The 55,763-nt window shown below is 72.0% G+C and carries 50 protein-coding genes (1 of these 50 running past the window's edge); 26 read left to right on the forward strand and 24 right to left on the reverse strand.

What is annotated here, in order from left to right:
• Positions 1–127: 127 nt before the first annotated feature.
• A complete protein-coding gene (locus ACFWWR_RS25490; RefSeq protein WP_384305459.1) occupies positions 128–883 on the reverse strand; it encodes an SIS domain-containing protein in 756 nt (251 codons plus the stop codon).
• Between the two features lie 227 nt (positions 884–1,110).
• On the opposite strand from ACFWWR_RS25490, the gene ACFWWR_RS25495 reads away from it, so the two are divergent.
• Together ACFWWR_RS25495 and ACFWWR_RS25500 are read left to right on the forward strand one after the other, a co-directional pair.
• Entirely contained in the window at positions 1,111–1,803 is a 693-nt protein-coding gene (locus ACFWWR_RS25495) for a metal-dependent transcriptional regulator (protein ID WP_067020955.1), read from the forward strand.
• 604 nt (positions 1,804–2,407) lie between these two features.
• Complete coding sequence (locus tag ACFWWR_RS25500; protein ID WP_383863722.1) at positions 2,408–3,376, forward strand: alpha/beta fold hydrolase; 969 nt, start codon at positions 2,408–2,410, stop codon at positions 3,374–3,376.
• A gap of 270 nt (positions 3,377–3,646) precedes the next feature.
• On the opposite strand, the gene ACFWWR_RS25505 is transcribed toward ACFWWR_RS25500, so the two are convergent.
• The 3 genes from ACFWWR_RS25505 to ACFWWR_RS25515 all read right to left on the reverse strand — a co-directional run bounded on the left by ACFWWR_RS25505 (position 3,647) and on the right by ACFWWR_RS25515 (position 6,808).
• On the reverse strand, positions 3,647–5,236 hold the full coding sequence (locus ACFWWR_RS25505; RefSeq protein WP_383863981.1) for a transporter: 1,590 nt from the start codon (positions 5,234–5,236) through the stop codon (positions 3,647–3,649).
• Positions 5,237–5,241: 5 nt separating this feature from the next.
• On the reverse strand, positions 5,242–6,036 hold the full coding sequence (locus tag ACFWWR_RS25510) for an ABC transporter ATP-binding protein (protein ID WP_383863725.1): 795 nt from the start codon (positions 6,034–6,036) through the stop codon (positions 5,242–5,244).
• Between the two features lie 109 nt (positions 6,037–6,145).
• A complete protein-coding gene (locus tag ACFWWR_RS25515; RefSeq protein WP_383863727.1) occupies positions 6,146–6,808 on the reverse strand; it encodes a bifunctional DNA primase/polymerase in 663 nt (220 codons plus the stop codon).
• Between the two features lie 284 nt (positions 6,809–7,092).
• Here ACFWWR_RS25515 and ACFWWR_RS25520 point away from each other — a divergent pair, with 284 nt between their 5' ends.
• Both ACFWWR_RS25520 and ACFWWR_RS25525 read left to right on the forward strand, forming a co-directional pair.
• Positions 7,093–8,478 (forward strand): transcriptional regulator, encoded by a 1,386-nt coding sequence (locus ACFWWR_RS25520; RefSeq protein WP_383863730.1) that lies wholly within the window; start codon positions 7,093–7,095, stop codon positions 8,476–8,478.
• A gap of 854 nt (positions 8,479–9,332) precedes the next feature.
• Complete coding sequence (locus ACFWWR_RS25525) at positions 9,333–10,919, forward strand: hypothetical protein (protein ID WP_384305564.1); 1,587 nt, start codon at positions 9,333–9,335, stop codon at positions 10,917–10,919.
• A gap of 57 nt (positions 10,920–10,976) precedes the next feature.
• On the opposite strand, the gene ACFWWR_RS25530 is transcribed toward ACFWWR_RS25525, so the two are convergent.
• Entirely contained in the window at positions 10,977–12,284 is a 1,308-nt protein-coding gene (locus ACFWWR_RS25530) for an ABC transporter substrate-binding protein (RefSeq protein WP_383863733.1), read from the reverse strand.
• A gap of 117 nt (positions 12,285–12,401) precedes the next feature.
• Between ACFWWR_RS25530 and ACFWWR_RS25535 the strand changes: the two genes are divergently transcribed.
• The gene (locus ACFWWR_RS25535; RefSeq protein ID WP_383863736.1) at positions 12,402–12,902 is read left to right on the forward strand and encodes a hypothetical protein; all 501 of its coding nucleotides are present in this window, start codon (positions 12,402–12,404) and stop codon (positions 12,900–12,902) included.
• 47 nt (positions 12,903–12,949) lie between these two features.
• A complete protein-coding gene (gene purU / locus ACFWWR_RS25540; protein WP_383863739.1) occupies positions 12,950–13,831 on the forward strand; it encodes a formyltetrahydrofolate deformylase in 882 nt (293 codons plus the stop codon).
• Positions 13,832–13,996: 165 nt separating this feature from the next.
• Here the strand turns inward: purU and ACFWWR_RS25545 are convergent, their stop codons facing one another.
• Positions 13,997–15,472 (reverse strand): MDMPI N domain containing protein, encoded by a 1,476-nt coding sequence (locus ACFWWR_RS25545; protein ID WP_384305462.1) that lies wholly within the window; start codon positions 15,470–15,472, stop codon positions 13,997–13,999.
• Positions 15,469–16,050 (reverse strand): sigma-70 family RNA polymerase sigma factor, encoded by a 582-nt coding sequence (locus ACFWWR_RS25550; RefSeq protein ID WP_383863745.1) that lies wholly within the window; start codon positions 16,048–16,050, stop codon positions 15,469–15,471. Before ACFWWR_RS25550 ends, ACFWWR_RS25545 begins: the two co-directional genes overlap by 4 nt.
• A 343-nt stretch (positions 16,051–16,393) precedes the next feature.
• Between ACFWWR_RS25550 and ACFWWR_RS25555 the strand changes: the two genes are divergently transcribed.
• Positions 16,394–16,774 carry an STAS domain-containing protein gene (locus ACFWWR_RS25555; RefSeq protein WP_383863748.1) on the forward strand — a complete coding sequence of 127 codons (381 nt, stop codon included), beginning with the start codon at positions 16,394–16,396 and terminating at the stop codon, positions 16,772–16,774.
• 161 nt (positions 16,775–16,935) lie between these two features.
• Positions 16,936–17,448, forward strand: a complete 513-nt coding sequence (locus ACFWWR_RS25560) for an EF-hand domain-containing protein (RefSeq protein WP_383863751.1) — start codon at positions 16,936–16,938, stop codon at positions 17,446–17,448.
• An 8-nt stretch (positions 17,449–17,456) separates the two neighbouring features.
• On the opposite strand, the gene ACFWWR_RS25565 is transcribed toward ACFWWR_RS25560, so the two are convergent.
• A complete protein-coding gene (locus tag ACFWWR_RS25565) occupies positions 17,457–18,977 on the reverse strand; it encodes a class I adenylate-forming enzyme family protein (protein WP_383863754.1) in 1,521 nt (506 codons plus the stop codon).
• Between the two features lie 143 nt (positions 18,978–19,120).
• Here ACFWWR_RS25565 and ACFWWR_RS25570 point away from each other — a divergent pair, with 143 nt between their 5' ends.
• The 3 genes from ACFWWR_RS25570 to ACFWWR_RS25580 all read left to right on the forward strand — a co-directional run bounded on the left by ACFWWR_RS25570 (position 19,121) and on the right by ACFWWR_RS25580 (position 22,173).
• Positions 19,121–20,275: an acyl-CoA dehydrogenase gene (locus ACFWWR_RS25570; protein WP_384305464.1), complete on the forward strand. Its 1,155-nt coding sequence runs from the start codon at positions 19,121–19,123 to the stop codon at positions 20,273–20,275.
• A 1-nt stretch (position 20,276) separates the two neighbouring features.
• Entirely contained in the window at positions 20,277–21,194 is a 918-nt protein-coding gene (locus ACFWWR_RS25575; protein ID WP_384305467.1) for an acyl-CoA dehydrogenase family protein, read from the forward strand.
• 517 nt (positions 21,195–21,711) lie between these two features.
• Positions 21,712–22,173 (forward strand): ATP-binding protein, encoded by a 462-nt coding sequence (locus ACFWWR_RS25580; RefSeq protein ID WP_383863986.1) that lies wholly within the window; start codon positions 21,712–21,714, stop codon positions 22,171–22,173.
• Between the two features lie 389 nt (positions 22,174–22,562).
• On the opposite strand, the gene ACFWWR_RS25585 is transcribed toward ACFWWR_RS25580, so the two are convergent.
• Positions 22,563–23,498 carry a cyclase family protein gene (locus ACFWWR_RS25585; RefSeq protein WP_384305470.1) on the reverse strand — a complete coding sequence of 312 codons (936 nt, stop codon included), beginning with the start codon at positions 23,496–23,498 and terminating at the stop codon, positions 22,563–22,565.
• Between the two features lie 82 nt (positions 23,499–23,580).
• Here ACFWWR_RS25585 and ACFWWR_RS25590 point away from each other — a divergent pair, with 82 nt between their 5' ends.
• The 3 genes from ACFWWR_RS25590 (at position 23,581) to ACFWWR_RS25600 (ending at position 26,836) form a co-directional block, all read left to right on the forward strand.
• Positions 23,581–24,495, forward strand: a complete 915-nt coding sequence (locus ACFWWR_RS25590; RefSeq protein WP_383863765.1) for an SDR family NAD(P)-dependent oxidoreductase — start codon at positions 23,581–23,583, stop codon at positions 24,493–24,495.
• A 131-nt stretch (positions 24,496–24,626) separates the two neighbouring features.
• Entirely contained in the window at positions 24,627–25,772 is a 1,146-nt protein-coding gene (locus tag ACFWWR_RS25595) for an acyl-CoA dehydrogenase family protein (protein WP_383863768.1), read from the forward strand.
• Positions 25,773–25,786: 14 nt separating this feature from the next.
• On the forward strand, positions 25,787–26,836 hold the full coding sequence (locus ACFWWR_RS25600) for a Zn-dependent alcohol dehydrogenase (protein ID WP_384305473.1): 1,050 nt from the start codon (positions 25,787–25,789) through the stop codon (positions 26,834–26,836).
• Positions 26,837–26,972: 136 nt separating this feature from the next.
• Here ACFWWR_RS25600 and ACFWWR_RS25605 read toward each other — a convergent pair whose 3' ends face one another.
• Positions 26,973–28,025: a GlxA family transcriptional regulator gene (locus tag ACFWWR_RS25605; RefSeq protein WP_383863774.1), complete on the reverse strand. Its 1,053-nt coding sequence runs from the start codon at positions 28,023–28,025 to the stop codon at positions 26,973–26,975.
• A gap of 71 nt (positions 28,026–28,096) precedes the next feature.
• On the opposite strand from ACFWWR_RS25605, the gene ACFWWR_RS25610 reads away from it, so the two are divergent.
• Positions 28,097–29,401, forward strand: coding sequence for an MFS transporter (locus ACFWWR_RS25610; protein WP_384305476.1), 1,305 nt, complete (start codon positions 28,097–28,099; stop codon positions 29,399–29,401).
• Between the two features lie 224 nt (positions 29,402–29,625).
• Here ACFWWR_RS25610 and ACFWWR_RS25615 read toward each other — a convergent pair whose 3' ends face one another.
• The 4 genes from ACFWWR_RS25615 to ACFWWR_RS25630 form a co-directional block, all read right to left on the reverse strand.
• A complete protein-coding gene (locus ACFWWR_RS25615) occupies positions 29,626–30,231 on the reverse strand; it encodes a flavin reductase family protein (protein ID WP_383863780.1) in 606 nt (201 codons plus the stop codon).
• A 65-nt stretch (positions 30,232–30,296) separates the two neighbouring features.
• Positions 30,297–31,118, reverse strand: a complete 822-nt coding sequence (locus ACFWWR_RS25620) for an enoyl-CoA hydratase/isomerase family protein (protein ID WP_383863783.1) — start codon at positions 31,116–31,118, stop codon at positions 30,297–30,299.
• A gap of 67 nt (positions 31,119–31,185) precedes the next feature.
• Complete coding sequence (locus ACFWWR_RS25625; protein WP_383863785.1) at positions 31,186–33,411, reverse strand: acetate--CoA ligase family protein; 2,226 nt, start codon at positions 33,409–33,411, stop codon at positions 31,186–31,188.
• 156 nt (positions 33,412–33,567) lie between these two features.
• Positions 33,568–34,785 (reverse strand): flavin-containing monooxygenase, encoded by a 1,218-nt coding sequence (locus ACFWWR_RS25630; protein WP_384305478.1) that lies wholly within the window; start codon positions 34,783–34,785, stop codon positions 33,568–33,570.
• 115 nt (positions 34,786–34,900) lie between these two features.
• Here ACFWWR_RS25630 and ACFWWR_RS25635 point away from each other — a divergent pair, with 115 nt between their 5' ends.
• On the forward strand, positions 34,901–35,449 hold the full coding sequence (locus tag ACFWWR_RS25635; RefSeq protein WP_384305481.1) for a hypothetical protein: 549 nt from the start codon (positions 34,901–34,903) through the stop codon (positions 35,447–35,449).
• On the opposite strand, the gene ACFWWR_RS25640 is transcribed toward ACFWWR_RS25635, so the two are convergent.
• Positions 35,434–37,011, reverse strand: coding sequence for a subtype B tannase (locus tag ACFWWR_RS25640; protein WP_384305567.1), 1,578 nt, complete (start codon positions 37,009–37,011; stop codon positions 35,434–35,436). The genes ACFWWR_RS25635 and ACFWWR_RS25640 overlap by 16 nt on opposite strands.
• A 214-nt stretch (positions 37,012–37,225) precedes the next feature.
• Between ACFWWR_RS25640 and ACFWWR_RS25645 the strand changes: the two genes are divergently transcribed.
• From ACFWWR_RS25645 to ACFWWR_RS25660, 4 genes are all read left to right on the forward strand, one after another.
• Positions 37,226–37,675 carry a DoxX family membrane protein gene (locus ACFWWR_RS25645; RefSeq protein WP_383863790.1) on the forward strand — a complete coding sequence of 150 codons (450 nt, stop codon included), beginning with the start codon at positions 37,226–37,228 and terminating at the stop codon, positions 37,673–37,675.
• The gene (locus ACFWWR_RS25650; RefSeq protein WP_384305484.1) at positions 37,672–38,064 is read left to right on the forward strand and encodes a Zn-ribbon domain-containing OB-fold protein; all 393 of its coding nucleotides are present in this window, start codon (positions 37,672–37,674) and stop codon (positions 38,062–38,064) included. The genes ACFWWR_RS25645 and ACFWWR_RS25650 overlap by 4 nt, the downstream gene beginning before the upstream one ends.
• 159 nt (positions 38,065–38,223) lie before the next feature.
• Positions 38,224–38,829: a GNAT family N-acetyltransferase gene (locus ACFWWR_RS25655; protein WP_384305487.1), complete on the forward strand. Its 606-nt coding sequence runs from the start codon at positions 38,224–38,226 to the stop codon at positions 38,827–38,829.
• A gap of 61 nt (positions 38,830–38,890) precedes the next feature.
• Positions 38,891–39,793, forward strand: a complete 903-nt coding sequence (locus tag ACFWWR_RS25660; protein ID WP_384305490.1) for a GNAT family N-acetyltransferase — start codon at positions 38,891–38,893, stop codon at positions 39,791–39,793.
• A 46-nt stretch (positions 39,794–39,839) separates the two neighbouring features.
• Here the strand turns inward: ACFWWR_RS25660 and ACFWWR_RS25665 are convergent, their stop codons facing one another.
• From ACFWWR_RS25665 to ACFWWR_RS25675, 3 genes are all read right to left on the reverse strand, one after another.
• Entirely contained in the window at positions 39,840–40,505 is a 666-nt protein-coding gene (locus ACFWWR_RS25665; protein ID WP_384305492.1) for a pyridoxal 5'-phosphate synthase, read from the reverse strand.
• 26 nt (positions 40,506–40,531) lie between these two features.
• On the reverse strand, positions 40,532–40,957 hold the full coding sequence (locus ACFWWR_RS25670) for a pyridoxamine 5'-phosphate oxidase family protein (RefSeq protein ID WP_383863803.1): 426 nt from the start codon (positions 40,955–40,957) through the stop codon (positions 40,532–40,534).
• Positions 40,958–41,104: 147 nt separating this feature from the next.
• Positions 41,105–42,283 (reverse strand): acetyl-CoA acetyltransferase, encoded by a 1,179-nt coding sequence (locus ACFWWR_RS25675; RefSeq protein ID WP_384305494.1) that lies wholly within the window; start codon positions 42,281–42,283, stop codon positions 41,105–41,107.
• A 141-nt stretch (positions 42,284–42,424) separates the two neighbouring features.
• Here ACFWWR_RS25675 and ACFWWR_RS25680 point away from each other — a divergent pair, with 141 nt between their 5' ends.
• Both ACFWWR_RS25680 and ACFWWR_RS25685 read left to right on the forward strand, forming a co-directional pair.
• Positions 42,425–43,609 (forward strand): acyl-CoA dehydrogenase family protein, encoded by a 1,185-nt coding sequence (locus tag ACFWWR_RS25680; RefSeq protein WP_384305496.1) that lies wholly within the window; start codon positions 42,425–42,427, stop codon positions 43,607–43,609.
• Positions 43,606–44,076, forward strand: a complete 471-nt coding sequence (locus ACFWWR_RS25685) for a nitroreductase family deazaflavin-dependent oxidoreductase (protein ID WP_383863811.1) — start codon at positions 43,606–43,608, stop codon at positions 44,074–44,076. Before ACFWWR_RS25680 ends, ACFWWR_RS25685 begins: the two co-directional genes overlap by 4 nt.
• 93 nt (positions 44,077–44,169) lie before the next feature.
• On the opposite strand, the gene ACFWWR_RS25690 is transcribed toward ACFWWR_RS25685, so the two are convergent.
• A complete protein-coding gene (locus ACFWWR_RS25690; RefSeq protein ID WP_383863991.1) occupies positions 44,170–44,805 on the reverse strand; it encodes a TetR family transcriptional regulator in 636 nt (211 codons plus the stop codon).
• Between the two features lie 134 nt (positions 44,806–44,939).
• Here ACFWWR_RS25690 and ACFWWR_RS25695 point away from each other — a divergent pair, with 134 nt between their 5' ends.
• From ACFWWR_RS25695 to ACFWWR_RS25705, 3 genes are all read left to right on the forward strand, one after another.
• Complete coding sequence (locus tag ACFWWR_RS25695) at positions 44,940–45,677, forward strand: VOC family protein (RefSeq protein ID WP_384305498.1); 738 nt, start codon at positions 44,940–44,942, stop codon at positions 45,675–45,677.
• Between the two features lie 190 nt (positions 45,678–45,867).
• Entirely contained in the window at positions 45,868–48,225 is a 2,358-nt protein-coding gene (locus ACFWWR_RS25700; protein ID WP_383863817.1) for a PQQ-binding-like beta-propeller repeat protein, read from the forward strand.
• A 91-nt stretch (positions 48,226–48,316) separates the two neighbouring features.
• Complete coding sequence (locus ACFWWR_RS25705) at positions 48,317–48,853, forward strand: hypothetical protein (protein WP_384305501.1); 537 nt, start codon at positions 48,317–48,319, stop codon at positions 48,851–48,853.
• A 7-nt stretch (positions 48,854–48,860) separates the two neighbouring features.
• On the opposite strand, the gene ACFWWR_RS25710 is transcribed toward ACFWWR_RS25705, so the two are convergent.
• The 3 genes from ACFWWR_RS25710 to ACFWWR_RS25720 are packed head-to-tail and all read right to left on the reverse strand — an operon-like array spanning position 48,861 to position 51,211.
• The gene (locus ACFWWR_RS25710; RefSeq protein WP_383863823.1) at positions 48,861–49,634 is read right to left on the reverse strand and encodes an enoyl-CoA hydratase/isomerase family protein; all 774 of its coding nucleotides are present in this window, start codon (positions 49,632–49,634) and stop codon (positions 48,861–48,863) included.
• Positions 49,631–50,050 (reverse strand): Zn-ribbon domain-containing OB-fold protein, encoded by a 420-nt coding sequence (locus ACFWWR_RS25715; protein WP_383863826.1) that lies wholly within the window; start codon positions 50,048–50,050, stop codon positions 49,631–49,633. The genes ACFWWR_RS25710 and ACFWWR_RS25715 overlap by 4 nt, the downstream gene beginning before the upstream one ends.
• A 3-nt stretch (positions 50,051–50,053) precedes the next feature.
• On the reverse strand, positions 50,054–51,211 hold the full coding sequence (locus ACFWWR_RS25720) for a lipid-transfer protein (protein ID WP_384305504.1): 1,158 nt from the start codon (positions 51,209–51,211) through the stop codon (positions 50,054–50,056).
• 97 nt (positions 51,212–51,308) lie between these two features.
• On the opposite strand from ACFWWR_RS25720, the gene ACFWWR_RS25725 reads away from it, so the two are divergent.
• The gene (locus ACFWWR_RS25725; RefSeq protein ID WP_383863832.1) at positions 51,309–52,913 is read left to right on the forward strand and encodes a FadD3 family acyl-CoA ligase; all 1,605 of its coding nucleotides are present in this window, start codon (positions 51,309–51,311) and stop codon (positions 52,911–52,913) included.
• 118 nt (positions 52,914–53,031) lie between these two features.
• Here the strand turns inward: ACFWWR_RS25725 and ACFWWR_RS25730 are convergent, their stop codons facing one another.
• The gene (locus ACFWWR_RS25730; RefSeq protein WP_383863835.1) at positions 53,032–53,232 is read right to left on the reverse strand and encodes a hypothetical protein; all 201 of its coding nucleotides are present in this window, start codon (positions 53,230–53,232) and stop codon (positions 53,032–53,034) included.
• Positions 53,233–53,453: 221 nt separating this feature from the next.
• A protein-coding gene (locus tag ACFWWR_RS25735) for a BTAD domain-containing putative transcriptional regulator (RefSeq protein WP_383863837.1) crosses the window boundary here: on the reverse strand, positions 53,454–55,763 show its 3' portion. Its footprint extends 714 nt past the window's final position; the window shows 2,310 of its 3,024 coding nt (coding positions 715–3,024); its start codon lies off the right edge, out of view; its stop codon occupies positions 53,454–53,456.

A 55,763-nucleotide genomic window follows, 5' to 3' on the forward strand; every position in this document is an offset into this window, starting at 1 on the left:
TCGAGCGGGGGGACCCCCATCGCGTCGACGCCCTCCTCCGCCTTGCAGCTCGACGCACCAGGCCCCGCTCACCTGCGTCGATGAGGCGCCGCGGACTTCCTGCGACTTGATCCGCCGGTCAGCACACCTAGCGCCGGTAGAAGATCCGCTCCCCGTACTCCTCGAACACCCGCCCGTTCCAATCGTGGCCTCCGTCCACGTTCCCCGAGCGCAGCAGTGGGGGTTCGATGCCCCGGTCGGCCAGGCTGCTCGCCGCCGTGGCCATGACCGCCTGGAGGATGGCTGAGGTGACGACCGTGGAGGCGGGGGCGAAGGGGGCCGGGACGGTGTCGAGGGTGAGTTCCGCGTCGCCGACGGCGATCTTCGAGTCGAGGACGATGTCGCAGCGGTCCTTGAGGTAGGTGCCGGAGAGGTGCCGGGACGTCGTCTCCGTGGCGTAGGCCACCGAGGTCACGCCGATGACCTTGACGCCCCGGGCGCGGGCGCTCATGGCCATCTCGACGGGGAGGGCGTTGCGTCCGGAGAGGGAGATGATCACGAGGGTGTCGCCCGGGCGGACCGGGGAGCAGTCGAGGACGGCGCCGGCGAGGCCGTCGACGCGTTCCAGGGCCGAGCCGAGCGTTGCCGGCATGACGTCGACGCCGACGACACCGGGGACGGCCAGCAGGTTCATCAGGGCGAGGCCGCCGGCGCGGTAGACGACGTCCTGGGCGGCGAGGGAGGAGTGGCCGGCGCCGAAGGCGAAGAGCCGGCCGCCGGAGGCGACGGTGTCGGCGAGGAGCGCGCCGGCCGCCTCGATGTTCTGGGCTTCCTCGTCCCGGACCCGCTGCAGCAGGCCGATCGCGGCGTCGAAGAACCGGCCGGCCGGCTTGCTGTCGCTCATACGGGCCCCTTCGGAGCGTCAGGAGTCTGTTCCCGGGAGTCTGTGTCGCGGATCACGGTGCGGTCTGGACCACTGGGATGTCAATACGGTCGTGAGAAGCGTCCCGTAACCCCTCGGTTTCCACGGCGCGGCACGCTTGTCAGTGGTATCCGGCAGAATTGATGCCAGGGCCAGCGCACAAGCCGGGAAGCTGTCGTGCTTCCGGCAGATCTCATCAAGGGGCACGTATGTCCGGACTGATCGACACCACGGAGATGTATCTCCGCACCATCCTCGAGCTGGAGGAGGAAGGTGTGGTCCCCATGCGCGCCCGGATCGCCGAGCGGCTCGACCAGAGCGGGCCGACGGTCAGCCAGACGGTGGCGCGGATGGAGCGCGACGGACTGGTGTCCGTTGCCAGCGACCGTCACCTGGAGCTCACGGACGAGGGCCGGCGGCTCGCCACGCGCGTGATGCGCAAGCACCGGCTCGCGGAGTGTCTGCTCGTCGACGTGATCGGTCTGGAGTGGGAGCAGGTGCACGCCGAGGCGTGTCGCTGGGAGCACGTGATGAGCGAGGCGGTCGAGCGCCGCGTCCTCGAGCTGCTGCGCCACCCCACCGAATCGCCGTACGGCAATCCGATCCCGGGCCTTGAGGAGCTGGGCGAGAAGGACGGCGCCGACCCGTTCCTGGACGAGGGCATGGTGTCGCTCGCCGATCTCGACCCGGGTCTGGAGGGCAAGACGGTCGTGGTGCGCCGGATCGGCGAGCCGATCCAGACGGACGCGCAGCTGATGTACACGCTGCGCCGGGCGGGCGTGCAGCCCGGCTCGGTGGTGAGCGTGACGGAGTCGGCGGGCGGTGTGCTCGTGGGCAGCGGTGGCGAGGCGGCGGAGCTGGAGGCGGACGTCGCGTCGCACGTGTTCGTGGCCAAGCGCTGAGCGGTTCGGCGGTGCGACCGGTTTCGACGGCCACTGTCTCAACTGCCGAGACTGGTGGGGTAGTTGTGGTCTTCGGGCGGTCTCGTCGAATCCAGGATTCACCGTGCCGAATCGCAGCGCTCGGACGCTTCCCGTGCGAGGCTGTCGCGTGAGGCATATGACCTGAGGGCTCTTGGCCGTGGTCCGGCAGCGATGCCGCGTCCGGCCGGGGAGGGGGCGGGAAGATGTGCCGCAGACGTGTGGAGGGCCCCGGCGCCTTGTGGCGCCGGGGCCTGTCCTCCCCTGTGCTGACCCGGAGCCCCGAGCTCTCAGGGTCATCCCCTTCGGACCGTTTTCCCCGAGCGGTCCGCCTCCCGTTGAAGATCTCCCCTGGGCGACGGCGATCATTCCTCGAGCGGGGTCACTCGAACGAGGGGTGTTGTCGGCGAGAACCGTATTCTCGAATATGCATTCGATAGCCTGCGGGTGACGCATCTCGCGGAACCTGCGCTTCAGGAGTGTGGGCAGGAACGACAGACACGGCAGGGCAGGACGCGGTTCACAGGACCCGCCGCCTGGAGCGGGAGCGAACGGGTCCGAGCGGAGCTAGGGGGTGCCAGGACCAGTGGCGCGACGCATCGACGTGATCGGGGCGGGCGGCGTACGCCTCGCCGCCTGGGAGTTCGGCGACCCACCCAAGACCGACCCCGGGATGGACGAACCGAAGCAGAACGGCTTACGGCGGCAGAACGTACCGAAGCAGGCCGGGGCGGAGCGGATCACGCCCCCGCAGCCCGGCCCCGGGGAGCCCGAGCGGGCCCCCGGCGTGCTGTTACTGCACGGCCTGATGGGCCGTGCCTCGCACTGGGCGTCCACCGCCCGCTGGCTCTCCGAGCGGCATCGCGCCGTCGCCCTCGACCAGCGGGGCCACGGCCAGAGCGACAAGCCCCCGCGGGCCTCCTACACGCGCGAGGCGTACGTCGAGGACGCCGAGGCCGCCCTCGAACAGCTCGGACTCGGGCCGGCCGTCCTCATCGGACACGCCATGGGCGCCCTGACCGCCTGGCAGCTCGCCGCCAAGCGTCCCGACCTGGTCCGCGGGGTGATCATCTGCGACATGCGGGCCTCCGCACTCGGCGCCGCCTCGCAGCGCGAGTGGGAGGACTGGTTCAAGGCCTGGCCCGTCCCCTTCGCCACACTCGCCGACGTCCGCAAGTGGTTCGGTGAGGACGACCCCTGGGTGGAGCGCCCGAACCCGGCCCGCGGCGAGTTCTACGCCGAGGCCATGCACGAGTCCCCCGACGGCTGGCGCCCCGTCTTCGACCCGGAGCAGATGCTCGAGTCCCGCGAGACCTGGGTGTACGACGCCCACTGGGAGGAGCTCGCCCAGGTGGAGTGCCCCGCCCTGGTCGTCCGCGGTCTCGACGGCGAGCTGGGCCGCGCCGAGGCCCAGGAGATGGTCCGCGTGCTGCCCCGCGGCGAGTACGCGGAGGTGGCCGACGCCGGCCACCTCGTGCACTACGACCAGCCGGACGCCTGGCGGGGCGCGGTCGAGCCCTTCCTGGACACGGTCCTCACGGACCTCACAGGCTGACACCGACCCCACGGCCCGGATACAGAACCCAACACCGAGCCCGACTCCACGGACCCGGCCCCGAGCCCGACCCCAAGACCTGACCCCGGGCTCGGCTTCAGGGCCTGGCCGAAGGACCCGGCCCCAGGGCCCGACCGAGGCCCTGGCCCCCGGGCGTCGGCTTCACGACCCGACTTCAGGCCCCGGCCTCAGCGCTCGGTCCCGGCCCGGCCCCACCCAGCCCCAGGGCTCGGCCAGGCCCACCCCGCCCCAGGCCCCGCCCCGGCAAGCTCACCCCTTGCTGACCGCCGTGAGGATCTCCGGCAGCTGCCGAGCCGTGCGGGGGGCCGCCAAGCGCAGCCCCGCCACCGTGATCGCCGTGCCGTAGACCGCCCCCACCGGCAGCAGCAGCCAGCTCCACGCGTCGCCGCCCTCGCTGACGTTCAGCCAGATCGTCCCGACGATGACGGGGGCGCAGAGCAGGGACGCCGAGACCATGCCGCCCAGGATGGCCATGAAGGCGAGTCCGGACTGCCCGGGGGCCACGTTCTTGTAGCCCTCCTGCGGGATGGAGTACGGGAAGCGGGCGGAGGTCCACGCGCCGGTCGCCAGCATCGCGCCGAGCAGTGCGAAGGACAGCCCGAGCACCTCGGGCAGCTTCGGCCAGTCGCCGAGCAGTGCCGTCGTCAGGACGGTCACGAGGGTGGCGTACGGCAGGGTGATCACCAGCAGGGCGAGCGCGCGGGCGCGCAGTTCGACGTAGGCGTCCCGGGTCGAGGAGATCGTCAACGCGACCATCCAGAAGGCGGACGTGTCCTGCCCGAACTGGTTGTACATCTGCACGCCCAGCATCCCGGCGGCGAAGCAGGCGAAGTAGATCGAGCCGCTGCCCTGCAAGGCGTTGAACACCGGCACGATCAGACCGATGGCCAGCGACGTGACCCAGGCCGCCTTGGTCTTGGGGTCGCGCCACACGTAGCGCAGGCTGCGTTCCATGACCGTGCCGGTGCGGCCGGCGGGCAGCAGCCGGGACAGGCCGGTCGAGGTCCGCTCGCGGGCACCGGAGTCGGCGGACTGGAGCGTGGAGCCGTCCGGTGCGGTCATCAGCCGGGTCAGATGCCGTGACCACAGGGCGACCAGGGCCACCAGGGCGGCGGCGGTCAGGGCGAGTTGGAGGACGGCGACGCCGTACGACCCCTGGCTCGCGGAGTCCGCCGCCCCGATCGCGGACGCGGGCGGCACCCACTTCAGCACGTCGGCCGGCCCGTCCAGCTGGCCGAGACCGCCGGAACCCAGCCGCTGCGCGCCGAAGTTGACGACCTGCGCCCCGACCGCGATGACCAGTCCGCTCAGCACCGCGAGATCCCGGCCCTTGCGGCTGGTCAGCAGCCGGAGGTTGGCCGCGGCGACGGCCCGCGCGAGCGCCACGCAGACCAGGAGCGCGAGGACGGCACCGACGACTCCGACGACGTACGCCACACCCCCGTGCGCGACCGACACGACGGAACCGGCCAGCATGCACAGCGTGAACAGCGGCCCGATGCCGACCAGCGAGGACACGAGCAGCGCCCGCACCAGCGGGCGGGGCCGCAGCGGCAGCATCACCAGGCGGGTGGGGTCGAGGGTCTCGTCGCCACCGGGGAAGAACAGCGGCATCACCGCCCAGCCGGCCGCCAGCAGCGCGACCAGCAGCACCACCACGGACTCGGCGTGCGCGTGCCCGCGCAGCGCGATCAGGCCGATCAGCTGTACCGCGGAGACGAGGAGGACGGCGAGGACCGAGGCGACGTAGGCGGCCCGCCGGCCACCGGACTGGCGAAGTCCGTTGCGCAACAGGGACAGCTTCAGCCGTACGACGACAGGGGTGAGGGAGGTCGTCACGGTGCTCACCGGGCCGTCCCGCCGCCCAGCCAGTCGAGGTGGGAGACGGTGTCGCGGCCGTTCGCGCCGACGAGTTCCAGGAACGCCCGCTGCAGGGTGGGCGCGTCACCGCGGACCTCGGCGAGCGTTCCCTGGGCGCGGATGCGGCCCGCGGCCATCACCGCGACCCAGTCGCACAGCGACTCGACGAGCTCCATGACGTGGGAGGAGAAAACGACGGTGGCGCCGGAGGCGGTGTAGCGCTCCAGCACGCCGCGGATGGTCTGCGCCGAGACCGGGTCGACGCCCTCGAACGGCTCGTCGAGGAACAGCACTTCGGGGTTGTGGAGGAGCGCGGCGGCGAGCCCGATCTTCTTGCGCATGCCGGTCGAGTAGTCGACGACGAGCTTGTGCTGCGCGCCGGCCAGGTCGAGAACGTCGAGGAGCTGCGTGACCCGCTTGTCGACCTCGGCACCGGGCAGCCCGCGCAACCGCCCGGAGTAGGCGAGCAGTTCACGCCCCGACAGCCGCTCGAACAGCCGCAGCCCCTCCGGCAGCACCCCGATCCGGGCCTTCACCTCCACCGGGTCCCGCCACACGTCGTGCCCGACGACCTCGACGGACCCGTGGTCGGGCCGCAGCAATCCGGTGATCATGGAGAGGGTGGTGGTCTTCCCGGCTCCGTTGGGTCCGACGAGCCCGATGAACTTCCCGGCAGGCAGATCCAGATCGATCCCGGCCACGGCGACCTGTTGCCCGAACCGCTTCCAGAGCCCCCGCACCCGCACGGCCGCTGCACCCGCTACTGCTCCCGACGTCATGGGTGAACCCTACGGGGGAGGGGCGCGCCTTCAGGGGCGCGGGACCGTACCTGATAAGCGGCTCCGCCGCGTGGGCGCGAGCAACCACGAACGACCTACGGCCGCGAGACTACCGATCCCGCCCGCACGCATAAGCCAGCGGCGAGATCAACTCCTCCGCGTCCGGCAACCACCGATTCGCCGGCGTGGGCCGACAGGCCCACTGCACGGCCCCCCGGGACCCGAACCGCGTAGGTGGCCCGGCAACGTACTCACCCTCACCCAGCGCGACGAGATCGAGCGACGACGGCGACCAGCCCAGCTTCCGCACCAGCTCCGGCACCTTCACCGAGGCGCCCGGCAGCACGAAGAACTGCATCCGACGATCCGGCGTCAGCGTCACCGGCCCCAGCGTCAACTCCATGCGCTCCATCCGCGCCAGCGCGAGAAACCCCGCCGTCTCGGGGACGCAGATCGCGTCGAACGTACGCCCCGTCGGCAACAGGATGGACGCCGTCGGCTGCTTCTGCCACATCCTCCGCGCGACGGTCGCACTGCCGGTCGCCTGCGTCGCCCAGTCCGCGCGCGCCGGATGCGCGCCGGGTACGGCGCACGCGGCGTCGCCGCACGAGCAGCACTGCACCCCCTCGACGGCTTCCAGCCAGGTGCCGGGAAAGACGTCCCAGTGGCGCTCCTCGGCGTAGCGTACGGCTGTCTCCAGCAGCGATTCCCCGCGCTGCTTCGGAATCTGAGCGGCTTGCGTGCCCGCGATCGTCTCTTCCACGCTGAACACAACTCCCGCGCCCACCTCGGGTTACGGGCGTAGCGCGCGCGGGGGAGGAGCATCGATTCCGCATCTGGGGCGCATGGATGCATGTGTGGGGGCGCGCAGGAGGAAGCGAGGCGTGAGCTGGGTAGCCAGGTGTGGGGGCGGCATCCGCCTTTACCCCGGCAATCCTCGCATGCCTCGCATTTTCGCTCTCCGGGCGGGGCATTGATCTTCACGGCCGGAAATTTTCGGTGGAAGACACGTCAACTCGGTGCGTGGGCAGGCACCGCAGCCACAGGGGGTACGCCATGGCCGCAAGGCCTCTCGTCGCGCGGCAGCCGAACGAACGGTTGCAGGCGCTCATCCAGGAAGCGGGATGCTCCAACGCGGGGCTCGCCCGCCGGGTCAACATGTGCGGCGCCGAACACGGTCTCGATCTGCGCTACGACAAGACGTCCGTGGCGCGCTGGCTGCGCGGACAGCAGCCACGCGGACGCGCCCCGGCGATCATCGCGGAGGCGCTCGGCCGCAAACTCGGCCGTACGGTCACGATCGACGAGATCGGCATGGCCAACGGCAAGAACCTCGCCTCGGGGGTCGGCCTCCAGTTCTCGCCGACAGTGCTGGGAGCCATCGAGCAGGTGTGTGAGCTGTGGCGCAGTGACGTGGGCCGCCGGGACTTCCTGTCCGGTTCCTCCGTCGCCGCGTCCGCGCTGGTCGAGCCGAGCCGCGACTGGCTGATCTCCTCGCCCGACTCGCAGGTGGCGCGTTCCGCGGGGCCGCGGGTGGGGCAGTCCGACGTGGCGGCGGTCTCCGCGATGACCCAGGCCCTGAGCGACCTCGACCACCAGTACGGCAGCGGGCATGTGCGCCCGGTCGTCGTGCACTACCTCAACAGCGTCGTGTCCGGACTGCTGGCCGGCTCCTACCGGGAGGCGGTCGGCCGCGACCTCTTCGCCGCGGTCGCCCGACTGACCGAACTCGCGGGCTACATGGCCGTCGACACCGGCCAGCCGGGCCTCGCCCAGCGCTACTACATCCAGGCCCTGCGGCTCGCGCAGGCGGCGGGCGACCGGGGCTACGGCGGATACGTGCTCGCCGCCTCCATGAGCCACCTCGCCGCGCAGCTCGGAAACCCGCGAGAGATCGCGCAGTTGGCGCGGGCGGCACAGGAGGGGGCGCGGGGGCGTGTCACTCCGCGCGCGGAGTCGATGTTCTGCGCGGCGGAAGCCCGGGGGCACGCGCTGATGGGCGACGCGAGGGCGGCCCAGGTGGCGTCCGCGCGTGCGGTGAGCGCGCTGGAGCAGGCGGACCCGGCCGCCGGGGACGACCCGGCCTGGATCGCGCACTTCGACGAGGCCTACCTCGCCGACGAGTTGGCGCACTGCCACCGGGACCTGGGACAGGCCGAGGCGGCGGCGCGGTGCGCGCGGGAGTCGCTGGCCGGGCACCCCGAGTCCCGGGTCCGTCGTAGGGCCATCGGCTATGTGCTGCTGGCCAGTGCGCAGGTGCAGCAGCGGGAGGTGGAGCAGGCCTGCAACACCGGCCTGAAAGCGGTGGAGTTGCTGGAGACCCTCCGCTCCAACCGGGGCGCCGAGTATCTCGACGACTTCCAGCAGCGGCTGGAGCCGTACCGGGACGAGTCGGTGGTAAGGGAGTTCGGGGCGCGGCTGGACCTTCAGGCGGCGGCGTGAAAGCGCGGGGTACCGGAGCGTGAATGGCAGGTAAACGAAGGCGTTGGACGGGAAGGAGGCCTGCACACAGCGGATGGGGGCCCGGTTCTGTCACCGAGCGCATGGTGATCTGTTATCGCCGTCACAGGGACGCAGATCACGTCATGAGCTGCGTGGCACCCGGCTCAGGGGACCCGGTAGCGTGAGCCGACGATTCCGAAGGTCCCCCATTCGTAGGAGTCCCGGTGACGCAGAGTGGACAGGGCGAGGAGCCCTCGCCGCGTGAGGCGCGCGAAGGCATCGTGCTGCCCTCCGACGGCGGGGAACCCCTGCTGCCGGGAATGACGGGCGGATACGGCGGAAACAGCGGCTACGGCGGCCAGAACGCGTACGGCGGTCAGGGCGAAGACGCCCGCCAGGACCCCCACGACCGGCAAGACGAATACGGCCGCCCACACGAGTACGGCGGCCAAGGCGGATACGGCGGCCAAGGCGGATACGGCGGGCAAGGCGGATACGGCGGGCAAGGCGAATACGGCGGGCAGCAGACCGGCACCGGTCGCCACGCGCCGACGCCCGGTTCGCCGTCCGGTCCGGCCGGCGGTCAGGCCTGGGGCACGCCGTGGGGCCCCGACCAGCACCAGGCCCCGGCCCCGCCGCCGGGTCAGGGCTGGTCGAGCACGCCCGACCAGTCGTGGCGCGCGCCCGACCAGTCCTGGGAGCCACCGTCCGGCACCCTGCCGCCCGAGGGGACACGGGCGTACGGCGCCGACACGTACGGCTCTCCCACGCCGCCCGCAGGCCAGTACGGTCCGCCCGGCACTGACGCCTACGGCGCTCCGGCATCCGACCACGGCGGCAGCCAGGGCGCTCCTTTGCCGTCGGCCGGCGCTTACGGTCCTCCTGGCGCCGGGGCGTCTCAGCCACCGGCTCAGGGTGCCTCGTTGCCGCCCGCCGATGGCTACGGTGCTCCTGGCGCGGGGGCGTCTCAGCCGTCGGCTCAGGGTGCCTCCCTGCCGCCTGCCAACTCCTATGGCGCTTCCGGTGCCGGGGCGTCTCAGCCGCCTGCCGAGGGCCACGGCTCGTCCGGCGCCGGGGCGCCTCTCCCGCCCGCTTCCGAGCAGCCGTACGGCTCTCCCGGCGGCGGTGCGCCCATGCCGCCCGCAGGGCAGGGTGTTTCGAACCCCGCCCTTCCGGCGCCGGGGCGTGGAGCGAACGCTTCCCCTCCGCCTGTCGTGCACGGTGGCGGGCACGCCGCCCCGCTGCCGCCCGCCGACGAGGGTGCCACCCAGTACCTCCCGCCCGTCGCGGGGGGCGCGGAGGGCGGGGGCACGCCGTATCCGGGCCCCGCGGCCGCGCCGGCCGCCGACGAGGGTGCGACGCAGTACATACCGCCGGTGGGACCCGGGGCTTTGCCGCCCGAGGTGCACGCCGAGTCGCCCGGGGAGTCGACGCAGTTCCTGGGCCTTGCCCCGCGGGGCGGCGGCTCCCGTCCCGGTGCGGGGCATCGGTCCACCGCCGGTCCGATGCCGTCCGCCGGGCCGCTGCCGCCCGCGTCCGGCCCCGATGCCGAGGCCACGCAGTACATAGCGCCCGTACCCGGGCCGACGGGCGGGGACCGGCAGCCGCCCGCCGAGTTCGACAACCTCTTCCGCAGCGGACCGGGCGCCGCGGCCCCGGCCGGGGCGACCCAGCAGATGCCGCGTTACCAGCAGCCCGCGCCCGGCGCCCAGCCGCCGTACGGGCAGGCCGCGCAGCCGTCGTACGCCGGTCCGCCACGGACCCCCGCGTACGACGACGGCGACGGCGGCCGGGGTGGCGGCCGAGGCGGCCGTTCCGGCTCGCGGCTGCCGCTGATCGCCGCCGTCGGGATCGGTATCGCCGTCCTCGGTATCGGCGCGGGTGCCCTGCTCGCCGGTGGCGGGAGCAACGACAAGGGCGACAAGAAGCAGACCGTCTCGGCGACGGCCCCCGCGACCGACGGGTCGGCCTCGCCGTCGGCGGACCCGGCCAAGGAGCAGGCCGTCGCCCTGGACACGTTGCTGGCCGACAGCGGCAACAGCCGTACCTCGGTGATCAGCGCGGTGGCCAGTGTGAAGTCCTGCAAGAACCTCGGCCAGGCGGCCAAGGACCTGAGGGACGCGGCACAGCAGCGCACCGACCTGGTCACCCGGCTCTCCGGGCTCACGGTCGACAAGCTGCCCGACCACGTGGCGTTGACCGAGGCCCTCACCAAGGCGTGGAAGGCGTCCGCGTCGGCCGACAACCACTACGCGGCGTGGGCCGACCAGGCGGCGGGCAAGAAGGGCTGCAAGAAGGGGCAGGCGCGCACCACCGCCCAGACCCAGGCCGGCAACCAGGCGAGCGGCATCGCCAGCACCGAGAAGACCAAGGCCGCGCGGCTGTGGAACACGATCGCGAAGCAGTACGGCCTGACGGAGCGCCAGCCGACCCAGCTGTGAACCGGGCCCGCGGCTGAGGGGATACGGCCCCTCAGCCCGGGCCTTCAGCGCAGCCCCTCAGCTCAGTTTCGCGCCCTTCAGCGTGGCCGTCACGTCGGTGAAGCCCTTCTTCGCCGACACCAGCCGCCCGGACCGGACGACCTGCAGCGTCACCTCGGTGTTGACCAGGCGCGGGAAGCCGACGGACGCGAGCCGGGCCTGGAACTCCCAGCGGAGCGTCGGCGTCAGCCCGCCCGTGTCGACCTTGAGCCCGTTGTCCAGGGCTTTGCGCACGGAGTCGGCGCTCACCTCCCCGTCGCCGAGCGACTCGACGGCCGCCTTGAGCACCGAGTAGGCGATCCAGGTGGTCTGCACACCGGCGTCCGCGGGGTCGATCCGGTTGTCGCCGAAGGCCTTCTCGCTGATGACCTTCTTCATCGCCTCCCAGCGGGCGTCGGTCTCCACCGGGTACCAGCCGGTGATGTACGACCCCTCGTACGGCCCGGACTGCCCGCCGGAGGCGTCGATCACCGTCTGGTCGACGCTGCCGAGAACCGTGCCGGTGCGCACCTGCGGGTAGTCCTCGCGGGCCCGGCGGAAGGAGTCCATGAAGGTTCCGGTGCGGTCGCCGATCGCGGGGACCACGCACCCCTTCTTCGCCGGGTCGGTGGTGGAGCTCTCCAGGGCCTGTTCCGACTGCTCCGAGTACTGGGTGGCGTCCTCCGCCGCCCGCAGGTCCTCGGCGCCCTGGTGGCCTCCCGCCGTCAGGCCGGAGTCGAGCAGGCCCGGCAGTTCGTCGCCGGCGATGGTGTCGGGCCGTACGAAGGTCACGGGCCCGCAGCTCGGGGCGAGGGCCTTGCCGAGGCCGGCCAGGAGGGTGGGCGCGCCGCCGTTGACGGGGTAGGAGAGGGGGCTGGTGAACTCGTCGGTGGTGACGCCGTAGCCGCCGATGTAGGGGATGCCCTCGCCTTCCAGGGGCGGGAAGAAGGAGTCGCTGTGCTGGCTGTAGGAGCCGACCACGGCGACGACCTCCTCCTTGACCGCGCGCCGGGCGCACCTCGCCGCGGCCACGCTGTCGTTGCGGTCGTTGCAGGTCAGGACAGTGATCTTGCGGCCGTTGATGCCGCCCTGGGCGTTGATCCAGCGGGCGTAGGCCTGTGCGAAGGCGGGCATGCCGGGTTTGTTGGTCGCGTCGGTTTCCTGCGGGGCCCAGGTCATGACCTTGATCGGGTCGGCCCCGGAGCCCCCCGTGGCACCGGGGACGACCCCGCAACCGGCCGTCAGCGACGCGCAGGCCACCAGCGCCCACGCGGCCAGGGCGGTGGCTCTGCCGGGTCGGGTGGACGTGGGAAGGAGGGGGCTGCGGTTGCGTCGCCTGCCTGTCATGGGCACACACGCTTCCCTCACATCACTAACCCGGATGTGACCCTCGGTTATGGAAAGGTGACGGGCGGGTGAACAGCGGGGGCAGGTGAGGCCCCTGAGGCGAGGAACGTACGATCGATGACCGTGCAAGGTTCGGAGAACTCTTCCCGTCGCGGCCGTCGCTCGTCCACCATGGGCGACATGCCTCAGAACGACATGCCCTGGTGGCGCTGGCGCAGCAATGTGCGCTCCGCGCTGCACATGCTCTCCGACCCGGCGTTCCAGCAGAACGTCTGGCTGGCCGGTGCCGAGGGGTACGGGGACGTCACCGACGCCGTGTACCGCCTGGTCGAGGACACCTGGCTGGACAACTGGTCCGCCGAGAAGTACGTCGGCACGATCTTCCGGGACTCCCAGGAGGCGGCCCTCGTGGACACCGCCGTCCTGCGGGTGCTGCGGATCATGCACCAGGTGGGGCCGGACGCCCCGGTCTCCGTCTATGTCCAGCACGAGGGCTGGCCGGACGCGGTGCGGGCGGCGCGTGACGCGCACGTACGGATGGCGGCGGCCGACGGGGAGGACCCGGACGCGCCGCCGCGCACGCTCGAGGTGCTGCGGATCCTGACGCGGTCTGCGTAGCGAGACGGCGGAACAGTCCCGACGCCGGATATGGGACCCTGTGCTGCATGAACGCGCAGTCCGGCCGAACCGTCGCTCCCTCCGACCAGTACGTCCTCACCCTCTCCTGCCCCGACAAGCAGGGCATCGTGCACGCCGTGTCGAGCTACCTCTTCATGACCGGGTGCAACATCGAGGACAGCCAGCAGTTCGGTGACCACGACACGGGACTGTTCTTCATGCGGGTCCACTTCTCGGCGGAGGCGCCGGTGAGTGTGGACAAGCTGCGGGCCAGCTTCGCGGCGATCGGTGACGCCTTCCACATGGACTGGCAGATCAACCGGGCCGACGACAAGATGCGCATCGTGCTGATGGTCAGCAAGTTCGGCCACTGCCTGAACGACCTGCTCTTCCGCTCCCGCATCGGCGCCCTGCCGGTGGAGATCGCCGCCGTGGTGTCCAACCACACCGACTTCGCCGAGCTCGTGGGGTCGTACGACATCCCCTTCCACCACATTCCGGTGACCAAGGACACGAAGGCGCAGGCCGAGGCGCAGCTGCTGGAACTCGTGCGCGAGGAGAAAGTCGAGCTCGTCGTACTCGCCCGCTACATGCAGGTCCTCTCCGACGACCTGTGCAAACAGCTCAGCGGCCGGATCATCAACATCCACCACTCGTTCCTGCCGAGCTTCAAGGGCGCGAAGCCGTACCACCAGGCGCACGCGCGCGGTGTGAAGCTGATCGGCGCGACCGCGCACTATGTGACGGCCGACCTCGACGAGGGCCCGATCATCGAGCAGGAGGTCGAGCGCGTCGGGCATGACGTGACGCCCGACCAGCTCGTCGCGATCGGGCGGGACGTGGAGTGCCAGGCGCTGGCGCGGGCCGTGAAGTGGCACGCGGAGCGTCGGATTCTGCTGAACGGTCGACGGACGGTCGTTTTCGCCTAGGAGCTCGGGGGCTTCGGTCGTGGGCCGGCTGCGGGTGGTTCGTCATTGCTCGCGCAGTTCCCCGCGCCCCTGAAAGCCGGGACCAGCGAGCTTCCTCCAGGGGCGCGGGGAACTGCGCGACCAGCCCTCACGCACCGCAGCCGCCCGCGAACCGGCAACCCGCCCCTACATACGGCTCAAGCTCGCCGCCGCGAACAGAACGTCCCTGATCGCCTCGCGATCACCCAGCTGCCCCGCTGCAGCCTCCGCAGGAGACACGTGGCCCGCCGCGAGCCGGCAGAACTCGACGCCGTCCAGGGCGACATGGGCGATCTCGTGCTCGGCGGAGCCCACCGCGCCGGGGGAGTCCAGGGGGATCAGCCACTCGCCGCCGCCGTGTCCCTCGATCTCCAGGCGCAGGCTGCGGCCCGGCTCGCCGACCGGTACCAGGTGTCGGCCGAGGGCGGGTGCGGCCCGCCCGGTCCGGCGGCGAACGGCCAGTGCGGTGGGCAGCATGCGGGCCGCGAGGTCGATCATGCGGTTGAGGTGGCGCGGGGACGGCGGGCCGTACGGGTAGTCCACCGCCTCGGCGATGTCCTCCGCGTGCACCCAGCACTCGAAGGCGCGGTCCAGCATCGCGTCGTGCAGCGGCAGTTCGAAGGCGCCGTACGGGACGGCCGGCCTGCCGCCGCCCGCCCCGGGTTCGGTTTCCCCCGCGCGGGAGGTGTCCCCTCCGGTGAAGGACACCGTGCGCACCAGGTCGTGGCTCTGCTCCCGCCAGGGCAGCCGCACCGACCGGGTCGGCGGGAAGTGTGAGGCCCGCCAGTACGCCTCGGTCCGTGCGGCCGGGGTCGGCGCCTCCGGGGTGACGTCGCCCAGCGGGTCGTCGAGGCCGAGGGCGACCGCGACCAGTCCGTCGACGGTGAGCAGATGCGCGATGACCCCGGCGACGGTGGTCCGACGGCTCGTCGCCTCGTCGGCCTCGAACCAGCGCAGCCGCACGGGCGCGTGCCACTCGGCGTCTCCTATGTCCTGGAGCAGGGCGTCCAGGCGGGCCGTCTCGGCGTCGTACGGCGTCGCCCAGACGGGCACCGGGATGCGCGGCGGACGCCGGTCGAGGCAGCCGTCCAGCACGCGGGTGCGCAGGCCGGGGTCGAGGTCGAGGCTCTCGGGGCGCTGGAGCAGGCCGACCGCCTCGCGCAGGCGCAGGGCCTCGTCCGCGCAGGTTCCGCAGTCGCCGAGGTGTTCCTCGACGGCCATCGTCTCCTCCGTGGAGCAGGCGGCCAGCGCCCACGCTCCGAGGAGTGCCTTCAGGACGTGGTGCTCCAGGACGAGCGGCGGGGCGGGCGCCGGTTCCTCCAGCGCGGGCAGCGGCCGGCCGCCGTCCTCGACGGAGGTGCGGGGCATGGGTATGCGGGGTGGCCGGCCGGGGTCGGGGGTCTCGCCGGGACCGGGGCGGCCGCCTGAGTCGTCGTCGGAGCCGTCGCCGGGCCCCGCCGGGCCGCCGTATCCGCCCGGGTCGCGTACCTGGTCGGGTCCTTGGCCGGCGTCCTTGTCGTCGTCGGTCTTGCGGGAGCCGTCGTCGCCCTCCACGCCTTCCTGCCCGGCCTCTCCCTCGTCGTCGGGCTCGTCGTACGCCTCGAACCGGCCCGCTCCGCTCATGCCGCACCCCCGTATCCGGGGGGTGCCCCGGGTGTTCCCGCGTCGTGGGCCGTGGACAGGAGTTGCAGGCCGAGGCGGAGCCGGCGGCGGGCCTCGTCCTCGGTGACGCCGAGGTCGGCGGCGGTCTGGCGGTAGTCGCGGCGCTGGAAGTAGGCGAGCTCCAGGGCGGCGCGCAGGGGCGCGGGCATGGACTGGACGATGTAGTCGGCGCGGGCGGCGACGGAGGCGTGGCGGACCTTGCGCTCCAGGTCCTCGGCGGTGCCGTGGCCCTCCCGGGTCAGGGCGGCGGTCTCGGTGGCCCGCAGCCGCTGCACGGCGAGGCGGTGGGTCAGGGTGGCCACCCAACTGCGCAGGGGCCCCTGCTTGGGGTCGTAGGCGTCGGGGTGCTCCCAGACGTGGGTGAACACCTCGCGGGTGATGCCGTCGGCGGCGCGTTCGTCGCCGAGCACGCGGTGGGCGAGGCCGTGCACGAGGGAGGCGAAGCGGTCGTAGAGCTCGCCGAGGGCGGCCGCCTCACCGCGTGCGAGCCGCTGCTGCATCTTGCGGTCCCAGCGGGGCGGTGCGTCCTTCTTCGCCATACGGCCCCCTCGGCCTGCCTGTGTCCCGGCTTGTGTCTCTGTCAAGCCTGCGCCCACCGTCTCCTCGAATGTAGTCGGCACCTCCGACCGTGCACGCCCCTTTGTTCCAATGCGCGCCCCCGGCGGTCGCCAAGTGGTAGTGGACCTTGGCGGGGACCTTCGGCGGTGCCTACCCCCGCAGCGACCGATCAGGCCTGATCGAACAGGATCGAATGCGACGGGAACAAGCCTCTTTCGACTTCTCTCCGTTTCTGGGCCGGTGTTTCAGGGAACGGCCGCTGGGCAGCCGCGCTGCAAGGAAGCGTAGGGATAGCTTCCGTTTGCTTTCCGGCGAGCGAAGGGCATGGTGGTGGCGTTCAATGTGACCGGAGGTGGGCACGGCGAGTGGGCCGTGCTCCAAGTGTCGGGCGAGCTGGACCTGGTGACGTCGCCCGTGTTGCGTCAGCGGGTGCACGACGCCGTCGCGGAGGGCCGACACAGCGTCGTCCTCGACCTCTCCGACGTCTTCTTCTGCGACTCCAGCGGCGTCGGCGTCCTCATCGCCTCGCGCCGCCTCATCCGCTCCTGCCAGGGTCAACTCCGACTGATCCTCCCGGCCCGGGGCGCGGAGGACGGCTCCCACGTCAACAGAGTCCTGGGCGCACTCGGCGTCCGCCGGCTGTTCGACGTCCATCCGGACCTCGACTCGGCCGTGAGCACGGAGGTCGATCCGCTCTCGGCATGAGGACGGGTCGTACCGCTGTGCCACACCGTTGTCCCGAAATTCCCCCGGTCTTGGCACAAGGGTCGCTTTTCCGCGCCCCAAGAGCCTTCCACGTCGTACGCTCCGTGGGGAGGCGGAGGGCCTCGCACCCCACGTCAGCACGTAAGGCGGCACGAGAGAACATGGTCAGCAGCGAGTACGAGCGCAGGATCGCCGCCCGGTTCGCCACCTTCGACCAGGACGGCAACGGCTACATCGACCGCGGGGACTTCAACGTGGCGGCCAAGGCGCTGCTCGCGGAGTTCGACACGGCGGCCCGCTCCGACAAGGGACAGGCCCTGTACCTCGGTGCCGAGGCGTTCTGGCAGGGCATGGCCGGCATAGCGGACCGGGACGGCGACCAGCGCATCACCCGCGAGGAGTTCGTGGGCGGTGCGGTCAAGCGCCTGCGCGACAACCCCGAGGGCTTCGCGGAGATCGCACGTCCCTTCCTGCACGCGGCGCTCGCCGTCGCCGACCCGGACGGGGACGGCGCGGCCACCGTCGAGGACACCGCGCGCGTGCTCAGGATCCTGGGCGTCCCCCAGGACATCGCCCAGACCGCCGCGACGGCACTCGACGCGAACGGCGACGGCAAGGTCGGCGAGAGCGAGATCGTGACCGCCTTCGCGCGGTACTTCACCGTCCCGGAGTGACCGCGGCCTCACGTCCCCGCACGACCTGAATAGCGCTCCCTGAGCCTGTATTTGAGCACCTTCCGCAGGGTCTCGCCCCGCGGAAGGGCGTCCACCACCTCCAGCCGCTCCGGCAGCTTGTGCGTCGACAGCCCTGCCGCGCGCAGATACGACGTCACCGCGTCCAGGGTCAACTCCGCGGCCGTCGACAGCGGCTGCGCCGCCTCGATCACGGCACAGACCAACTCCCCGCGCTCCGCGTCCGGCAGCCCGATCACGGCCACGTCCCCGACGCCCGGAAGCCGGTGCAGCAGGTCCTCGATCTCCTTCGCCGAGATGTTCTCGCCCTTACGGATGATGACGTCCTTGAGCCGCCCGGTGAGGACCAGATGCCCGGTGTCCGTCAGACGCCCGAGGTCCCCGGTGCGCAGGAACCCCTCCTCGTCGAAGGCCTCGGCGGTCTGCGCGGGATCCAGGTATCCCCGGCACACGGCCTCCCCCCGCAACCGCACCTCCCCGTCCACGATCCGTATCTCCATCCCCTCGGGCGGCCGCCCCTCCGTCGTCGCCAGCAGCTCCGGGGTGTCGTCCGGTGCCCCCATCGTGATCATCGGCACCTCGGTCATGCCGTACCCGTGGGTCAGCTGCACCCCCATCTCCCGCACGACGGCGTGGTACACCTCCGGCGGCTTGGGCGCCCCGCCGCCCGCGAGCAGGCGCAGGGAGGGAACGACCGGGACGCCCGGCTGTTTGCGCTGCTCGGTCAGGAACATCGAGTAGAACGCCGTCGACCCCCCCGCCACCGTCACCCCGTGCCTGCGGTACTCCTCCAGCGCGTCCGGCAGCGCGAACTGCTCGAACATCACCGCCGGGAAGCCGTACAGCAGCAGCATCACCATGTAGTCCGGGCCGCCGATATGGGCGTACGGGAAGGCGATCGAGCCGACGTCGGACGCGGTGGGACGGAGCGCGTGGGCGAGACAGGAGCCGCCCGCGATCAGTGAACGGTCGGTGTGCAGTACGCCCTTGGGGGACGAGGTGGTTCCCGAGGTCCAGTAGATCCAGCGGACCGAGGTGCCCTCGGCGGGCGGCGGGGGCAGCGCGGACGGGTCGCCGTCGGGCAGGCGGTCGTACGCCTCGATGATCCCCTTCGCGCCGAGCCGCCGGGCCATCTCGGTGTGGTCGAAGCCGCGCCACTCGCCCGGCACCGCGAAGTACTCCGCCTTCGACTCCCGCAGCGCGAAGGCGACCTCGCGGTCCCGGTAGAACGGGATGACCGGGCTCTGTACGGCGCCCAGGCGGGCCAGCGCGAAGGACAGCACCGCCGTCTCGATGCGGGTGGGCAGCTGCCAGGCGACGACCGTCCCGGGGCGTACGCCGAGGTCGTACAGGCCCGCCGCGACCCGCTCGGAGCGGTTGCGCAGCTCTCCGAAGCTCAGCGCGCGCTCCTCCTGGAGGAGGACCGGGCGGTCGGGGGTGAGGTCGGCGCGGCGGCTGACCAGGTCCCAGAGGGTGCGGGACGCGCCGAGCGCGTGGGCGGTGTCGTTCACAACGGCCCCCTGTTGAGCTGACGGACAGTCAGATAGTGGGCAGAGCGTAGGGCTCGGTGCCTTGTCGGTCCAGAGGCGCGGGGCTAGCCTTCCCGGAAGTCGCAACTGATGGAGCGTCAGGTATCTGCCCCGGGAGGCCGCTGGTGGATCTCGCGTACTCGCCCAAAGAGGAGGAGTTCCGGGCGCGGCTGAGGGAGTGGCTGGCGAAGGCGCTGCCCACCCTGCCGCCGAAGCCGTCGCCGGACGACTGGCCCGGCCGCCGCGCCTACGACCTCGGCTGGCAGCGCATGCTCCACGACGCCGGATACGCCGGGCTGCACTGGCCCGTCGACGCGGGCGGGCAGGGCGCCACCCCGACCCAGCACCTGATCTTCCTGGAGGAGACCGAGAAGGCCGGCGCGCCCTATGTGGGCGCCAACTTCGTTGGACTGCTGCACGCGGGGCCGACGATCGCCGCCGAGGGGACGCCCGGGCAGCGGGCGCGCTGGCTGCCGCCCGTGCTGCGGGGCGAGGAGGTCTGGTGCCAGGGCTTCAGCGAACCGGACGCCGGGAGCGACCTCGCGGCGCTGCGCACGCGCGCGTGCAGGGACGGCGACGCCTATGTGGTGACCGGTTCCAAGATCTGGACCTCGCACGCCGAAGTCGCCGACTGGTGCGAGCTGTTGGTGCGGACCGACCCGGACGCGCCGAAGCACCGGGGCATCACCTGGCTCGCCCTGCCGATGGACGCCCCGGGGATCACCGTACGGCCGCTGCGGACGCTCGCCGGGTCGGCCGAGTTCGCCGAGGTGTTCCTCGACGAGGTGCGGGTGCCGGTCGCGAACCGCGTCGGCGACGAGAACGACGGCTGGCGCGTGACCATGGTGACGCTGTCCTTCGAACGCGGCACTGCCTTCGTGGGCGAGGTCGTGGCCTGCCGGCGCGTGCTCGGCGAACTCGCCCGCACGGCACGCGGCAACGGGCGCTGGGACGATCCCGCGCTCCGGCGACGGCTGGGCCGGATGGAGGCCGAGTTCCGCGCCCTGTGGCGGCTCACCCAGTGGAACGTCAGCGAGGCCGAGGCGAGCGGCGGCGTACCGGGCGTCGGGGGCTCGGTCTTCAAGCTGCGGTACTCGCAGGCCCGGCAGCAGCTCTACGACGTTGCCGCCGAGGTCCTGGGCCCCGACTGCCTCGACCTCGACCGGCCGTGGGTGCTCGACCGTCTGTCGTCGCTGTCGTACACCATCGCCGCCGGGACCTCGCAGATCCAGCGGAACATCGTGGCCGAGCGGATCCTCGGGCTGCCGAAGGAGCGATGACGTGCGCTTCCAGCTGACGGACGATCAGCGAGCCCTGCGGAACGGCGTACGGCAGCTGCTCGCCCGCCGTTTCGACCGCGAGGCGCTGCGGGCGGCCGTGGCGGCGCCGGGGCTGGACCGCGCGCTGTGGCGGGAGCTCGGCACGGCCGGGTTCTTCGCACTGCGGCTGCCGGAGGCGGACGGCGGGGTCGGACTCGGACTGCCCGAGGCGGCGTTGGCCTTCGAGGAGGCGGGACGCATGCTGCTGCCCGGGCCGCTGGTGGCCACGCATCTCGCGGCGGGGAGCGTGCCGGGGGCGGCGACGGGGGAGGTGGTCGTGACCGCCGTCGACGGGGGACTGGTGGAGTGGCTGGAGGAGGCGGACGTCGTACGGGGGGAGGCGGCCGGGGCCGTACCGATGCGGTCGGTGGATCCTCTGACGCCGCTGCACCGGGTGGCCACCGGGGGCCCTCCGGACCCTGTCGACACCGGGCGCTCCGGCGTCCCCGTCGCCGCCCTGAGCCCTCCGGATCCCGTCGCCGTACTCCTCACCGCCGCAGAGCAGCTCGGCACCGCCACGCGCGCGTGCGAGCTGGCCGTGCAACACGCCCGGACCCGTGAGCAGTTCGGGCGGCCGATCGGGGCCTTCCAGGCGGTCAAGCACCTGTGCGCCGAGATGCTGGTGCGGGCGGAGGTGGCCCGGGCCGCGGTGTACGCGGCGGCCGTCACCGCCGACCCGGTGGACATCGCGGCGGCCCGGCTGCTCGCCGACGAGGCCGCCGTGCTGGGCACCCGGGACTGTCTCCAGGTGCACGGCGGGATGGGGTTCACCTGGGAGAGCGAGGTGCACCTGCAGGTGAAACGGGCCTGGGTGCGGGCTCAACGTGGCGGTGCGAACACGGAGAGTGAGGAGGCTCTCGCGGCCGATCTGGTGGGCTGAGGCCGGACAAGGGGAGTGGGCTGGGGTATCGCCGAGACGGCCGGGACGGATGTCGCGGATTGTGGCATACCGGAATCACAGAGCGTTGATATCGGGTTGTGTCCTAGGTGTGACTCGTCACGTCCCGGAGTCGGACGGTCGCTCCGGTACCTTGTGTGAGATGCGAATGGTTCCGAGCACGAGCCATGCCGGTGCCGCCCTCGAGGCGGCTCCGGATCCGGCGGTGCGCGCCGCTGTTCGCAGGGCAGGAAGGCCGTCGTCCCCTGCCTGTTCGACTTCCCTCAACGAGCGTCGCACAGTATGGCGCAGGGGTACTCCTTCGCGCTGGAATATGCCCGAAGCGCTTGTTGGGGTGACTGTACGTCAACCATGCTGTCTCATAAGGGATTCACGTTCCGTGACCCCGGCTTTGGCCATTGTTCTGGCCATGCAAAAAATGGCTACGATCGTGGCCCTCGTGAGGCGCGAGGCTATGTGTCCGCCGGTTCGGATGGTGTGAGCGGTGCAGGTGCTTCAAGTGCAACTGGAGATCCGGCCCGACCCCGCTGAGGTCGGGCGAGCCCGGAGGTGGGCCCGCTCGCGCCTCGCCGTGTCCGGCATAGGGGACGACGAGCCGCTCGCCGAGATCCTGATCCTGCTCGTCTCCGAACTGGTCACCAATGCCGTGGTGCACACCGGCTGTCCGGCCGTGCTGCGGCTCTCCCTGCCGTCGCTGGAGGCCGAGTCGGCCACCGTGCGCCTCGAGGTGGCCGACCGCAGCGGGTGTGCCCCGGTGCCGCGGTGCGCGGACGGCGAGGAGACCGGCGGCCGGGGTCTCGCCCTCGTCGACGGACTCGCCGACCGCTGGGGCTGGAGCCCCGAAGGCGCCGGCAAGCGCATCTGGTGCGAACTGGACCGGTGCGGCGCGCCCCAGGAGGGGACGACGACCTACGGGGACGGCGCTTCGGCGTATGAGGGGCTGGCCTTCGAGGCGGTGTGACCGGCGCACGGCGGACCGGAGCCTCCTCACATGTCGGCGACCTGGTGCACGGTCGCAGAAAGCGCTGTCGTCCATGATCGGCGGTGCATCCGTGCGCCGGGACGTGCTTCCGTGCGCGCCCACGACAAGTAGGGCGTAGGTGATAAATCCCCGATCAGGTGTTGACGCCACGTGACCGTTTGATCACGATTGTGGTCAGCGATTCGCCGCGAGGGGACGCCGAGGGTTCCGGTGACGGGAGCCCTCGACGAGTGTGGGTCGTGATTCGGCGTCGGTTCTTCAGGGCCAGGAGGAACCGGTGGGGGAGAGTGCGCCGGAGTCGGTTGGCGGCGCGCGATGCCGTGCTCGGGGCGGGCAGTTGCGCGCTGCCGACCGACGGCCCACGGGGCTCAGAGGATGGCGACGGGCGCCACGGGGGTTCCCGTCGCGCCGACGAAGGGTTCGGGCATCGCCGACAGCAGGAACGCGTACCGGCCCACTTCTCCACAGGCTGTGGACAACTTTTCGAGATTCCAGTTCTGGCCCTGAAGCATCCCCATCTCCACGAGGTCGAGCGCGTGTACGGGCAGCCACAGATCCTCGACCTCGGGCGGGAAGATCTCGAAGGTGAGGGTGTCGTTCGCGACCGCGGCGACATCGCGCGCGTGGAACCACTCGGGCGTGCGGATCGACAGGCCGGGCGACGGATGGCCGTACGCCTGCTTGTCGCCCGCCAGGTACACCTGGATCTGCCCGGTCCGGACGAGCACCACGTCCCCGGCACGCACGCGCGTCCCGGCGAGTTCCTCGGCGGCCTCCAGGTCCTCGGGAGTGACGGCGTGCGCACCGTCCAGCCGGTCCACGCCACGCGCGCGTGCCACGTCGAGCAGCACCCCGCGCGACACGATGTGCCGCGCCTTGTCGATGCCGCTGAACTCGGCGCCGCCGTGCGGGGTGATGGTGCCGGCCGGGCGGCCGTTGTAGAGCCGCCCCGAGTGTGAGACGTGGGTCAGCGCGTCCCAGTGGGTGGCGGCCTGCAGGCCCATCGTCACGGCGTCGTCGCTGCACGCCACCGTCCCCGGGCCGAAGATCTCCTGATTGATCTGCACCATGGCGTGCAGCGGGTTGACGCGGCCCGGCATCAGCCCGGTCTGGACGCCGTCCTGTTGGAGAGGGAGCGCGAGAGGGACCCGGAGCCCGCTCCGTGCGCAGGTCGCGGCCTCGCGGACCACCTCGTCGGTGATCAGGTTGAGAGTGCCGATCTCGTCGCCGTCCCCCCAACGGCCCCAGTTGTTCACGCGCTTGGCGATGTCGTGAAACGCCGGATGGAGTGCGGGCATGGACATCTCTGCTCCCGGGGCTTGTCTCCACACATCTGACGGGCCATAGAATCTAACGGTCCGTCAGAAATCGCGGGAAGGGGCCGACATGGGGAACTTCTTGGCAGGCAAGGTGATCGCCGTGACGGGCGCCGGGCGGGGCATCGGCCGGGCGGTGGCGCTGGGCGCCGCGGCCGAGGGGGCCCAGGTCGTCGTCAACGACTACGGCGTCTCCGTGGACGGCGGCTCGCCGACCAGCGAGATCGCCGAGTCCGTGGTCAAGGAGATATCGGCGGCGGGCGGCGACGCGGTCGCCGTGGCCGACGACATCTCGACGATGGCGGGCGGGCAGCGGGTCGTCGACGCGGCGCTGACCTCGTACGGACGCCTCGACGGGGTCGTGTGCGTCGCCGGGATCCTGCGCGAGCGGATGCTGTTCAACATGTCCGAGGAGGAGTGGGATCCGGTGATCGCCACGCATCTCAAGGGCACGTTCACGGTGTTCCGGGCGGCGTCGGCGGTGATGCGGCGGCAACGGGCGGGGACCTTGATCGGCTTCACCAGCGGCAACCATCAGGGCTCGGTGTCGCAGGCCAACTACAGCGCGGCGAAGGGCGGGGTCATCTCGCTGGTGCGGAGCGCCGCGCTCGGCCTGCACAAGTACGGGGTGACCGCCAACGCGGTGGCGCCCGTGGCCCGTACGCGGATGTCGGCGAACGTTCCCATGGAGCTCACGGAGATCGGTGAGCCCGAGGACGTGGCCGCGCTCGTGGTCTACCTGCTGTCGGATCGCGCGAGGGAGCAGCAGATCACGGGGCAGGTGTACACGATCGCCGGGCCGAAGATCGCGGTGTGGGCTCAGCCCCGGGAGTCGCGGGCCGCGTACGCGGAGGGGGCCTGGACGCCGGAGCGGATCGCGGAGTTCCTGCCGGGGTCGGTGGGCGTGGATCCGATGCCGATGCTTTCGCAGGTGGCGGGGATGGAGAGGGCGGCGCGGGATGGTTCGCGGCCGAACGCCCAGTAGCTCGGGGGTGCGGGTTGCAGGGCGGCTGCGGGTTTGTTGCGGCTGGTCGCGCCCACGCGGCGGAGCCGCACATCGATGCAGCCCCGCGCCCCCAGGAGGTTGGACTCGTCCGGCGTTGAGAGGAGAGGCCTGTGGAGTTCGCATTCGGCGTCGAGGACGAGGCGTTCCGGGCGGAGGCGCGGGAGTGGCTCGCGACGCATGTCGACACGTCCCTCGATCGGCGGACCTGGGAACGCACCCTCGGCAAAGCCGGCTGGATCGGGCTGGGTTGGCCCGAGGGCGGGTACGGCAACCGCACCGCCACTCTCCCCCGACAGGTCGCGTGGGCCGAGGAGTACGCCCGCTCGGCCGCGCCGCCGCGCTCCGGTCACATCGGCGAGAACCTGCTCGCCCCCACTCTCCTCGCCCACGGCACCGACGAGCAGAGGTCCCGGTTCCTGCCCCCGATCGCGGCCGGGGAGGAACTCTGGTGCCAGGGATACAGCGAGCCCGGCGCGGGGTCGGACCTGGCCGGGGTGAGAACGAAGGCCGAGCGGAGCGCGGACGGGACGTACCGGATCACCGGCCAGAAGGTCTGGACGTCTCTCGCGCACGAAGCGGACTGGTGCTTCGTCCTCGCCCGTACGGAACCGGGGTCGAGGCGCCACCACGGGCTCACCTTCCTGCTCGTCCCCATGGACCAGCCCGGCCGGATCGAGGTGCGGCCCCTGCGGCAGCTGACGGGCACGAGCGACTTCAACGAGGTCTTCTTCGACGGGGCACACGCGCGCGTGGAGCACGTCGTCGGAGGCGCGGGCGGCGGCTGGCGGGTCGCGATGAGTCTGCTCGGGTTCGAGCGGGGCGTCTCGACGCTCGCCCAGCAGATCGGCTTCGCACAGGAGTTGGGGCGGGTCGTGCGGGCGGCCGTCGAGTCCGGTGCGGTGGACGACCCCGTCCTGCGGGAACGGCTCGTGCGGCAGTGGGCCGAGCTGCGGGTGATGCGCTGGAACGCCCTGCGCACGCTGGGGAGTTCGGGTGACGCGGGCGCGCCCAGTGTGGCCAAGCTTCTGTGGGGCGGCTGGCATCAGCGGCTCGGGGAGCTCGCGATGCTCGTGCGGGGCGCGGCGGGGACGGTCGGGCCGGCCACGTGGTCGGCTTCGGCGCCGTACGAACTCGATCCGCTCCAGCACCTGTTCCTGTTCTCCCGGGCCGACACGATCTACGGCGGCTCCGACCAGATCCAGCGCACGATCATCGCCGAGCGCGTGCTCGGTCTGCCGAGAGAACCCAAGGGCTGACAGGGGGCTGCGTGATGCGAGGCGTGGTGTTCGACGGGACGCGGACCGAGGTCGTGGACGACCTCGACGTACGGGATCCGGGGCCCGGGGAGGTGCTGGTCGCCATCTCGGCGGCGGGGTTGTGCCACAGCGATCTGTCCGTGGTGGACGGGACCATACCCTTCCCCGTTCCTGTGGTGCTCGGACATGAGGGGGCGGGGGTGGTGGAGGCCGTCGGGGCCGGTGTCACGCATGTGGCGCCCGGGGATCACGTGGCCCTGTCGACCCTCGCCAACTGCGGTGCGTGCCCCGAGTGCGACCGGGGGCGGCCGACGATGTGCCGGCAGGCGATCGGGCGGCCGGGGCAGCCGTTCACGCGGGGCGGGCGGCCGGTGTTCCAGTTCGCGTCCAACTCCGCCTTCGCGGAACGGACCGTGGTGAAGGCCGTGCAGGCGGTGCGCATTCCGGGGGACATCCCGCTGGCGTCCGCGGCGCTCATCGGGTGCGGGGTGCTGACCGGGGTGGGTGCCGTGCTCAACCGGGCCGAGGTGGACCGTGGGGACAGCGTGCTGGTGATCGGCACGGGCGGGGTCGGGCTGAACGTCCTGCAGGGCGCGCGGATCGCGGGCGCGCTGCGGATCGTCGCCGTGGACGCGAACCCGGCGAAGGAGGCGGTGGCGCGGCGGTTCGGTGCCACCCATTTCCTGACCTCGACGGACGGGGTGCGGGACATCCTGCCGACGGGGGCCGACCACGTCTTCGAGTGCGTCGGACGGGTGGAGCTGATCCGCCAGGCGGTCGATCTGCTGGACCGGCACGGCCAGGCGGTCCTCCTCGGCGTCCCGTCGGCCACGGCCGAGGCGTCCTTCCTGGTCTCGTCGCTGTTCCTGGACAAGTCGATCCTCGGCTGCCGCTACGGCTCCTCCCGCCCGCAACGTGACATTCCGCTGTACGCCGAGCTGTACCGGGAAGGACGGCTGCTGCTCGACGAGTTGGTGACGGAGACGTATCCGGTGGAGGACTTCGAGAAGGCGGTGGCGGACGCGGAGGCGGGGCGGGTGGCACGGGGGGTGCTGACCTTCTGAGCCTGTCCGGGGCATGCCAGCGGATTTCCACCGGCGCCGGATCCCCTGCGGCCGTCCAGGGCCATCCCGGCCGGCGTGGGCCTCACCCTGGTTCTGACGGGTCGGCCGGTGGGGTGAGCTCCGCCGCGTCGGCCGTTCACCGCGGGGCGCCGACACCGCCGTGCCCGCCGACGTCGCCGACTCCCGTGCCGTCGCCGCCGGCCCGGAAGGTGCGGCGATACGCGGTGGGGGTGACGCCGAGGGCCGCCTGTAGGTGCTGCCGCATCGACTGGGCGGTGCCGAAGCCCGCGTCCCGGGCCACCTGGTCGACGGACAGGTCGGTGGACTCCAGCAGGTGGCGGGCCCGTTCCACCCGCTGCTGGGTGAGCCACTGGCCGGGGCTGACGCCGACCTCCTCGCGGAAGCGGCGCGTGAAGGTGCGCACCGACATGGCCTCCTGCTCGGCCATGTCCCGCAGCTGGATCGGCTCGTGGAGGCGGCCCAGCGCCCAGGCGCGCGCGGAGGTCGTGCTCGCCAGCTGCGGGTCGGGCACGGGCCGGTGGATGTACTGCGCCTGTCCGCCGTCGCGATGCGGCGGTACGACCGTACGGCGGGCCACCTCGTTGGCGATCGCCGTGCCGTGGTCGCGGCGCACCATGTGCAGGCACAGGTCGATGCCGGCGGCGACGCCCGCCGAGGTCAGGATGTCGCCGTCGTCGATGAACAGGACGTCCGCGTCGACCTTGATCCGGGGGAAGAGCCGCTGGAGGTGCTCGGCCTCGGCCCAGTGGGTGGTGGCGGGCCGGCCGTCGAGGAGGCCCGCGGCGGCCAGGACGTAGACACCGGTACAGATGGAGGCGAGCCGGGTGCCGGGGCGGATGTGCGCGAGCGCGGCGGCCAGTCCGTCCGTCAGCACGCCCTGCTCGAAGACCGGGCCGAGCTCGTAGGAGGCCGGGATGATCACGGTGTCGGCGGTGGCCAGGGCTTCCGGGCCGTGCGGGACGTGGACGGAGAAGTCGGCGTCGGTCTCGACCGGGCCCGGCGGCCGGATCGAGCAGGTGATCACCTCGTACAGACGCCGTCCCTCGGCGTCTTTGGGGCGGCCGAAGATCCGGTGCGGGATGCCGAGTTCGAAGGGGAGCGCTCCGTCGAGGGCGAGGACGGCGACGCGGTGCGGACGGAAGCCTGGGGAGCCGGTGGCCGTATCCATGGCCCGATCCTAGCGAATGCTGTCTTTCGAGCCACTCGATCACGCGTGCCGCGGACGGAAAGCTCTATGTCGTGCCCCAGACAAGCCAAGCCGCCGTGGTGGCACCCCGCGCCGGGAAGAAGCCGACTCGCATCCACAGGGCGTGGTTCGTCGCCGCCGTCACCTTCGTGACGATCATCGGCGCCGCCGCCTTCCGTTCCCTGCCCGGGCTGCTCATCGACCCGCTGCACCAGGAGTTCGGCTGGTCGCGCGGCACGATCGGGGCGGCGGTCTCCCTCAACCTCGCGCTGTACGGGCTCACCGCGCCGTTCGCGGCCGCGCTGATGGACCGTTTCGGCATCCGCCGGGTCGTCGCCGTTGCCCTGCTGATGATCGCGCTCGGGTCCGGGCTGACCGTGTGGATGACGGCGGCCTGGCAACTGCTGCTGTGCTGGGGGCTGCTGGTCGGCCTGGGCTCCGGCTCGATGGCGCTGGCCTTCGCCGCCACGGTCACCAACCGCTGGTTCACCGAACGGCGCGGCCTGGTCACCGGCATCCTCACCGCCGCCTCGGCCTCCGGCCAGCTGATCTTCCTGCCGGTGCTGTCCCTGATGGTCGAGAACCACAACTGGCGCCCCGCGGTCGTCACGGTCGCCCTCGCGGCCCTCGCGGTGGTCCCGTTCGTGTGGCTGCTGCTGCGCGACCACCCGGCGGACGTGGGGCTGAACCCGTACGGCGCGCAGGAGTTCGTACCGAAGCCGGCCCCCGTGACCGGAGCCGCGCGCCGGGCCGTGGCCGTCCTCTCCAAGGCCGCCCGCACCGGCCCCTTCTGGCTGCTGGCCGGCACCTTCGCGATCTGCGGCGCCTCCACGAACGGCCTGGTCCAGACCCACTTCGTACCCGCCGCCCACGACCACGGCATGCCGGTCCCGGCGGCGGCCTCACTGCTCGCGGTCATCGGCGTGTTCGACGTCGTCGGCACGATCGCCTCCGGCTGGTTCACCGACCGCTTCGACTCGCGCCGGCTGCTGGCGGTGTACTACGCGCTGCGGGGCGTGTCGCTGCTCTTCCTCCCGATGCTGCTGGCCCCGTCGATCCACCCGCCGATGCTCTTCTTCATCGTCTTCTACGGTCTGGACTGGGTCGCCACCGTCCCGCCCACCGTGGCCCTGTGCCGGGAGCACTACGGTGACGACAGCGCGATCGTCTTCGGTTGGGTTCTCGCCTCCCACCAGGTCGGCGCCGCGATCGTGGCCGTCCTCGGGGGTGTGGCCCGTGACGTCTTCGGCACGTACGACATGGTCTGGTACGCGTCGGGCGCGCTGTGCGCGGCGGCGGCGCTGATGGCACTGGTGATCCGTCGTCGGCCGGCGACTCCCGTGCCCGTGGCGGGATAGGGCCCGCCCGGCGGATCGGGTGGCGGGGAATCGGCGGCGGCTCATCGACGCGGGTGGGCGGGGCCCGGTGCGTCGAGCCGCGAGGCGGAGGAGGGTGTCGACGCGATGGTGGTCCCGCTGCTCGAGGCCGTTCGAGCGTGGAGGAGTCGGCAACGGACGGAAACGCCGCGGATCAACGGGCCAGGCACCGCGTCCGCGGCATGATCCGCCGGACAGGCCAGGCCCTAGAGAAGGCGGCCGAAGCGGCCCTTGTGGAACAGCAGTGGCTCCTGGTCCTCGTCGCCGGTGCCCAGCGTCTCCACGCGCCCCACCACGATCAGGTGGTCGCCGCCCGTGTGCACCGCGTGGATCGCGCAGTCGACCCACGCGAGGGCGCCGGTCAGGCGGGGGGAGCCGGTGACGGGGGTCGGGTCGTACCGGACGCCCGCGAACTTGTCGGTGCCGCTCACCGCGAAGGCGCGGCACAGGTCGCCCTGGCTCGCGCTCAGGACGTTGACGCAGAAGACCCCGGCGCGGGCGATGCGGGGCCAGGTCGTGGACGTGCGGCCGACCATGAAGGCGACGAGGGGTGGGTCTAGGGAGAGGGACGAGAAGGACTGGCAGGCGAAGCCGGCGGGAGCGGGCTCGCCGTCGGTGGCCGGTGCCGTCACGACGGTCACGCCGGTCGCGAAGTTCCCCAGCACGCGCCGGAACTCGCCCTGGTCGACCGGCAACCGCTCGTTTTCGCGGACACAGCGCAACTCGGGGCGCGGCAACGGCTCCACGGGCTCCGGTCGGGGCCCGGACCTGAGGTAGCGGACGGCTGCGGCGGCCATTCCTGCATGTCCCATCACAGCCACCATTGAAGCTGACGGAGCGTCAGATAGGAAGGGGCGGGCGGGGGCGCGGAAGACGCTCAGCGGCCGCGGAACTCGGGATTCCTGCGCTCCACGAAACTCACCACGCCCTCCCGCGCGTCCGACGTCGTCATGTTGATCTCCTGCGCCGCGGCCTCCGCGGCGAAGGCGGTCGTGCGGTCGGTGTCCAGGGAGGCGTTGACCAGGTGCTTGGTGAGCGCGAGGGCGCGGGTGGGGCCGGTGGCGAGACGTTCGGACCACTCGCGGGCCGTCTTCTCCAAGTCCCCGTCCGGGACGACCCGGTTGACCAGACCGAGCCGTTCCGCGTCCGGCGCGGTCAGCGCGTCGCCGAAGAACATCAGCTCCTTCGCGCGCTGCGGGCCGATCAGGCGGGGCAGGAGATACGCGCCGCCGCCGTCGGGGACGAGCCCGCGTCGCGTGAACACCTCGATGAACCTGGCGGACTCCGCGGCGAGTACGAGGTCGCAGGCGAACGCGAGATGGGCGCCGAGGCCGGCCGCCGTGCCGTTCACGGCGGCGACGACCGGCTTCTCGCAGTCGAGGACGGCGGCGACGAGACGCTGGGCGCCGGCGCGGATCGTGCGGGCCACGTCCCCGGCGACGCGGTCGCCCCCAGGAGGTCCGCCCCGCAGGTCCGCGCCGGCGCAGAAGCCACGCCCGGTTCCGGTGATGACGACGGCCCGTACGGCCGGGTCGGCGGACGCCTCCGACAGCAGCCGGATGATGCGTTCGCGCTGGTCGGGGATGAGGGCGTTGAGGGCTTCGGGGCGGTTGAGCGTGATGCGGCAGACCTGATTGTCAGTGGCGTGCTGTACCAATGACTCAAGGGATTTTTGGGGCTCTTGGGGGGAATCAGGCATGTTCATCTCAGTTGCGTTCGTTTCAGTCCCGTCCACTTCAGCGCCGTCCACTTCAGCCGCTTCCCTTTCAGCTGCACATCACCAGGGCGTCGAGTGCCACCGCCCCCTGCCCGCGCGGCAGCACCATCAGTGGATTGATGTCGAGCTCCGCGAGATGGTCCCCGAGTTCCAGGGCCATGCGCTGCACGCGCAGGACGACTTCGACGAGCGCGTCGAGGTCTGCCGGGGGGCGCCCCCGGACCCCGTCGAGGAGAGCCCGCCCCCGGAGCTCGTCGCACATGTCGCGCGCCTGCTTCTCGCCGAAGGGCGGCACGCGTACGGCCACGTCCCTCAGTACCTCGACGAGGACACCGCCGAGCCCGACCGTCACCGTCGGCCCGAAAAGCTGGTCGTGCGTGACACCGACGACCATCTCGACGCCCCGCTCGACCATCTGGCAGACGAGGACGCCGTCCAGGGACACGTCCTCGTAGCGGGCGATGTCGGTCAGCTCCCGGTAGGCGTCCCGGACCTGGCTGGCCGAGGTCAGGCCGATCTTCACCAGGCCGAGCTCGGTCTTGTGGGCGATCCGCGCGCCGGACGCCTTCATCACCACCGGGTAGCCCACCAGCCCGGCCGCGCGTACGGCCGCCGCCGCGCTGGTCACCAACTGCTCTCGCGGTACGCGGATTCCGTACGCCCGCAGCAACTGCTTCGCCGCGTGCTCGCTCAGCTGCTGTCCGGGGCGTATCAGCTCGCGCGCCTTGCGGAAGGACGGCGAGGGGGTGCGCGGCGCCGAGTCGAAGGGGGAGCGGTAGCCGGTCACGAAGCGGTGGTGGTCGAGGTGGGCGCGGACGGCGGTGAGACAGTTGGCGACCGTGCGGAAGGTGGCCACCCGGGACGAGCCGAGCAGCACCTCGCGGTACGCCGCCTCGGTGCCGACCGGCGACCCCCACACCACGCACACCAGCTTGTCCGTCCGCTCGGCGGCGTCCACCAGGTCCTGGACGAGCTTGTCGCTCAGCGGCGGGAAGGGCCCGGTGATCGGGCAGATCAGGACGCCGACCTCCGGATCCTCGAGGATCGCGTCGATGATCTTCCGGCCTCGCTCGTCACCCACCGGGTGCCCGCCGTTGTCGACGGGGTTGGACACGTTCAGGTACTCGGGTATCCACTGGTGCAGTTCGGCCTGCCGGGCACCGGACAGCTCCGGCAGCCGCAGCCCCGCCTCGGTCGCCAGGTCGGCGACGTGCGCGCCCGTGCCGCCCGAGATCGCATACACGACGACACCGTCGGCGCGGGGCGGCCGGGCGCGGGCCAACAGGGCCGCGGTGTCCTGGAGTTCGTCGAGGCCGTCGACCCGGATCACCCCGTACTGCCGCATCGCCGCGTCCACCACCGTGTCCGCGCCGGTCAGCTTGCCGGTGTGTGAGGCGGCCGTGCGGGCGCCGGTCTCGGTGCGGCCCACCTTGACCGCCACGACCGGCACCCCGCGCCGGGCGGCCCGGTCGGCGGCGAGCAGGAAGGAGCGGCCGTCCTTGAGCCCCTCGACGTAGCAGGCGATGGCGCCGACCTCGGGCTGCTCGGCGAAGTAGGAGAGGAAGTCGGAGGTCTCCAGGTCGGCCTCGTTGCCGGTGGGTGCCCAGTGCGAGAGGCGGATGCCGAGTTCCTGGAGGGCGAAGACGGGGCGGCCCTGGTGGCCGGACTGGGTGATCAGGGCGATCGCCGGACCTTCCAGGTCGTCCCGGAAGTGCTCGAAGGCGTTGAGGTTGGTGTTGGGCCCCAGCAGCCGTATCCCGGACCGGCGCACGGCCGCGGCGAGGCGGGCCTGTGCGGCGGCACCCTCCTCGCCGGTCTCCGCGAACCCGGAGGCGAAGGCTACCGCGAACTTCACCTTGGCCTCGGCGAGTTCCTCGATCACGGGAAGGGGGTCGGCGACCAGCAGCACGGCGAGATCGACCTGTTCGGGCAGGTCGGCGACGGAGGGGGAGCAGGGGATGCCGAAGACGGACGGGCGGGTGGGGTGCACGGGATGCAGTCGGGCCCCGACGCGTTCGGACCAGGCGAGCAGTTGGCGGGTCACGCCGGTGTTCGGGCGGCCCTCGGCGTCCGAGGCGCCGATGACCGCGACGCACCCGGGGTGGAAGAAGCGGTCCAGATCGGGGACCGTGGAGTACAGCGGCCGTCCGCTGACGTCGAGGTCGTCGACCTCGGCCGGCCGGCCATGGACGGCGGGACCGGGTTGCTCGCCACAGGCGATGACCCGGGCCCCGCGGGAGTCGGTGGTGAGGGTGCCGTGCGTTGATCCAAGCATCGGTCCGCCCGCTCCTGTGTGACAGCGAAATAACTGACGCAGTGTCAGATTACTGAACTGACGCTCCGTCAGGAATGGCTGTGCAGGCAAAGTTGGCGGATCTGGGCACCCTCTCCGTCCCGCCGGTGCATCGCGGCGGGGCGAAGGTGGCGCCCTCTACGTCACCGGGAGACGGGATGCCTGCCGCGATCCGTCCTTCGCGACGGCCTTCGCGATCTTCTCCGCGTCGATGGCCAGCTCTCGGAGCATGCCGCTGATGGGGTTGGTGAAGCCGGTGAAGTAGAGGCCGGGCGCGTTCTCGGGGGTGCGGGCGCCGTGCACCACCGGCCTGCCACGGGCGTCGAGCACGTCGAGGTGGCCGACCAGGCCCTCCAGGGCGCGGGCGTAACCGGTGGCCGCGATCACCGCCTCGGGCTCGATGCGGGTGCCGTCGGCGAGGACGACCTTGCCGTCGTCGAAGGCCTCGACGGCGGCCACGACCTCGACCCTGCCCTTGCGGACGGCGTCGATCAGGCCGACGTCCTGGACGGGGATCGAGCCGTCGTTGACGCGGGAGTACAGGCCGGTGTCGGGGCGGGGCAGGCCGTGCGCGGAGAGGTCGGGCACGCTGAGCCTGCCCACCGGTCCCGCGAGCCGGTCGACGAGGGACACCGGCAGGCGGCGTACGAGCACGCCCGTGTACTGGGCTGCCCAGCCGGCCGTCGAGCGGCGAAGGATGTGCGGGGCGGTGCGGACGGACAGCCGGACCCGGGAGGCGCCGCCCTCCACCAGGTCGACGGCGATCTCGGCACCGGTGTTGCCGATCCCGACGACGAGGACGTCACGGCCGGCGTAGGGCTCGGGGTTGCGGTAGTCGCCGGCGTGCAGGAGCTCGCCGGTGTAGGTGTCACGGTCCGGCCAGTCCGGGATGCGCGGGGTGTGGTTGTAGCCGGTGGCGACGACCACCGCGGCGCCGGTCAGCTCCCGGCCGCCGGTGGCGTGCAGCAGCCAGCCGGTGCCGTCGGCCGAGCGCTCGATGCGGGAGACCTCGACACCGGTGACGATCTCCAGCTCGTGGTACTCGGCGTACTTCTCCAGGTACCGCACCACGTCGTCCCGGGAGACCCAGCGCCCGAACCGGCGCGGCATCGCCAGCCCGGGCAGGCCCGACAACCGGCGGGTGGTGTGCAGGTGCAGCCGGTCGTAGTGGCGCCGCCAGGACGCCCCGACCCGGTCGGACCTCTCCAGCACGACCGCGCGCAGTCCCTTGGCGCGCAGGGCGTACGCGACGGCGAGTCCGCCCGGGCCACCGCCGATGACGTATACGGGACGGTCTGCCCGGTTCGGCTCCGCGGGACTCGCGGAGGCGGGGGAGGACGCTGTGGAGTCGGCCATGAGCGCGAGCGTAATCACATGCCGGGTTGATGGGTCTCGGTCAAGACCGGAATTGGTTGCGGATTGATCACGGCTGTATGAGGAGTGGGTGGAGCCGGTGGTGTGGAGCGCGTGGTTGTGCAGAACTCGGGGCGGCTGGACATCTTCACCGTCACCGTGCGGCGTCGCCCTGGTAGGCGGCGAGTACCGGGCCCAGGACGGTGGTTGGGGCAGGACGACGGAGTACGTCGACTACGGGTTCGCGGTCGACGCGGCCGCCGTCGCTCCGGGCGGCAGCGCCGGCTCCGAGCCCTCGGGAGGCAGGGAGGACGGAGCCCCCGTGAGCGGCGGCCTCGCCGCGACCGGATCCTCGTCCGTGCTGTCGGCGATCGCGGTGGGCGCAGGCGCCCGGGCGGCCGGGCCGCAGGGTGCCGCACCTCGAGAGCTGCGTACGCAGTTCGCCGGCCACGAATGGGCGACGGCGGTGATGGCGGTCGGCTTCGGCGCTGTCTTCCTCGGGCGGCGTCGCAAGGCCAGTAGGCGCGCGACCTGCGGACAGGTCACGACGCCGAGCCCGGAGGGTGCGGTGGGCTCGGCGTCGCGGGCGGCGGCCGAAGTCATGACGGGAAACCGGGGCCGCGTTCAGGGGTGGCGGGGCTGCTTCGAGGGCTACTTCGTCTTGTAGCCCGTCACCTTGGCGATCCAGGTGATGAAGTCGCCCGGGTCGGTGTTCGAGCCGTGGCCCTCGTCCCAGTAGTAGAGGTGGTCGACGTCGTCGCCGAGGCCCGCCGCGGCGGCGGCGATGTTGGCGGAGACGGTCAGCGAGGTGTCGCTGTCCTTCGTGCCGAGGCGGATCCACCAGTGCCTGGAGCGGCCGGGGTTCTTCTTCGCGAGGTGGTGCATCGGGTTCATCAGGTTCAGCGTCTCGGGGATGTCGCCGGCGAGACGCTTGCCGGTGAGCCCGGTGGTGTCGTTCTTCAGGCCGTACGCCGTGAAGTGGCGGGTCTCGGTGGTGCCCTTGCCGAACAGGTTGTTCTCGCCCGTCGAAAGGTCGAAGGCGTCGAAGGCCGGGGTGGTCTTCTTGCGGGCGCCCACGTGGGTGAGGAAGTCGGCCCAGGTGAAGGTGGCCCTGCCGCCGGACCAGGTGATGAAGGTGTTGGCGGCGAGGTAGGTCGCGCGGTCGGAGTCCGACAGGCCCTTCAGATACGTGGTCGCCGACGGCTCCAGGTACTGCTTGACCAGGTAGGCGTCGTAGTTGCGGGCCGTGAGGGTGCCGAAGCCGTTCAGGCCGCGCAGCTTCAGGGCGGCCTGGTACTCGGCGAACTGGGACCGCAGCTCCTTGGAGACCGTCTGGTCGACCTGCTTGCCGGTGCTGAGGTCGTTGGTGCCCCAGTTCCACTCGTAGGAGCCGTCGGCGTGCTCCAGGTCGGTGATCGGGCACCAGGCGCCGGTCGCGAAGGTCGCGTCGGAGGCGTCGGCCGCGCCGAGCTCCTTGAGGTACCTGTCGTAGAGCTTGCTGTCGCCGGAGGCGCCGAGCAGCGACGACAGGGCGCCGCCGGCGCTGGTGCCGGCGGAGACGATCCGGTCGGTGTTGCCGGGGATGCGGCCCTTGTTGAAGCGGACGTACCGGACAGCGGCCTTGAGGTCGACGATGGCGGCCGGGGCGGTGCCGTAGTACTCGCCGTCGGCGTTCTTCAGGGTGCGGCCGCGGGCGCCGGGCTCGACGACGACGTACCCGGCGGCCAGCGCCAGGAGCTGGTTGGTGGACAGGGCGCCGCCGGTGCCGTTGGTGTTGCCGTTGGCGTTGGAGGCCGAGGGGCTGGGCGCGGCGCTTCCGGAAGGCGTGCCTCCGGGCGTGCCGCCGCCTCCGGACATGCCTCCGCCGCCGATGCCGGTGGCGTCCGCCACGGAGGACGGCATGTACCCGCCGACGGAGTTGGCGAACAGGATGGGCGCGTCGCTCGCGTCCACCGCCTTGCCGTCGATCTTGACCGGGACGCTGACGTTCAGACTCTGGTAGGCCGCGTCGACCGGGTTGGCGACGTAGGTGACGGCCTTCCAGAAGTGGTAGACCACTTCCTTCTCGTTGCCGTCCGCATCGGTGATCGTCTTCGTCAGCTCGGTGTAGCCGTCGGGGTCGAAGGCCAGGGCGTCCGAGGAGGACGAGCCGTGGGTGTCGTCGGCGGCCTGTGCGCTGAGCGCGATGCCGCCTACCGCGGCGACCCCGGCGGTGGCGCCGATCGCCATGACTACGTTCCTGCGCTTGACTGCCCTGTGCTTCACGATCTGGACTCCTCGGCCGCGGCGGTGCTTGCGTCAGCGAACGTATTCAAGCGCCAACAATATTGCCAACAATTCCGGCCGATTCATCGCGGACCCACAGCTTCAGGGGGAGCGCACAGGTTCCTCTCATGTGATGCGGGGTTCCCGAAGGCCGGTATCTGACGTACCGTCAGATTTCATGGACACGATCTGGCTCACCGGAGCGCAGTGGCTGGCCGTGCTGCGCATAGGGCTCGGGCTGTGGTGGCTGGAGAGCTGGCGGCACAAGGACAAGAAGACCTGGTTCGAGGGCGCCGGGATCGCCTGGGCCGCGGACGTGGCGGCCAAGCACCGGTGGAACGCGGTCCGCAGCGGCTTCGAAGCCGTCGTCACGCCGCACCCGAGGACCATGGCGTACGTCGTCGTGTACGCGGAGCTCGCCCTCGGCCTCGGCCTGATCCTCGGTTTCCTCACCCCGGTCGCCCTGGTCGGAGGACTGCTGCTCAACCTGCTCTACCTCGTGCTGATGATCCACGACTGGGCCGAGCAGGGGCAGAACTCGATGATGGCGCTGATCTCGGTGGTGGCGCTGTTCGGGATGTCGTGGCAGACGTGGTCGCTGGACAGCGCGCTGGGGCTGTTCTCGTGAACGCGCGGTACGACATCCCCGAGGCGGATGCCTTCACCCGGACGTACTGGGACGCGGCGGCACAGGGGCGGCTGCTGATCCGGCGCTGCGGGGCGTGCGGGCGGCCCCACCACTACCCGCGCGAGTTCTGCCCGCACTGCTGGAGCGAGGACGTGGCCTGGGAGCGGGCGAGCGGCCGGGCCACGCTCTACACCTGGTCCGTCGTCCACCGCAACGACCTGCCGCCCTTCGCCGCGCGCACCCCCTACGTCGCCGCGGTCGTCGACCTCGCCGAGGGCCCGCGCATGATGACGGAGGTCGTGGAGTCCGTGCCCGACCGGCTGCGGGCCGGCATGGAGCTGGAGGTCGCCTTCCGGGAGGGGGTGCCGGTGTTCCGGGTGGGTGGGTGAGGGCGACCGGCCGCATGAACGCGTCACGCTGCACTCCAGGTCCTTCCACCAGCCCGGCAGCCTCGTCGCCCACAAGGTCACGCGCGCCGGGAATCCGCTGGTGTACGTGAACCCGGCGAACACCGGCAGGGAATCAGTCCCAGGTAGTTGACTGGCCCGATGACCCACGTCGACGACCACACCGGCAACACCACCGGCCCCTTCCCCGACCTGCTCGCCCCCGGCATACGTCTGCGCCCCTGGGACCCCAGGTCCGAAGCCGACGTCGCGGCCTGGCTCCGCGGTACGACCGACCCGGAGTTCCGGCGCTGGAACACACCGCTCAGGCCGGTCACCGACCTCGACGGCGCTCGCGAGTCGCTGCGCGCCAAGGCGCTGCAGGCGGTCGAGGGGACCTCGGCCTCGTACTGCGTGACGGAGACCGACACGGGTACGCCCCTCGGCCACATCGGCGTCAACGCGATCGACCGGGACCTGCGCCTCGCCCGCGTCGGCTACTGGGTCCTCCCCGAGGCCCGCGGCCGTCGCGTCGCCACCGGCGCCCTCGCCCTCGCCGCCCGCTGGGCCTTCACGGACCTCGGCCTCCACCGACTCGAACTCGGTCACGCCCTCGGCCACGGCGCCTCCTGCCGGGTCGCCGAGCGGTGCGGCTTCCGCTACGAGGGCACGCTGCGGGGCGCGATGCTCGAGGCGGGCCGGAAGGACGCCTTCCGGGACGTCCACCTGCATGCGCGACTGGCGACGGACCCGGAGCCCGAGCTGTAGCCGCCCGCAGGTCACCGAAAAAGCACGGGAGTTGTCAGTCGGTCGGCGGGATCATGAAGGCATGCGCCCCGACGACCGACCCCGCGCCGCGACCGGCCGACCCCGCGCCGCAGGCACCTGGCACCGCACCGAAGACCTCGACGCCTTCATCGCCCGCGCCGGCGACTTCCTGCGCTCCCGGCCCGCCCACCACACTCTCGCCCTGACGGTGACCGAAGGTCTGCGTACCCGCGGCCCGCACGCGTACGGCGATGAACAGCCCGTCTTCGGTCTGCTGGAGCGGGAGGGGGCGATACGGGCGGCCTACTTCCAGACACCGCCCCGTCGGCTGCAGCTCACCGCCCTCACCACCGAGGAGGCCGACTCCCTCGCCGCCCACCTGGCCGAGGTCGGGCGACCACTCCCCGGAGTCGGCGCGGACCGCGAGGCCGCCGCGGCCTTCGCCGAGGCGTGGCGGGCCCGCACCGGAGCCGACGTCACGCTCGAGGAGCGCCAACGGCTGTACAGGCTGGGCACGCTGACGGTGCCGGAGCCGGTCCCGGAGGGCCGGGCGCGGGTCGCCGCGGAACCGGACCGGTCCCAACTCGTGTGCTGGCACGGCGAGTTCGCGGAAGCGGTCGGTGAGCGCGCCCCCGCGAACGCCGATGCCTGGGTAGACGCCCGTATCGCCTACGGCGGCGTCACCTTCTGGGAGAGCCCGGACGGTACCCCCGTCTCCATGGCAGGAGTGACCCCGACGGTCGCCGGCCAGGTCCGGGTCGCCCCCGTCTACACACCGGCACACCTGCGCGGCCGCGGATACGCCGGTGCCGTCACCGCCGAGGTCAGCCGGGCGGCGCGGGAGGCGGGCGCGGACGAGGTGCTGCTCTTCACGGACCTCGCCAACCCCACCAGCAACGCGCTGTACCAGCGGATCGGGTACCGGCCGGTCGCCGACTTCGCGGTGTACGGCTTCTCGCAATAGGGCCGTCAGGTCTCGGACAGGGCCGTCAGGTTCTCGCAGGAGACCGTCAGGGCCAGAGCAGCTCCCTCACCCAGGCGTCCTTCTCACGCCGGTACACCAGCCGTACGTGCTGCCGTCGCACGTCCCCCTGGAAGAACTCCACCTCCTCGGGCCGGAGGCGGTACAGCGTCCAGGAGGGCACCGGGGCCTCCGGCTCGCCCTGCGCCCGCTCCCAGGCGGCCTGCGAGACCCGCTCCAGTTCGTCGAGCGAGGCGAGCACCTCGCTCTGCCGCCCGGTGAGGGCAGCCGCCAGCGCCCCGGTGGAGCGGGCGTGCAGATCCGCCTGGCCCTCCCCGGACGGGGCCGCCGTCACCGGGCCGCGAACGCGCACCTGGCGGCCGTGGACCGGCCAGTAGAAGCCGAGCGCGGCATACGGCCGGGCGGCCAGCTGCGCGCCCTTGCGGCTGGTGACGTGGGTCGCGAAGGACCAGCCGTCCGCGTCGGCGCCGTGCAGCATCACGGTCCGTACGTCCGGCCGGCCCTCCGCGTCCGAGGTCGCGAGGGACATGGTGTGCGGCTCGGTCTGCCCGGCCGCCACCGCCTCGGCGAACCACGTGGTGAACAGGGGGAGGGGGTCGGCGGGGGCGGTGGTCGGGTCGAAGGCCGGCAGTGTGGTGACCTCCGGGTTCCACACCCGCAGTGACCTCAGCAGTTCATGAAGATCCGTTCCCATCCCCCGATTGTGGCGCCTGCCGTGCCTCAGACCGTACCGAGGTCCGACGACACCCAGCGCTCGGGCCGCATCCGGATCACGACCTGCTCGCCGTGCTCCTTCCAGGCCACGTCGACGTACCCGTCCACCTTGTCGGCCGGGAGGTAGCGCGCGGAGATCTCCCGGAGCTGCTCGACGGTGGCGGGGGTGGTGTCGATGACCGGGCCCTCGACCGACACGTACCGGATGGTGGGTTCCAGCCGGTCGACCATGAGCGTGAACCGGCCCGCCGCGCGGATCAGTTCGTTCTTGCGGGAGTCGAGCGCCGTCATGATCCACACCGTGCCGTCCGGCTCGCACTGGTACCAGATCGGCACGGTCAGCGGAGCGCGTCCCGCTCCCGCGTCGACCGCGAGGGCGGCGATGTGCGGCTCGGCCAGGAACTGCTCACGTTCTGCGCGGGTCAGGGCCATGCGAACTCCTTCAGCGGCTCGGGCGTCATCGTCCTCTGTCAGACCGCAACGCCGAACGGCGAGGATCGTGTTCCCGCCTCCGTCAGATCGCGACACCGACCGGCGGGGCCCGTGTTCCCGCCCCACGTGAGCGGACAACAGGCCTCCCTATGGGCGGGCCCGCCCCAGCACCACCGTCCCCGAGGAGCAGAACCACCCGCCCGTCCCCGAGGCCACCGCCAGCTCCGGCAGCCGCCCGCCGTTCTGGCGCACCTGGCGGCCCTCCGCCTCGCCCCGCAGCTGTCGTACGGCCTCCACCAGCAGGAACAGCCCGCGCATCCCCGGATGCTGGGCCGACAGCCCGCCCCCGTCCGTGTTCACCGGCAGTTCCCCGCCCTCGACCCTGAGCCGTCCCTTCTCCACGTACGGCCCGCCCTCGCCCTTCCCGCAGAAGCCGAGGTCTTCGAGTGTCACCAGGGTCATGTAGGTGAACGCGTCGTAGATCTCCGCGAAGTCGATCTCCTCCGGCCGCACTCCGGCCCGCTGGAAGGCAAGCCGTCCGCTCACCGCCGCCGGAGAGGTCGTGAAGTCGGGCCACTCCGACATGGACGCGTGCGAGACGTGCTCGCCGGTGCCGAGGATCCACACCGGTGCCGTGCGGCAGTCCGGTACGTACTCCTCGGCGGCGAGCAGCACCGCCGCCCCGCCGTCGGAGCGCAGGCAGCAGTGGAGCTTGGTGAAGGGGTCCGCGATCACCGGGCCGGACAGGACGTCGTCGACCGTGACCGGCTCGCGGAACATCGCCTCGGGGTTCAGGGCGGCGTTCGCGCGGGCCTGAACCGCGACCTCGGCCAACTGCTCGATCGTCGTGCCGTGTTCGATCATGTGGCGGCGGGCCGCCATGGCGTACTTGGCGATGAGTGTGTGTCCGTACGGCACCTCGAACTGGAGGGGGCCGCGGGCGCCGAAGGAGAGGGTGCCGGTCCGGCGGCCGGCCTTGATGTCCGCGCGGGCCGTAGAGCCGTAGGCCAGCAGTACCGCGTTCGCGTGGCCGGCGGCGATCGCGTCCGCCGCGTGCGCCGCCATGACCTCCCAGGTCGAGCCGCCCACCGACGTGGAGTCGACCCAGGTGGGGCGCAGGCCCAGGTACTCGGCGACCTCCACGGGCGCGAGGGTGCCCGTGCCGGCCGAGGCGAAGCCGTCGACCACCTCCCTGCCGAGTCCCGCGTCGGCGAGGGCCCGGCGGGCCGCCTGGGCGTGCAGGGCGTACGGGGTCGCGTCGTCCACGCGGCCGCAGTCGGAGAGGGAGACGCCGACGATCGCCACTTTCCGGGATGCCGTCCTCATGAATCTGACGGTACATCAGATACGGCGGTGCGCGGCAGGTGTCACGGGGCTGGGCATCGTCACGGGGCTGGGCATTCCGCCCTCCCCGCCCTAATATGACGGATCGTCAGATCCAGGGCGGGACGGCTTCGAGGAGGGCCCATGGACGCCGGCTTCACCGCCGAGCAGGACGAGATCCGCCGTACCCTCCGCGAGCTGCTGCGGGCGCGCTGCGGGCCCGCCGAACTGCGGGCCGCCGTCGACACCCCGACCGGACACGACCCCGCCCTGTGGACCGCCCTCGCCGAGCAGCTCGGACTGCCCGGCCTCGCCCTCCCCGAGACGTACGGCGGTGTCGGCTGCTCGGTGACCGAACTCGCCCTCGCCTGCGAGGAGACGGGCCGCTTCCTCGCCCCCTCGCCCCTGCTCGCCACCACCACCCTCGCCGCCCCGCTGCTCCTCGCCCTCGGCACGGACGCCCAGCGGGCCGAGCTGCTCCCGCGGATCGCCTCCGGCACGCTCACCGCCACCCTCGCCGTACCCGGCACCCACCTCGCCACCGCCCTCGCCCTCACCGGCGACAACGCCGGCGACTGGGCGGGCGGTGGCCGGGCCGGGGGTGTGCAGGCCAGGCGGGCGGGGGACGGCTGGCGCCTCTACGGGCAGGCCGACCAGGTGCTCGACGGGCACAGCGCGCGGCTGCTGCTGGTCGCCGCACACGCGGGCGGGTTCGCGCGCTCGCGGACGCTGCTCTTCCTCGTGCGCGAGGACGCGGCCGGGCTCGTACGGACCCGGCAGACCGCCCTCGACGCGACCCGGCCGCAGGCGCGCGTGCAACTTCGGGACACGCACGCCGAGTTGCTGGGCGGCGAGGAGGCGGACGTACTCACCGCCCTCGCCGTCCTCGGCGACAGCGCCGCCGCCGTCCTCGCGGGCGAGGCCGTCGGAGCCGCCGACCGGGCGCTGGGCCTGACCGTCGCGTACGTGCGGCAGCGGGAACAGTTCGGACGCCCCATCGGGTCCTTCCAGGCGGTGAAGCACCGGCTCGCCGACGTGTACGTACAGGTCCAGGCGGCGCGCTCGGCGGCCTACTACGCGGCGTGGGCGGCGGCGCACGGAGAGCGAGCGGGCGGGCTCGCCCTCGCGCAGGCCCTGGAGGCCCTGCGGTCCGCGTCCGCCGAGGGCATCCAGCTGCACGGCGGCATCGGTTTCACCTGGGAACACGAGGCCCACCTGTACTTCAAGCGCGCCTGTGGCGACGAGCTGCTGTTCGGGCCGGCGCACCGGCTCCGGGCGCACGCCGCCGACGCGGCGCACCTTTTCGCGAGTGTGGAGGTGGCGGTGTGATCGGTGAGCGAGTGGTCCAGAAGGTGTCGTCGACGCGGGGCTTCGCCAAGATCGCGCCCCATGTGATCCCCGCGCTCGACCGTGCCGTACACCGGCTGACCCGCGGAAAGTTCCTGCTCAGCGCCCAGCTGCTGCCGGGGGTGATCCTCACCTCGACCGGGGCGAGAAGCGGCCAGGCCCGGCGTACGCCACTGGCCTGCATGCCGGAGGCGGGCGGCGGGAGCTGGATCCTGATCGGCTCCAACTTCGGACGGACCGGCCACCCCGCCTGGACCGCCAACCTCCTCGCCCACCCGGACGCCACGGTCAGCTGGAAGGGGCGGGACATCCCTGTCACGGCCCGGCTGCTGGAGGGGGAGGAGAGGGCGGCCGCCTGGACGGCGGTACTGGCCTTCTGGCCGCCGTACGCCACGTATCAGCGGCGGGTGGAGCGGGAGATACGGCTTTTCAGGATCGTGCGGAGGTGAGTCCTGGACTCCCTCACAGCACCGCAGGCGGTAGTCCACCCGAGTGAACTACCGCCTGCCAGACAGGACTTGGGGACTTGTAAAGGGTGTGAGCTACTTCGTCGGCTTCTTGCCGGTCACGCCCAGGTGCACCAACAACGCGAGGTTCGGCTTGAGTTCAGCCTGCTTCACGCCCCACGTCTGGAACCCCTTCTGGTGTGAGGCGACGGCCGCGAGCATCGCGACGATCGAACCGGCCACGGCCGCGGGGTGCACGTCCTTGTCGACCCTGCCCTTGGCCTGCAGTTCGGCCACCGCGTCGGAGAGGGAGTTGTTCACGGAGTTGAGGATCTTCATTCGAAGCTTGTAGAACCGCTTGTCGCCCTCGGCGGCCCCGAGGTCGACGACCCTGAGGATCGCGTCGTTGCGGCGCCAGAAATCCAGAAAGCCGTCGACGAGTTCCTGGGCGGTCTGCCAGCCGGCCTTGCCGACCCAGGAGCGGCCCGCGAGGAGCTCGGCCAACCCGGCGCCCTCGGCGGCCATTTGCTCGGCGATCTCCAGGACGGCGCCTTCGACGTCCGGGAAGTACTGGTAGAAGGTCGCGGGCGAAGTCCCCGCCTTCCGGGCGACATCGATGACTTTGACGTCCCGGTAAGGGGAGGAGCTGAGCATCTCGCTGAGGCAGTCGAGCAGCTTCTGCCGGGTCGCCTGCCCACGCCGACCGGCCACGCGGCCGTCGACGGTACGCACTTGTCCTGTCATGTCGTCAGCTTACCGAGGGGTGATGGGAGCGCGATTCGGCCGACTGCAAATGGGGTGCGCGGGCGAGCGGGGGCGGGTGTGCCTGGTCTGCGGGGTGCGGGAGACGCCGTTACGTTGGCGGCATGGCCGAAAACAGGGCATCCGGGTACGGAGAGGACGTCTACGGAGAGGGCGTCCCCTGCTGGGTGGACGCACAGCTCCCCGACGTCGAGGCGGGCAAGCGGTTCTACGGTGAGCTCTTCGGGTGGACCTTCGAGGACGCGTACCAGGGGTCCACGTGGGCCCTGGCGGACGGCGAACCCGTCGCCGCGCTCGCCCGCAAGGCGGACGGCCGGCTGCCCACCGTCTGGACGGTGTACTTCGCCACCCCGGACGTCGAGGGGCTCGCCGACCGCGTCTGGGCGGCCGGCGGGCAGGTCGTCACCGCGCCCGTGCCGGTCGGTGACCTGGGCACGGCCGCGCTGGTCACCGACGCGGAGGGGGCCGTCTTCGGCCTCTGGCAGCCCGGCACGCACCGCGGTTTCGGCAGGCGGCACGAGCCGGGCACCTTCGCCTGGGCCGAGCTGTACACCCGGGACACCGAGGCCGCCAACACCTTCTACGGCGGGCTCTTCCACGAGGCCCTCTTCGGCCTCGAAGCCCGGCCCGACTTCGGCCGCGCCCCCGTCCTGGAGGTCTTCCCCGCCGAGATGCCGCCCCACTTCCTCGTCCACTTCGGCGCCGAGGACTGCGCGGCCGCCCTCGGGACGGTGAACCGGCTCGGCGGACGTGTCCAGGCGCCGCCCTTCGAGACTTCGTACGGGCGGGTGGCCGTCGTCACCGACAATCAGGGAGCGTCTTTCGCGCTGCTGCAGCGGTAGAGCACACTGCCGGCACGAGGGAGAATCCTGCTTTGATGTGAGACACCCCATTTGTTTCCGGGTTCGCAACCCGCGCCCGGGCCAGGAAGAATCGGGGTGCGTGCCGCCATGGCGGTGCGGTGGTGAGACGCTGCACGGGGTCGCGTACACATGTGGCATGACGCGGCCCGTACGGGGAGGTGGCAGGCAAGTGGTGGATCAGCTGACGCAGCACGATCCGCGGCGCATCGGGCCGTTCGAGGTGCTGGGACGGCTGGGTGCCGGCGGCATGGGGCTGGTCTATCTGGCGCGCTCGGCGTCCGGGCGACGCGTGGCGATCAAGACGGTCCGTACGGAGCTCGCGGAGGACCAGCTCTTCCGCGTCCGCTTCACCCGGGAGGTGGAAGCGGCCCGCGCGGTCTCCGGCTTCTACACGGCGGCCGTGGTCGACGCCGATCCGCGTGCGGCCGTGCCGTGGCTGGCCACCGCGTACGTCCCCGCGCCCTCGCTCGAGGAGATAGTCAACGAGTGCGGGCCGATGCCGGCCCAGGCGGTGCGCTGGCTGGCGGCGGGCGTGGCGGAGGCCCTGCAGTCGATTCACGGGGCCGGGCTGGTGCACAGGGACCTGAAACCGTCGAACGTCCTGGTGGTCGAGGACGGCCCCCGGGTCATCGACTTCGGCATCGCGTCCGGTGTGTCGAACACACGTTTGACGATGACGAACGTCGCCGTGGGCACCCCCGCCTACATGTCCCCCGAGCAGGCCAAGGACTCCCGCAGCGTCACCGGTGCGAGCGACGTCTTCTCGCTCGGCTCCATGCTGGTCTTCGCCGCCACCGGCCACCCGCCCTTCCACGGCGCCAACCCCGTCGAGACCGTCTTCATGCTGCTCCGCGAGGGCCCGGACCTCGAAGGCCTCCCGGACGAACTGCGCCCCCTCATCGAGTCCTGCATGCAGATGGAGGCGACGGGCCGCCCCAACCCGGCCGACCTCCAGTCCCAGCTGGCGCCCCACCTCTACGGCTCCGGCTCCGACGACAGCGGTACGGCGTCGGCGTGGCTGCCCGAGCGTGCGGTGGCCCTCATCGAGGCGCGGCGCGGTGGCCGGCCGCCGGTGAAGCAGACGCAGAGCGGCGGGCGCAGCGGAGGCGGACGGGTCGCTCCCATCCCGCCCCCGCCGTCCCGTGACCCGGTGGTCCCGGGGCCGGTCCCGGGCCCCGTGTCCGTGTCCGCCGCCCCCGACACCGGCCCCGTGCGCCTCGCCGGCGCCCAGGTGCCCATCGGGCCCGGCCCGCGCGTCGCCGACGCCCGCGCCGCCGCCGTCAAGGCGCCCCCGCCGGAGGCCGGCCTGGTCGCCTCCTGGTCCAGGCCCCGCCCCGGCGTCAACGGTGCCGACCCCGCCGTACCGTCGGCGCCTCCCGTGCCCGCGGAGACCGCGGCCGGCTGGCGCCCCTGGCGCTTCCGCATGTCGAACGACGTCTGGGGCACGCCCTCCGTCGCCGGCGACCTCGTCTACGTCACCTCCTTCGAGGTCCACGCGCTGGACGTGGCCACCGGCCGCCGGCGCTTCAAGACGCGGGACGTGGCCTGGTCGATGGCGGTCGCGGACGGACGGATCCACGCCTCCGACGGACCCACCCTGTTCGCCCTCGACGCCCGCGAGGGCCAGGACCTGTGGCGGCTGTCCACGGACGCCTGGGTGTACTCCCTCAAGGCCGACCGGGGCACCGTGATCACCGGGACCCGCGGCGGCGGCGTCCAGGCCTGGGAGGCGTCCGGCGGCCAGAAGCTGTGGGAGCTCGGCGGCTGCCAGACCGACTTCGAGTCCCCGGAGGCCGGACCCACCCTGCACGAGGGCACGGTGTACGTCTGGCACGACGGCCGCCTGCGCGCCCTGGACGCCCGCACGGGCGACGAGCGCTGGTCGTACCCCATCGGCGACACGGCCTCCTGCGGCGGTGTGCCGGTCCGGGTGGCCCAGGCCCACGACGGCCACGTCTACGTGTCCGCGGGCACCCGGGTCCTCGCGCTCGACGTGGTGAGCGGCCACGTCCGCTGGCACTTCGAGGCCCCGGCCGTCTTCCTCTGCCCGCCCACCTTCGTGCCGGGCCCCGCGGTCACCGGCGGAGGCGTGTACCTGGCGGACTACCTCGGCACGGTCTACGCCCTGGACGCCACCGACGGCCGTGACCGCTGGCGCATCGCCACCGAGGCCCGGTCGTCCGTCGACTCGGTGCTGGTGGCGGCCGGGCACGTGCACGTGGGCAGCGGCAAGGGGCTCTACACCCTGGACGCGGTCACCGGCACGCCCAAGTGGCGCTTCCAGGCGGGCGGCGACATCGTGGGCGCCCCCGCGGTCGCGGAGGGCCGTATCCACTTCGGTTCGACCGACCACCTGCTCTACACGCTCAAGGCCGACGACGGGCGCCTTCGGTGGAAGCTCGCCACGGGCGGCGAGATCACCGGCTCCCCGGTCGTGAAGGACGGGGTCGTGTACGCGTGCAGCAAGGACCGGTGCGTGTACGCGCTGGACGCGGAGAAGGGGACGGGGACGGCCAGGACCACCTGACCCCGGCGGGATCCGGCCCGGCGCCACGCCGGGTACGCGACCATCGCCACGCGGTGACATGACCGTGACAGGCGGTGCGTAGAGTGACGGCATGCATCGACGGGGACGCAGGCTCAAGTTCACAGCGGTGGCGGTACTGGTCGTGCTGTCGCTCACCGGGTTCTCATCGGGACGCGGTCACGGCAGCAGCGGAAGCAGCAGTGGTGGGGACGGCGGGGGCTGCAGCAGCTCCAGCCAGAACCACGACAGTTCGTCGTCGACGTCCGGCGGCAGTACGTACCGTGACCACGACGACGATGACGACTACAACGACACCGGAAGCTCCTCCGGCAGTTCCTCCACGAGCACGTCCAAGCCGCTGTCGGACGCCAGGGTCAAGCTGGTGAGCTGCGCGACGGAGGACGAAGCGTACGCCACGGTCGAGGTCAGCAACCCGAACTCCCGCGCCGCCTACTTCACCGTCACCGTCAGGTTCCTCGACGCCGGTTCCGAGCAGGTGGACGTGCGGAGCGTGGACGAGTACGTCGCCGCGAACGACGAGGTGAAGGTGCGGGTGCCCCTGTCAAGCCCGGGCCTGGCGGCCCAGGTGGACCGCTGCGACCCGGACCCGTACGCGCCGGCCGGCTGACGGACGCTCAACGCAACCGGAACCTGCCGCTCTGCCGCCCGGCGAACAGCTCCGCCTGCCGCTCTGCGGGCAGGTTCCCCAGCGAGATGAGATGCGGCGCCTGCGCGAACCCCTGCGCCCGCGCCGCCTCCTTCGCCGCCCACAGGGCACGGACGGTCCCCTGGGTGGCCTCGGCCGGATACCCGGCGATGACGGCGGCGCAGGCGGTCGCCGCCTCCAAAGCTTCCCCCTGCTCGGTGAGTTCGGAGACCAGCCCGATGTCGTGGGCCCGCCGGGCGGAGATCCGCTCGGCCGTGCCCATCAGCGTCATCCGCGCGACCTCCCCGTACGGCATCCGCTGCGCCATCAGCACCGACTCGTACGCGCTGACCATGCCGTAGGTGGTGTGCGGATCGAAGAACGTCGCGGTCGTGTCCGCGACGACGAACTCCGACTCGCCGAGCAGGTAGAAGGCGCCTCCGCAGGCCATCCCGCACACGGCGGCCACCACCGGCTTCCACAGGTCGTTCGCCTTCGGTCCGACCGTGAGCAACGGATCGTCCTGCATGTACGGCGACTTCGGCTGCGGTACCACCGCGTCCCGGTCGATCCCGGTACAGAACGCCCGCTCCCCGGCGCCGGTGAGGACGACGGCCCGCACCGAGTCGTCGAACCGCAACTCCCGCCACGCGCTCCTGAGTTCGTCGGCCATGGTGAGGTCGATGGCGTTGAGCTTGGCCGGCCGGTCGAGGGTGACGACGGCGACGCCGGTGTCCTTGTCGGCGTCGACGCGCACGTTCACGACCGCTCCGGGATCCACTGCGGGAGCCCGGTCGCCTCGTCGTACGCGAAGGACACCTTGGCGCCGATCCGGATGCCGTGCGGATCAAGGGAGTCGAGAGGGGCGCCGGGCTCGCTGACCAGGTTGCCGACCATCCGTATGCGCGGCGCCTCGGCGAGTTCGACGACGACGACGTTGTACGGCGCCAGCGCCGCGTAGTCCGGCAGGAGCGGCGGATGCGGAACGACGTACGACCAGACGCGCCCCTGCCCGGACATGGCCTGCCATCCACTCGCGAAGGACCGGCAGTGCGGGCAGCACGGGCGGGGCGGGAAGCGGAGCTCGCCGCAGTCGGCGCAGGCCTGGACGCGGAGCTCGCCCTGGGCGGCGTAGTGCCAGAAGGGGGCGCCGTCGGGGTCGGTGACGGGGGTCAGCACGGGTCAACTCCTCAGCAGCAGGGCGGAGGTGGGCACACCCTCACCCGCGGTGACGAGGCAGGTGGCGGCGCCCGGGACCTGTGCCGTACTGGTCCCCCGGAGCTGCTTCACGCCTTCGTTGATCAGGTTGAAGCCATGGACGTACGCCTCGCTGAGCCCGCCGCCCCCGGTGTTCAGGGGCAGCCGCCCGCCGATCTCCAGGGCACCCCCCTCGGTGAAGGCGCCCCCGTCCCCCCGTCCGCAGAAGCCGTAGCCCTCCAGGGAGAGCGGCACGAGGGCGGTGAACGCGTCGTAGATCTGGGCGACGTCGACGTCCTGGGGTGTGAAGTCGGCGTGCTTCCACAGGTGCCGGGCGGCGGTCCAGGCGGGGCCGGTGAGGGGGTCGTCGTTCCAGTAGTTGACCATGCCGTGGTGCTGGGCGGGGAGCCCCTGGGCGGCGGAGTGGACGTAGACGGGTCTGCGCCGGCAGTCCCGGGCCCGCTCCCTGCTGACGATCACGCAGGCCAACGCGCCGTCCGTCTCCAGGCAGTTGTCGAAGAGGCAGAGGGGCTCACTGATCCAGCGTGAGGTCATGTACATCTCGCGGGTCAGGGGGCGGTCGTACATGATCGCGGCGGGGTTCTGGTTCGCACGGTTGCGGCAGGCGAGGGCGACGTTGAAGAGGTGGTCGCGGGTGGCGCCGTATTCGTGCAGGTAACGGCGGGCGAGCATGGCTATCTCGTCCACGGGCCGCAGGAGACCGAAGGGCCGCGTCCACTGGGCGGGGGTGGGGAGCTGGGCGGTGGTGTTCTTCCAGGGCCGGGGGCCGGACCCCCGCTTCCGCGATCTCCAGGCGACGCCGACGGTGGCCTGTCCCGTGGCGATGGCGGCGGCGAGATGGGCGACGGTGGCACAGGAACCGCCGCCACCGAACCCGATCTTGCTGAAGAAGGTGAGGTCACCGAAGCCGACGGCCTTCGCGAGCTCGACCTCGTCGGTCTCCTCCATCGTGTACGAGGCGAGGGCGTCGACCTCGCCGGGTGCGATCCCGGCGTCGTCGAGAGCGGCGAGAACGGCACGGCAGGCGAGGGTCTTCTCGTCCTCGGGGAGGTGCTTCGCGAAGGGGGTCTGACCGATGCCGACGATGGCGGTGGCGTCCTTGATCCCTGCTGCTCCGGCCATGCTGGGCGTTACCTCCGCACGCTCGCTGGGCGGCTGACAGACCGTCAGAGTACAGCTAATCTGACGGGTAGTCAGCTAGTGGGACTGGAGGCCTCCCGTGCGCGGTGACTTGGAGTGGGGCAGCATTCCGGGGCTGGTCAGGTGGGCGGCCGAGCGGTACCCGGACGTCGAGGCGGTGGTGGACGGCCGCACCCGGATCTCCTACGGCGAGTTGGGCGCCCGCGTGGACCGAGCGGCGGCCGCGTGCATCGCGAACGGGATCGCGGCCGGCGACCGGGTCGCGATCTGGGCCCCGAACACCCTCGACTGGATCGTCTCCGCCCTGGGCACGGTCTCGGCGGGCGCGGTACTGGTGCCGTTGAACACCCGCTTCAAGGGGACGGAAGCGGCGGACGTCCTGCGACGCAGCGGCGCCCGACTGCTGTTCGTGACGGGCACGTTCCTCGGGACGTCGTACGTGGCGTCACTGCGGAGGGCGGCGGGACACGGGGCGGGTGACGGCGTGCTGCCGGGGCTGCCGGCACTGGAGCAGGTGGTCGTCCTCTCCGACGACGCCCCGGCCGACTTCCGCACCTGGAAGGACTTCCTGGCGAGCGGCGACGGGGTGGCGGAGGCCCGGGTCCGTGCCCGGGCCTCGGCGGTCCCCGGCTCGGCGCCCTCGGACATCATCTACACCTCCGGTACGACGGGCCGCCCCAAGGGTGCCGTGATCACCCACGCGCAGACACTGCGGGCGTACGAGGTGTGGAGCGACCTGGCCGGTCTGCGGCAGGGCGACCGCTACCTGATCGTCAACCCGTTCTTCCACACCTTCGGCTACAAGGCGGGCGTGATCGCCTGCCTGATGCGGGGCGCGACGATGATCCCCCAGCCGGTCTTCAACGTGGACACCGTGCTGGCCAACATCGCGGCGGAACGGGTGTCGGTCCTGCCCGGCCCGCCCACCCTGCACCAGTCGTTGCTGGACCACCCGGCCAGGGACGCCCACGACCTGTCCGCTCTGCGCCTGGTGGTGACGGGCGCGGCGGTGGTGCCGTTGCGCCTGGTCGAGCGCCTGCGGGGCGAACTGGGCGTGAGCACGGTCCTCACGGCCTACGGCCTGTCCGAGGCGAGCGGCATCGTCACGATGTGCCGCCGCGGCGACGACCCGGCGGTCATCGCGTCCACGTCGGGCCGGGCGATACCGGGGGCGGAGGTGCGGGTGGTGGACGCCGGGGGACGGACGGCAGGGCCCGGTGTCCCCGGCGAGGTCCTGGTCCGCGGCTTCACCGTCATGCGCGGCTACTACGACGACGAGGCCGAGGGCGCGACGGGGGAGGTGCTGGGGGAGGACGGCTGGCTGCGCACGGGAGACGTGGGCGTGCTGGACGAGGCGGGCAACCTGCGCATCACGGACCGTCTGAAGGACATGTTCATCGTCGGCGGCTTCAACGCCTACCCGGCGGAGATCGAGCAACTGCTGGGCCTGCACCCGGGCGTGGCCGACGTGGCGGTGATCGGCGTACCGGATCCCCGACTGGGTGAGGTCGGCAAGGCGTACGTGGTCCGGCGGCCGGGGGCCGTGCTGACGGGGGACGACCTGATCGCCTGGGCGCGACGCGAGATGGCGAACTACAAGGTGCCGAGATCGGTGGAGTTCCTGGCAGAGCTGCCTCGGAACGCCGGGGGGAAGGTGGTGAAGGGGCAGTTGCGGGGGCGATAGCGGCCGGGCGGGGCCGGCGCGGTCACGGAACGTCCTGAGACGGATGCCGGACATGCCTCGACCGCGGCGGCCTCCCCTCCGCGCCGCCGCGGTCGATCCCCCGTCCGGGAAGGTCTGGTCAGACCGGCTCGTCCGTGGCGTGCACGTTGTCCGTCGACGCGTCGCCCGTGTCGTCGCGGGTCACCTTGAGCGGCTCGGTGGTGGCATGCACGTTCTTGGTCTTGATGGGCTCGCTGGTGGCGTGGACGTTGTCCGTGGTGGCGTCGCCGATCGGCTCGCCCGTGGCGTGGACGTTGTCGGTGCTGTTCTCGTCGGTCATGTCGCTGACTCCCCTGACAGTGTTGTGCGATGGACTGACAGATCCGCCCGGCAACTCCCCCGAGGGTTGCCGGGCGGACCCGCTGGGCCGGTTCACCCTAAGAGGTCCGGCCGCTCGTCGCTCCGCCTGCCCCCCGACGCGACGGCTCGACACGGTTGAGAGTGCCGGGCGGCGATAAACGAATGATGAACGCGGATCACCGGGCGGCCGGGGACGCCGCCTCAGACGACTGCCGTCGGCTTCAGCAGGCTCCTGACCTCGGCCGCTTCCGGGGAACCCAACGTCTCGAAGATGTCGAGGGCTTCACGCCAGCACACCTGGGCCCGGTCGCGCTGACCGATCCCGTCGAGCGCCTGTCCCAGCACCGTCAGGACGTTTCCGCGTCGCCATTCGCCGCCGATGCCGCGCAGCAGGGTCAGTGCCGTCTCGGCGTTCACCGCGGCCTTGGCCGGGCGACGCGCGGCGAGGTCGAGTTCGGCGAGGCGGAACAGGGTCATGCCCTCCCACAGGCGTTGGCGGCTGTCCCGGAACACCTGGAGGGCCTGGTGCAGGCACTCGGTCGCCTCGGACAGCCTCCCGCTCTGGGTGAGGGCGAGGCCCAGCGCGTACCGGCCGTTGGCCCCCCTCAGGGCGTGCCCCATGTCGTCGTACATCGCCGCGCCCTGCTGGGCCATCGCCACCGCGGTCTTCGTCCGTCCGGTGGCCAGATGGATGCGGGACAGGTTGCACAGGGCGCTGGCCTCGCCCGGCCGGTCGCCGACGGCGCGGAAACTCTCGATGGCGCGGGTGAAGTGCTCCTCGCCCTCCTGGTGCCGGTTCTGGTACAGCGCGACCACACCGCTGATGTTGGACGACCAGCAGCCCGTGAGCGGGTCGTCGGCCTCCCGGGCCAGCTCCGTGGCGCGCTCGGCCTCCTGGACGGCCACGTCGAACCTGCTGCCGGAGATGTGGTGGACGAAGGCCAGCATCGTCAGCGCCCGTGCCTCCGTGCGGGGGTCCCCGGCTTCCCGCGCCGCGTCCCTCAGGAGTCCGGCCACGGCCTCGTACTCCTTGGAGTTGGCTCCCGACTCGGCCAGGTCGACCGCCGCCCAGAGGATGTCGACGGCGCGTCGCAGTGTCGCGGGCCGGGCGGACTGGCGTACACACGCGAGCAGGGAGACCGCCTCGGCGTACAGCCAGTCCTGCGCCGCGTGGCGGTCGGAGAAGGCCAGCCCCGGGTACGCGGTGCGCTCCAGGTGGTCCACGAGCCGGTCCTCGGGCCGTTCGATCAGGTAGCCCCCCGCCACGGTGGCCAGGTAGAAGTCCAGCAGCCGGGACATCGCCGCCGCCCGCTCACTGGGCGGCCACTCGTCCCTCTCCGCACAGGCACGCGCGTAGAGCCGCACCAGATCGTGGTACCGGTAGCGGCCCGGGGCCGCCGACTCCAGCAGCGAGGTGTCGACGAGGGACTCCAGCAGGTCCTCGGTCTCCTCCACCGGCAGGTCCAGCACCGCCGCGGCCGCCGCCAGCGAGAGGTCGGGTCCGTCCGCCAGTCCGAGCAGCCGGAACGCGCGTGCCTGGGCGGGCTCCAGAGCCCCGTACCCCAGCTCGAAGGTGGCCTTCACCGCGAGGTCGCCGGCCTGCAACTCGTCCAGGCGACGGCGTTCGTCCGCCAGCTTCGCGGCGAGGACCGACACGGTCCACGTGCGGCGGGCTGCCAGGCGGGACGCGGCGATGCGGATGGCCAGGGGGAGGAACCCGCATGCCGCCACGACATCCAGGGCGGCCTCCCGCTCCGAGCGCACCCGTTCCTCGCCGACGATCTTCGTGAACAGTTGCAGGGCCTCGTCCGGCGACATCACGTCGAGGTCGACGAGGTGGGCCCCCGCCAGGTCCACCATCCGGACGCGGGAGGTGACCAGGGCCGCGCACCCCTCCATGCCGGGGAGCAGGGGGCGTACCTGCGCGGCGTCGCGGGCGTTGTCCAGCAGCACCAGGATCCGACGGCCGTCCAGCATCGAGCGGTACAGCGCCGCCCGTTCCTCCAGGGAGTCGGGGATGGCGGAATCGGCGGTGCCCAGGGCTCGCAGGAAGGAGCCGAGTACCGTCTCCGGCTCCGCCGCCCGCGCGCCGGCGCCCTGCAGGTCCACGTACAACTGGCCGTCGGGGAACGCCGCCCGCGCCTGGTGCGCCACGTGTACCGCCAGCGTCGTCTTGCCGACGCCGCCGATGCCCGCCACGGCCGACACCGCCATCACCCGGCCCTTGGCGGAGGCCAGTACCTCGCCGAGTTCCGAGACGAAGGCGGCGCGGCCCGTGAAGTCGGGGACGGTGGCGGGGAGCTGGGCCGGGCGTACCGGCGCGGCGGACGGCTCCGCCTTGGGCGCCGAGGGTTCCGCCAGGCCGGGATCGGCCTGCAGAATCCGCTGCTGCAGATCCCGCAGTCCCGGGCGCGGGTCCACGCCGAGCTCGTCGGCCAGGAGGCGGCGCGTGTCCGCGTACACGGCCAGCGCCTCCGCCTGGCGTCCACTGCGGTACAGCGCCAGCATCAG

This window comes from Streptomyces sp. NPDC058678 (assembly GCF_042714835.1).
Taxonomy (GTDB): domain Bacteria; phylum Actinomycetota; class Actinomycetes; order Streptomycetales; family Streptomycetaceae; genus Streptomyces.

What these genes read in the sequence shown, in the direction of transcription:
- ACFWWR_RS25490 (WP_384305459.1), bottom strand. Translation starts at nt 883, where the DNA reads ATGAGCGACAGCAAGCCGGCCGGCCGGTTCTTCGACGCCGCGATCGGC.
- ACFWWR_RS25495 (WP_067020955.1), top strand. Translation starts at nt 1,111, where the DNA reads ATGTCCGGACTGATCGACACCACGGAGATGTATCTCCGCACCATCCTC.
- ACFWWR_RS25510 (WP_383863725.1), bottom strand. Translation starts at nt 6,036, where the DNA reads ATGACGTCGGGAGCAGTAGCGGGTGCAGCGGCCGTGCGGGTGCGGGGG.
- ACFWWR_RS25520 (WP_383863730.1), top strand. Translation starts at nt 7,093, where the DNA reads ATGGCCGCAAGGCCTCTCGTCGCGCGGCAGCCGAACGAACGGTTGCAG.
- ACFWWR_RS25530 (WP_383863733.1), bottom strand. Translation starts at nt 12,284, where the DNA reads ATGACAGGCAGGCGACGCAACCGCAGCCCCCTCCTTCCCACGTCCACC.
- ACFWWR_RS25535 (WP_383863736.1), top strand. Translation starts at nt 12,402, where the DNA reads ATGACCGTGCAAGGTTCGGAGAACTCTTCCCGTCGCGGCCGTCGCTCG.
- purU (WP_383863739.1), top strand. Translation starts at nt 12,950, where the DNA reads ATGAACGCGCAGTCCGGCCGAACCGTCGCTCCCTCCGACCAGTACGTC.
- ACFWWR_RS25545 (WP_384305462.1), bottom strand. Translation starts at nt 15,472, where the DNA reads ATGAGCGGAGCGGGCCGGTTCGAGGCGTACGACGAGCCCGACGACGAG.
- ACFWWR_RS25550 (WP_383863745.1), bottom strand. Translation starts at nt 16,050, where the DNA reads ATGGCGAAGAAGGACGCACCGCCCCGCTGGGACCGCAAGATGCAGCAG.
- ACFWWR_RS25555 (WP_383863748.1), top strand. Translation starts at nt 16,394, where the DNA reads ATGGTGGTGGCGTTCAATGTGACCGGAGGTGGGCACGGCGAGTGGGCC.
- ACFWWR_RS25560 (WP_383863751.1), top strand. Translation starts at nt 16,936, where the DNA reads ATGGTCAGCAGCGAGTACGAGCGCAGGATCGCCGCCCGGTTCGCCACC.
- ACFWWR_RS25585 (WP_384305470.1), bottom strand. Translation starts at nt 23,498, where the DNA reads ATGTCCATGCCCGCACTCCATCCGGCGTTTCACGACATCGCCAAGCGC.
- ACFWWR_RS25590 (WP_383863765.1), top strand. Translation starts at nt 23,581, where the DNA reads ATGGGGAACTTCTTGGCAGGCAAGGTGATCGCCGTGACGGGCGCCGGG.
- ACFWWR_RS25600 (WP_384305473.1), top strand. Translation starts at nt 25,787, where the DNA reads ATGCGAGGCGTGGTGTTCGACGGGACGCGGACCGAGGTCGTGGACGAC.
- ACFWWR_RS25605 (WP_383863774.1), bottom strand. Translation starts at nt 28,025, where the DNA reads ATGGATACGGCCACCGGCTCCCCAGGCTTCCGTCCGCACCGCGTCGCC.
- ACFWWR_RS25615 (WP_383863780.1), bottom strand. Translation starts at nt 30,231, where the DNA reads ATGGGACATGCAGGAATGGCCGCCGCAGCCGTCCGCTACCTCAGGTCC.
- ACFWWR_RS25620 (WP_383863783.1), bottom strand. Translation starts at nt 31,118, where the DNA reads ATGCCTGATTCCCCCCAAGAGCCCCAAAAATCCCTTGAGTCATTGGTA.
- ACFWWR_RS25625 (WP_383863785.1), bottom strand. Translation starts at nt 33,411, where the DNA reads ATGCTTGGATCAACGCACGGCACCCTCACCACCGACTCCCGCGGGGCC.
- ACFWWR_RS25630 (WP_384305478.1), bottom strand. Translation starts at nt 34,785, where the DNA reads ATGGCCGACTCCACAGCGTCCTCCCCCGCCTCCGCGAGTCCCGCGGAG.
- ACFWWR_RS25640 (WP_384305567.1), bottom strand. Translation starts at nt 37,011, where the DNA reads ATGGCGATCGGCGCCACCGCCGGGGTCGCCGCGGTAGGCGGCATCGCG.
- ACFWWR_RS25645 (WP_383863790.1), top strand. Translation starts at nt 37,226, where the DNA reads ATGGACACGATCTGGCTCACCGGAGCGCAGTGGCTGGCCGTGCTGCGC.
- ACFWWR_RS25655 (WP_384305487.1), top strand. Translation starts at nt 38,224, where the DNA reads ATGACCCACGTCGACGACCACACCGGCAACACCACCGGCCCCTTCCCC.
- ACFWWR_RS25660 (WP_384305490.1), top strand. Translation starts at nt 38,891, where the DNA reads ATGCGCCCCGACGACCGACCCCGCGCCGCGACCGGCCGACCCCGCGCC.
- ACFWWR_RS25665 (WP_384305492.1), bottom strand. Translation starts at nt 40,505, where the DNA reads ATGGGAACGGATCTTCATGAACTGCTGAGGTCACTGCGGGTGTGGAAC.
- ACFWWR_RS25670 (WP_383863803.1), bottom strand. Translation starts at nt 40,957, where the DNA reads ATGGCCCTGACCCGCGCAGAACGTGAGCAGTTCCTGGCCGAGCCGCAC.
- ACFWWR_RS25675 (WP_384305494.1), bottom strand. Translation starts at nt 42,283, where the DNA reads ATGAGGACGGCATCCCGGAAAGTGGCGATCGTCGGCGTCTCCCTCTCC.
- ACFWWR_RS25680 (WP_384305496.1), top strand. Translation starts at nt 42,425, where the DNA reads ATGGACGCCGGCTTCACCGCCGAGCAGGACGAGATCCGCCGTACCCTC.
- ACFWWR_RS25695 (WP_384305498.1), top strand. Translation starts at nt 44,940, where the DNA reads ATGGCCGAAAACAGGGCATCCGGGTACGGAGAGGACGTCTACGGAGAG.
- ACFWWR_RS25705 (WP_384305501.1), top strand. Translation starts at nt 48,317, where the DNA reads ATGCATCGACGGGGACGCAGGCTCAAGTTCACAGCGGTGGCGGTACTG.
- ACFWWR_RS25720 (WP_384305504.1), bottom strand. Translation starts at nt 51,211, where the DNA reads ATGGCCGGAGCAGCAGGGATCAAGGACGCCACCGCCATCGTCGGCATC.
- ACFWWR_RS25730 (WP_383863835.1), bottom strand. Translation starts at nt 53,232, where the DNA reads ATGACCGACGAGAACAGCACCGACAACGTCCACGCCACGGGCGAGCCG.